This is a genomic window from Micromonospora sp. HM134, from assembly GCF_007833915.1.
Classification (GTDB): Bacteria; Actinomycetota; Actinomycetes; order Mycobacteriales; family Micromonosporaceae; genus Micromonospora; species Micromonospora wenchangensis.
The window spans coordinates 3,609,883-3,667,553 of sequence record NZ_CP041061.1; the positions used below are offsets into that span (position 1 = coordinate 3,609,883).

A 57,671-nucleotide genomic window follows, 5' to 3' on the forward strand; every position below is an offset into this window, starting at 1 on the left:
GACCAGTGGTACAACTTCACCACCAACGTCCGGGGCACCGCGCACGTGCTCGCCACGGTGGACGAGAAGACGTTCACCGGCGGCACCATGGGCTACGACCACCCGATCTCCTGGTGCAAGGACTTCCAGGGCGGCCGGTCGTTCTACACCGGGCTCGGCGACTCCGCCGACACGTACGCCAACGGCGCGTTCCGCAAGCACCTGCTCGGCGCGATCCAGTGGTCGGCCGGCATGGTCGAGGGCGACTGCGGTGCCACGGTCAAGGCCAACTACGAGAAGGTCATCCTCAACGACGAGCCGGGCGAGCCGATGACCCTGTCGGTGCTGCCCGACGGTCGGGTGCTGCACAACACCCGGGCCGGCGAGATCCGGCTCTACGACCCGGAGACCGGCGCCAGCCCGGTCATCACCACCATCCCGGTGTACCAGCACGACGAGGACGGCCTCCAGTCGGTCACCATCGGCCCGGACTTCGCCACCGACAAGTGGGTGTACGCCTACTACGCGCCGAAGCTGGACACCCCCACCACGGACGCGCCGGCGACCAGCACCGACCCGAGCGTGTGGGACGTCTACAAGGGGTACAACCAGCTCTCCCGGTTCAAGTTCGTGGAGGAGCCGACCCCGCACCTGGACCTGGCCAGCGAGCAGAAGATCATGAAGGTCGACACCGACCGGGGCATCTGCTGCCACGTCGCCGGTGAGGTCAAGTTCGACGGCAAGGGGCTGCTCTACCTGGTCACCGGTGACGACACCAACGCCGGTGGCTCGGACGGCTTCACCCCGATCAACGAGTCGCCGACCCAGGGTCCGGGCTACGACGCCCAGCGGTCCGCCGGCAACACCAACGACCTGCGGGGCAAGGTGCTGCGGATCAAGGTGAAGGCGGACGGGTCGTACAGCATCCCGGCCGGCAACCTCTTCCCCGAGGCCGAGGACCGGGACAACAAGACCCGCCCGGAGATCTTCCTGATGGGTCTGCGCAACCCGTTCCGGTTCGACGTGGACTCCCGGGGCTTCGTCTACATCGGTGACTACTCGCCGGACTCGCAGACGCCGAACCCGGCCCGGGGCCCGGAGGGCACCGGTCGGTGGATCTCCACCAACAAGGCCGGCAACTACGGGTGGCCGTACTGCTACTCGCCGACCCTGCCGTACATCGACTACGACTTCGTGACCAAGCAGTCGAAGGGCGCCTTCAACTGCGCCGCGCCGGTGAACGACTCGCCGCGCAACACCGGCCGGACGGTCCTCCCGCCGGTGCAGGACCCGCAGCTCAACTACACCTTCCGGGCCACCACCACCTGCGCGGAGGGCTACCTGAGCACGCCGCCGGGCACCTGTGAGTTCAAGTGGCCGGTGCTCGGCACCGGTGGCGTCGGCCCGATGGGCGGCCCGGTCTACAAGTACGACGCCGCGCTGGCCTCCGAGACCAAGTTCCCGGAGTACTACAACGACGCGGTGGTGTTCGGGGAGTTCACCCGGGACAAGATCTTCATGATGCGCACCAACGGCAGCGGCAAGCTGGTCGGGGTGGAGCAGTTCCTGCCGGGCTTCGTCTTCGACAACCCGATGGACATGGAGTTCGGCCCGGACGGCAACCTCTACCTGCTGGAGTACGGCGACGGCTTCTTCCGGGCCAACCCGGACGCCGCGCTGTCGGTGATCCGCTACGCCAAGGGCACCCGCGCCCCGGTGGCGGAGCTGAAGGCCAGCCCGACCTCCGGGCAGGCGCCGCTGACCGTGCAGTTCTCCGCCGAGGGCTCCTACGACGCGGACCCGGGCGAGACCATCACCTACGCCTGGGACTTCGACGGCAACGGCACCACCGACTCGACCGAGCGGGACGCGTCGCACACCTACACCACCAACGGGGTCTTCACCGCCAAGCTGACGGTCACCGACTCCAGCGGCAAGACGGCGGTGCTCACCCGCGAGATCACCGTGGGCAACACCGCGCCCACCGTGAAGGTCACCTCGCCGCTGTCCGGCACCTTCTTCAACTGGGGTGACACCGTGCCGTGGACGGTCACCGTGACCGACCCCGAGGACGGCCCGATCGACTGCAGCCGGGTGACGGTCTCGTTCGTGCTCGGCCACGACACCCACGGGCACGGCATGAGCGACGCCAACGGCTGCTCGGGCTCGTTCGAGACCCCGGCCGACGGTGCCGACCACGCCGGTGGCTACCTGTACGGCGCGATCAGCGCCACCTACACCGACAAGGGCGCCAACGGCCAGCCGGCGCTGTCCGCGCTGGACCAGATCGTCCTGCAGACCTTCCGGCAGCAGGCCGAGTTCGCCCAGGTCCAGCAGGGCGTCACGCTGGCCAACACCACCGACACCGGTGGCGGCCAGCACGTGGCCGGCATCGACAACGGTGACCACATCGTGCTCGACCCGATCAACCTGGGCGGGATCGACAAGATCACCTTCCGGTACGCCGGTGGCTCCACGGCCACCGCCGGAACCCCGCGCGGCATCGTCGAACTGCGGCTCGACTCGCCGACCGGTGAGCTGGTGACCAGCGCGACGCTCAACGCGACCACCGGCACCAGCGCCTGGGCCAGCCAGACCTTCCCGGTCAGCCAGGCGGCCGGCACGCACGCGCTCTACCTGGTCTTCAAGCCCGTCTCCGGCGGAACCACGACCAGCCTGTTCAACCTCAACTGGGTGGAGTTCGGCGGCCCGACCTCCTGACGTCACCCTCCGGTCGCCGGGAGGACGGAGACTCCGTCCTCCCGGCGTCGTACCGGGACCCGGGCGGCCACCGGCACCCGGCCGGGCGGCACCGGCAGGTGTCCGACCCGGCCGGCGGTGCCGGTGGCCGGTCAGGTCTGACTGACCGGCCAGTGGCCGGCCGAACGTCGATGATCTAGCGTCCCGTGCGCCGGGGGCCGCGCCACCGCCCCGGTGGTAGCGAAAACGAGGGGGGACAGTGCCGTTCCGTAACGATGCCGCAGACCGGGGAGAGCAGCTCCGCACCGACCGCTCGGGGCCGAGCCTGACCCGCCCGCCGGGGTGGCGTCCCCTGCGGGTGGCGATGATCGGCCAGAAGGGCGTGCCGGCCACCTACGGGGGGATCGAACGGCACGTGGAGGAGGTGGCCAGCCGGCTGGTCGGCCTCGGCCACGAGGTGACCGTCTACTGCCGGGACAGCTACGGCGCGGTGGAGGCGACCCGGCACCGGGGCATCCGGCTGCGGCGGGCCCGTACCGTGCCCAGCAAGCATCTCGACGCCATCGTGCACTCGGCCACCTCGACCCTGGCGGCGCTGACCGAGCGCCCCGACATCGTGCACTACCACGGCCTCGGCCCGGTGCTGACCGCACCGCTGGCCCGGTACGCCTCCCGCGCCAAGGTGGTGCTCACCGTGCACGGGCTGGACAACCAGCGCGACAAGTGGGGCCGGGCGGCGCGGGCCGTGCTCGGCACCGCGTACCGGCTCAGCGGGCACCTGCCCGACGCCCGGGTGACCGTGTCCCGGGGCCTCGCGGCGCACTACACCACCCGGTTCGGCCGGCCCGCCCGGTACATCCCCAACGGGGTGGCCGCCCCCACCCACCGGCCGCCCCGGGAACTGACCCGGTTCGGCCTGCGCCCCGGCGGCTACCTGCTGCTGGTCGGCCGGCTCGTCCCCGAGAAGGCCGCCGACCTGCTCGTCCGGGCGTTCCGGCGGCTGCCCACCGACCTGCGGCTGGCCATCGTCGGCGGCTCCGCCTTCACCGACGGCTACGTCGCCCGGCTCCGTGAGGCCGCCGGTGACGACCCGCGCATCGTGTTCACCGACTTCGTCTACGGCGACCTGCTCGCCGAGCTGTACTCGCACGCGGCGGCCTTCGTGCAGCCGTCCCGCCTGGAGGGGCTGCCGCTGACCGTGCTGGAGGCCGCCTCGTACGGGCTGCCGGTGGTCGCCAGCGACATCGAACCCCACCGTGAGGTGCTCGACCGCGACGGGCCGGGGCAGCGGCTGTTCCGCGACGGTGACGTCGACGACCTGCTGCGGGCGCTGGGCACGGTGACCGCCGACCTGCCGGCCGAACGGGCCGGCGCGGCCCTGCTGCGCGACCGGGTGCTCGCCGAGTACAGCTGGGACGCGGCCGCCCGTGAGCTGGAAAAACTCTACTTCTCGCTGGCCCTGCGCGCCCCCCGCCCCGGGGAACCGGACGTTGGGTCGCCCACGGTCGGCGTAACGGCCCATGTCCCCCGACCTCGGCGACCGTTAGATTAGGCCGTTCTCCCGGCCGTCGGCGGCGACCGGCAACAGTTCCCTGGAAACGAGTGGTCGGCGAGCGGTGGACGGACAGCGACACGGCACGGAGGGCGACCTCACCCTGCCCGACGGCGGGCGGCGACGGTGGTCCGGCGGTGACCCGACCGCCCGCCTGTTGACCGTCGGCGCGGCGCTGCTGTGCGCCGTGGTGGCGCTCGGCGTCGGACTGACCGCCTCCGGCGGCGGCCGGGTCGGCGCGGTGCTGCCCCTGGTGGTCCTCGCCGGACTGGCCGTCGGCGTGCTCGCGCTTACCCGCTTCGCGGCGTACGTGCTGCTGATGCTGGCGGTCCGCTCCTGCGTCGACCTGTTCAAGCTCAGCGGCCCGACGGCCGGCCGGGCCGACGGCGCGGCGGCGACCCGGACGATGGACCCGTCGACGATCCTGGCGGTGCTGTTCCTGCTCGCCGCCGGCCTCTGGCTCGCCGCCCAGCTACGCCAGCGGGGCCGGCTGCGCGGCTCCCCGCTGGGCGTGGCGATGCTGCTGGTCGGGGCCACCTGTCTGGTCAGCGCGGCGGGGGCCGCCCAGCCGGTGCCCAGCGCCCTGGAGGCGCTGCGGATCGGCACCGTGGTGGTCATGTTCGTGGTCCTGGAGCAGCTCATGCCGGACCTGCCGGCGGTCCGCCGGGTGCTGCTCGCCGCATACGTCTCGCTGGTGCTGGCGGTCGGCTACACCGCCGTGCTGTCCCTGCTCGGCCACCCACCGGCCGAGATCAAGGGGGACTTCACCCGGATCAGCGGCCCGTTCAGCCAGTCCACCACGTTCGGCCGCTACCTGATGTTCATGGTGATCTTCGGGTTCGGCATCCACCGCTACCTGAGCCGCCGGCTGCGGCTCGGCCTCGGCGCGTTGCTCGCCGCGTCGCTGCTGTTCCTGCTGCTCACCAACACCCGCAGTGCGATCCTCGGGGCGGGGCTGGGCCTGCTGGTGGTGGCGGTGCTGCACCGCAGCCGGCGGATGCTGGTGGCGCTCTGCCTGGTCGCGGTGGCCGGGGTGGCGCTGCTGCCGAGCGTCGCGCACCGCTTCGGGCAGCTCGCCGACAACACCGCCGTCGGCGGCGGCCCCACCGGCAACACCCTCGCCTGGCGGGTCGGCTACTGGTCGGAGATCGTGTCGCTGGCCAACCGTAACCCGGTCACCGGGATCGGCCCCAACATGACCAAGTTCGAGGCCGACGAGGCGAAGAAGCCGCACAACGACTTCCTGCGCGCGTACGTGGAGACCGGGCTGGCCGGGCTGCTGGCGTACCTGGCGATGATGGTGCTGTGCCTGCACACCGGGCTGAACGCGCTGCGCCGCGCCCCACCGGGGAGCCTCGGCCGGGGGATCGCGATCGGGTTCCTGGGCTGCGCGGTCGCCTTCGTCGCGGTCAGCGCGGCGTCCAACGTGATCTCGAACGTGGTCACCCTGTGGTACTTCGCGGCGTTCGCCGCGGCAGCCGGCGCGGTCGCCCGGGGGCTACCGGCCGAGCCGTCCCGGGCGGCGACGCCCCGATCGGTGACGACCGGGTGGCACAACCGATGAAGGATCAAGCAGTGGGGAGCACCAGGGTGGAGATCGTCGACTATCTGCGGGTCGCGCGGCGTCGACTCTGGCTGCTGGTGGGCATTCCGCTGGTGGCCGGAGCGGCGGCCGCGCTGGTCGTCCTGCTCGGCCCGCAGCAGTACGCGGCCACCTCGTACGTCGCCGCGCCCGCCCTGGTCGGCGGCAGCGCGGCCCAGCAGTACACCGGCACCCAGGCGGCCAACCAGTTCGCGGCGGCCTTCGCCGCGGCGGTGACCTCCCCGCAGGTGGTCGACCAGGTGGCCGCCGACACCGGGGTCCCCGCCGACGCGCTGCGCGACGGCCTGGCGGTCAAGCAGGTCGGCGCGAGCAGCCAGCTCACCGTCACCTACACCACCGCCGACCGGTCCACGGTCGCCCCGGTGCTCGCCGCGACCGGCAAGCGGGCCCTGGCCTTCCTGTTCGCCAGCCAGGTCGGCATCGCCACCGACGAGGTGAAGACGGCCACCGACGAGCTGACCACCGCCACCCGGGCGATCAACGACTGGGAGAAGGCCAACAAGGTCAGCCAGCCCGACAAGCTCTACCAGTCGACCCTCCAGGAGATCGCCAGCCTGCGGCAGCAGCAGTTGCAGATGCAGGCGGTCGGCAACACCCGGGGCGCCAACGCCGCCGCCGAGTCGATCAGCGCCGGGCAGAAGCGGCTCGACGGGCTCGGTCCGAAGCTGCCCGACTACCAGGCGCTGCTCGCCCAACGCGACAGCGCGACCAGCGCGTTGGCCTCGGCCCGGCAGGGGCTGCAACAAGCCCGCGCCCAGTCCCAGGCCGCCGACCCGGAGAAGGTGACCAGCGTCGGCGAGACGCAGCCGGTGTCCCGGACGAAGGCGCTGGTCGCGCTGGTGCTCCCGGTCGCCGGTGCCGGCCTGCTGCTGGCCGTGCTGCTGGTGGCGGTGCTGGAGTGGCTGTCGCGCAGCCGCCGGGCCGGGCAGCCGCCGGCGGTCGGCCGGGCCGCCCCCGCCCTGACCGGCGGACGGCGCGGCGGCGACGACACGGTGGTGCTGCCGGTCGTCACCTCGACCGTGCCCGAGCAGCACCGACGCCGGTAGGTGGCGGTGTCGCACGCGTCCGCGCAGGGCGACCGGCACGTCCGGGGGATGGCCCGGGGCGGCGGGCTCAACCTGCTCGGTGCCCTGCTCAGCCAGGCGGCGGTCTTCCTGATCATGCTGCTGCTGGCCCGGCTGCTGGGCATCCGGGAGGTCGGCCGGTACGCCCAGTGCTACGCGGTGCTGTCGCTGGCCGGGCTGCTGTCGCTGTCCGGGTTCCGGGCCGGCCTCACCCGGTTCGTGGCGGTGCACCTGGCCGACGCGGACGCCCCGGCGCTGCGCGGCACCATCCGGTTGGGGCTGGCCGTCTCGGCCGGCTCGTCGGTCGTCCTCGCCGGGGCGCTGGCGGCGGGCGCACCGTGGCTGGCCGACCGGCTGCACGACCCGGGGCTGGTCACCGGGCTGCGGCTGGTCGCGCTGACCCTGCCCGCCTCGACGATCTGCGAGGCGGCGCTGGCGGCGACCCGGGGTTGGCGTACCCAGCGGCCGTTCACCTTCATCGGCCAGCTCTACGAGCCGGGCACCCGGCTGCTGCTCACCGCGCTCGCCCTGCTCACCGGGGCCGGGCTGACCGGGGCGTTCTGGGCGCTGGTGGTGGCCGGCTGGTCGGCCGCCCTGCTCGCCCTGCTGGCGCTGGCCCGGCTGGTCCGCCGGGTGCCCCCGGCCCGCCCGGTGCACCGACCGGGGGAGCTGTTCCGCTTCTCCACGGTCAGCTGGGTGTCGTCGCTGTCGTCGACCGGGCTGATCTGGGTCGACACCCTGCTGCTCGGGTTCTTCGCCAACCCGGACATCGGCGTCTACAACGTCGCCACCCGGCTGGTCACCGTCGCCATCTTCGTCCTCGCCCCGGTCAACGCCGCGTTCGGCCCGTACCTGGCGCACCTCTACCACCGGGGGGACCTCGACGACGTCCGCCGGGTCTACGCGGTGGCCACCGGCTGGGTGGTGCGGCTGTCGCTGCCGGCGTTCGTGGCGCTGCTGGTCCTCCCCGGCGACCTGCTGCGCGTCTTCGGAGGCGAGGTCGCCACCGGCGCGGCGGTGACCGTGGTCCTCGCCCTCGGCCAGCTCGTCAACGCGGCCACCGGCCCGTGCGGCACGGTGCTGAACATGTCCGGCCGGGTGGCCCTCAACATGGCCGACAACCTGGTCGCCCTGGTGCTCAACGTGCTGCTCAACCTGTGGCTCATCCCGGCGTACGGGATCGTCGGCGCGGCGGCGGCGTGGAGCGCCTCGCTGATCGTGGTCAACATCGCCCGGGTGGTGCAGGTCCGCCACCTGACCGGCGCGCTGCCGTTCACCGTCGGGATGGCCAAGGGGCTGGCCGCCGGGGTCGCCGCGCTGGCCGCCGGGCTGCTGGTGCGCTGGCTGGTGCCGGGCTGGCCGTGGCGGCCGGTCGCCGGGCTGGCCACCATCGTGGCGGTCTACCTGGGGGCCGTGCTGGCACTGGGGCTCAGCCGGGAGGATCTGATGGTGCTGCGTACCCTCGCCCGCCGACGCCGCCGTGGCGTCCCGTCCGACGCCCCCGGGGACGCCCCGGGGGTCGACCCGTCCGACGACGGTCCGTTCCCCACCGGGGTGGGCGGGGGCGGCCGGGACACCTCCGGCCGGGCGGTGCCGCGGTGAGCGCGGGACCGCGCCGGGCCACCGTGGACCGGCTGCGCCGGGTGGTACGCGGCACCCGCGCCTGGGGGCGGGCGGCGCTGCCCGGCCGGGTCGGCGCGCTGCCCGACTTCCTGATCATCGGCGGGCAGCGGTGCGGCACCACCTCGTTGCACCACTACCTCGCCGCGCACCCCGACGTGCGGGCCGCCACCGGCAAGGAACTCCAGTTCTTCAGCCTGCACTTCGGGCGGGGGACCCGCTGGTACCGGGCGCACTTCCCGCCGGCCGCCCCGGGCCGGCGCAGCTTCGAGGCCAGCCCCTACTACCTGTTCCACCCCGGCGTGCCGGCCCGGGTGGCGGCGACGCTGCCCGAGGCCCGGTTCGTGGCGCTGCTGCGCGACCCGGTCGAGCGGGCCTACTCGCACTACCTGCACACCCGCTCGTACGGGCTGGAGCCGTTGGGCTTCGCCGAGGCGCTCGCCGCCGAACCGGGGCGGCTGGCCGAGGCGCTGGTCGACGGGCCGGACACCCCGGCGGCGCACCACGCGCTGCGCAACTTCTCCTACGCCGCCCGGGGCCGCTACGCCGAGCAGCTCGACCGCTGGTACGCCCACCTGCCCCCGGACCGGCTGCACGTGATCCGCAGCGAGGACCTGTACGCCGACCCGGCCACCAGCTACGCGGGGGTGCTGCGGTTCCTCGGGCTGGCCCCGTACACCCCGGCGGCGTTCGCCCGGCACACCCGCCGGGCGGACACCGGCCCGTCCCAGCTCACCCCGGCGTTGCGGGCCGAGCTGGCCGCCGGGTTCGCCCCGCACAACGCCCGCCTCGCCGCCCTGCTCGGCTGGCCGCGCACCTGGTGAACGCCGCCGCGCGGGCCCGTGACCAGACGGCGTTCCGGTGGCCGACACGGTGGTGCGCGGAACCGCGATCTGGTCACGGGCCCCCGGCACCCGCCCACCGCCCGACGGTGCCGGGCCGGGGCCGCCGTCGGGCGGTCAGCGGATCGGGGCGAGAACCGCGTTCGGGTCGCCGGTGGCGCGCAGCAGCACCGGGCTCGGGCCGATCGGCAGTGCGCCGGTGCGGGCGGCCGGGTCGGCGCCGACCGGGCCCCCGGTCACCCCGGCCGCAGTCGGCAACGACACGGTGCCGGAGGAGGTCGACCAGACCACCAGGGTGCTCTCCGCGCCGCGCCGGAACGCCACCCCGGTCAGCCCCTTGGCGTTCACCGGCTCGACGGTCGCGTCCCGCGCCGCCGCCGCCAGGGCGGCCATCATCGCGCCGGCCTGCCGCTGGGTGCCGTCCGGGTCGAGCAGGCCGTAGCGGACCTCCGCGCCGGCCCGGTTGTTCGGGTTGTACGCCAGCGGCAGCCAGAGCACCTCGTGGATGCCCCCGGCGACCAGCTGGCTGACCACCTTGACCATCTCGTCGCCCCGGGCCGCCGCGTCGTCCGCGCCGTCCTTCCAGAACTGGCCGACCTCCCACGCCTGCACCGGGACCCCGGCCGGGGTCTCCGCCCGCAGGTAGTCCAGCAGCGCCGGCACCCCGGAGAAGTGCTCGTAGAAGTGCAGCTGCCGGACGTCGACCACCCGGTCGTCGAGCAGCTTCTCGGTGACCGCGAGGTAGGCCAGGTTGCGGGAGTTCTGCGCGTTGTCCAACGCCGTGCGCAACGCCGTCGGGTCGTTCACCGGCGGGATCAGCCGACCCCGGGTGCCGATCCGCCGCTGGAAGTACGCCTGGTAGGCGGCGACGGCCTGGTCCGGCTGCCCGGCCCGCAGCAGCCGGTCGGCGACCCCCATCCCGTACGCGACGCTGCTCATGCCCGAGTCGACCACCTTGGCCTGCGGGTCGGCCGCGCGGATCGCCTCGGCGGCGGCGGTGACCAGCCGACGGTAGTCCTCGGGGCTGCCCGCCCAGTACTGCTGGGCGTTGACCTCGTTCTCGATGGCGTACTCGCGGACCCCGTACGGGGCGTACCGCTGCACCAGCGTGCGGACGAAGTTCTGGTAGGCGGCGAGGTCCTGTGGCATCGCCGACTCGGTCTTGTTGGCCTGGCCCCGGGTGAACTTCGCCGTCCCGCCGGTCGCCCAGCACACCCCGGTACGGATCTTCAGGTGCAGGGTGATGCCGAGCTTGCGGCTGCGTTCGGCGATCTGGTCCACCGCCGAGAAGTCCGGGCTGCCCTGGGTCTTCTCGATGTCGCACCAGCTCAGCTCGTGGTACGTCGCCGAACCGGAGAGCTTCTCCAGGTAGGGGACGAACTGGTCGTGCCGGGAGAAGTCCCAGTGCGCGCCGAACGGGTTGCGGACCGCCTCGCCGGCCGGCAGCGGCGTACCGCTGGCACCGGCGGACGGGGCGGTCGACGGCGCGGTCGACGACGGGGCCGGCCCGGGGGCGGGATCGTCCGAACAGGCCGCCCCGGTGAGCAGGGCGACCAGCAGCACCCCGGCGAGCAGCCCCCGCCGCCCGACCCGGCGGGCCGACGGACCCCCGCCCGGGGTTGCGCCGCCGCGTGGCACCCGGTTCACCGGTAGCCCAGTTCGCGCAGGGTGGCGCCGGAGAAGATCCGGACCAGCACCCGCAGGAAGGGGTCCAGCTCGCGGCGGTAGGTGCCGACCCGGGAGCCGTAGATCGGGGCGTCGGTGCCGGCGGCGGTCCGCCGTCGCTCCGCCTCGGCAGTGTACTTGCCCGCCACGTCGTGCTGCTTGCCGTCGTAGTCGAGCACGCCAACCTCCCAGGGTTCGCCGAGGAACTCGAACAGGCCCCGCATGGCCTTCTCCGGGTCGGTGACAGTTTCCTCGTAGCGCAGTTCGTGGTAGCGGTCGGCCGGCAGCCGGGCACCGGCGGCGCGGGCGATGCGGATGTAACGCGGCCACTTCACCACGCACTTGACCGCCGACCAGTAGCCGAACCGCTTGCGGTGCGACACCACCACGTCCCGGCCGTCCCGTACGACGTGCACGAACTGCGCGTCGGGGAAGACCTCGGCCAGGAAGTCGATGGACAGCGCGTACAGCGGGGTCTTGTCGGCCCAGCGGGTCTTGCCCCGGGACCGGGCGTAGTCGGCCTGGATGCCGCCGAAGAAGTCGGCGATGCGGCCCAGCCAGTACTCCCGGGGGAACCCGAAGCGGGCCAGCCGCTCCCAGTCCCGCCCGACGATGCGTTGCATGTCGGCCAGGAACCGGGTCTCCGGGCCGCAGCTGACCCGGGAGTGCGAGTCGAGCACCAGCCGCAGCATCGTCGTGCCGGAACGCTGGCAGCCGACCAGGAAGATCGGCCCCTGCGGGCGGCCCGGCCCGGGGGCGGGTGGCGGGTTCTGCGGGTCAGCCATGGTCCAATGCCTCCTGCCGGCCGGCCGACGCGTCCAACCGGCCGGTCAGCTCGGTGCACAGCGCCCGCACCCGGGCGTCGATCTCCAGCCGGGGCCGCGCCGGGGTGCGCGCGCCGACGTGCGCGTGCAGCACCGGGTCGTACGGCAGGTCGAGGAACGCGCACAGCCGCTGGATGTACCCGGCCGGGTCGGCGACCAGCGCGTCGTACGAGCAGAGCAGGGTGTCCGGGCGGTCGGCCAGCCCGAGGGAGAAGTACAACGTGTTGCGCACGTACCAGAACAGGGCGGCGGCGGTGTGCGGGGTCATCCGGTCGTAGTCGAAGCCGGCGACCAGCTCCCGCGTCGGCGCGTCCAGGCGCTGCCCCTGCCAGCGGTCCCCGATGGTGCCGTCGGCGATGGCCCGCAGCGCCCGCAGGTTGGCGTCGCCGAACTTCGCCACCTCGGAGCGGGCCCGGTCGTCGACGTCCCGGTACGCCCACAGCGCCCGCCCCGGCGTGACTCCGGGCAGGTCGAGCAGCCGGTCCACCCGGTGCGTGTCGCACAGCGGCTTGACCAGCACGTACCGGTGCCGGCTGTGGCGGACGACGGCGGCCAGCACCGGGTCGGGGCGCAACCGGAAGCGGTGGAACACGGCCCGGTCGTTCTCGTTGCGGACCTCCACCGACGGGTCGGCGTCCAGCCCCCGGGTCAGCATGTTGGTGCCGGAGCGTTGCAGGCCCACCAGGTACACCGGGACGGCCCGGCCGGGCGGCCCGGGGTGGGCCCGTCGCCAGCGCCACTTCGCCAGCGCGGTGCGGGCCCGCTCGACCGGATCGAGCCGGTCCTCCTCGATCAGCCGTCGGATGCCCTCGGTGCGTGCCCAGCGCAGGTGCCGGCGGACCCGTCGGGCGGTGTACGCCAGCGCCGAGGGTTCGTCGGGGTGGGGCACCAGGTCCTCCTCGGGCACGTCGGGCGGGGTGGGGCACACGGTACCGGCAGATCATCGCGGCTGACCACGTGGCCGTGTGGTCAGCCGGCGATGGGCCGTGTGGCTACTTGGGGATCATGAGCTGGACTCACGACGTGGGTGGTGCATACGGTGGGGCCCCTGGTCACCGCTGCTGTCCGGGGCGACCACCCCACCTCCCGACCCCCGACGCACCGCAGCAGCCACCCCCGGAGCAGGCCGATGCGTGTCCTCCATGTCAACAAGTTCCTCTACCGGCGCGGCGGTGCCGAGGGCTACCTGCTCGACGTCGCCGAGCTGCAACGGGGCGACGGCGACGAGGTGGCCTTCTTCGGCATGACCCACCCGGACAACGACGCCCCCACCCCGTACGCCCGGCACTTCCCGTCCCACGTGGAGCTGGACCCGACGCCGCGCGGCGCGGGACCCCGCGCGGCGGTGGCGGCCCGGATGATCTGGTCGCCGGCCAGCCGGCGGGGCCTGGCCCGGGTGCTCGACGAGTTCCGGCCCGACGTGGTCCACCTGCACAACATCTACCACCAGCTCTCCCCGTCGGTGCTGGCGGCGGTGCGGGCCGCCCGGGTGCCGGCGGTGATGACCCTGCACGACTACAAGCTGGCCTGCCCCAGCTACCAGATGCTCGACCGGGGGACGGTCTGCGACGCCTGCGTGACCGGCGGCCCGCTGCGGGCGGCCCGTCGCCGCTGCAAGGACGGCTCGTTCGGGGCCAGCTCGCTGCTCGCCGTCGAGTCCTGGCTGCACCGCGCCACCCGGGCGTACGGGCCGGTGCAGGCGTTCGTCAGCCCCAGCCGGTTCCTGGCCGACGTGATGCGCCGGGCCGGGGTCTTCCCCGACCGGATGCACGTGGTGTCGCACTTCGTCGACGTCGCCACGACGGCGGTGAAGACGGCCCCCGGCGGGCCGGTGGTCTTCGCCGGTCGGCTGGCCGCCGAGAAGGGCGTCGACGTGCTGATCGAGGCGCTCACCCGACTGCCCGACGACGTCGTGCTGGAGGTGGCCGGGGACGGCCCGGCCCGCGACGGACTGACCGACCTGGCCCGGCGACGGGCCCCCGGCCGGGTCCGGTTCCACGGCCGGCTGGACAAGGCCCGGCTGCACGAGCTGGTCCGCTCGGCCACGGTGGTGGCGGTGCCGTCCCGGTGGAACGAGAACCAGCCGATGGCGGTGCTGGAGGCGTACGGCTGCGGGGTGCCGGTGGTCGCCTCCGACCTGGGCGGCCTGCCCGAGCTGGTCACCCCCGGGGTGGACGGCGAGGTGGTGCCCGCCGACGACCCGGTCGCGCTGGCCGACGGGCTGCACCGGGTGCTGGCCGACCCGCAGCGGGCGTACCGGATGGGGCGGGCCGGCCGGGCGCGGGTGGAGCGGGACTTCTCCCCGCAGGCGCACCTGACCCGGTTGCGGGAGGTCTACGCGACCGCCGCGCGGACCGTGCGGGAGCCGGTGTGAACCCGCCGGTGCGGGTGCTCTACCTGGCCGGCAGCGGACGCAGCGGCAGCACCCTGGTCACCACCGTGCTGGGCCAGTACGACGGGGTCTTCGCCGCCGGCGAGCTGCGTTACCTGTGGCAGCGCGGCGAGGTGGAGAACCGGCCCTGCGGCTGCGGCCGACCGTTGCGGGACTGCCCGCTGTGGCGCGAGGTGCGCCGGGAGCTGCCGGTGGAGCGGGCCGCGGGGATCGCCGCCGGGCTGCGCGGGCGGCTGCGGATGCGCGGCCTGCCGGCGTTGCTGCGCCGGCACCGGCGCGGCGTCCGGCCGGTGTCCGCGCACCCGGACGACCCGGCGCTGGCCGACCTGTACGCGGCCGTGGCCCGGCACACCGGGGCCCGGGTGGTGGTCGACTCGTCGAAGCTGCCCCCGTACGGCGCGCTGGTCGACGCGCTGCCCGGCATCGAGCTGCGGGTGCTGCACCTGGTCCGCGACCCCCGGGCCACCGCGTTCTCCTGGCGTCGCCGCCGGGGCCTGGACGGCGACGCCGACCCCGAGCTGATGAGCCGGCCACCGGTGTGGAAGGCCGCCCTGCTCTGGCTGGTCTGGAACACCGTCACCGTCCGGCTGTGGGCCGGCCGCGCCCCGACGGGTTACCTGCGGGTGCGCTACGAGGACCTGACCGCCGACCCGGAGGCGACGGTGCGCCGGATCGCCGCGTTCGCCGGGGTGGACCCCGACGGCGGCCCGTTCACCGGCCCGGCGACGGTCCGGCTGACGCCGACGCACTCGGTGGCCGGCAACCCGTCGCGGCACCGGACCGGCCCGGTGCCGATCACCGCCGACGTGCAGTGGCGGCGGGACCTGTCCCGGTGGTCGTACGCGCTGGTCACCGCGCTGACCGCGCCGGGGCTGCGGCGGTTCGGCTACCCGTGGCGGCGTGGTGGCCCGGCACCGGCCGGGGCGGGGCGGCCCGCGCGGGGTGGGCCGGCGGCGGCCGGTGGACGGTCGGTGGGCGTCGGGCGGTCGGGGCCGGCCCGGCACGAGGAGGGCTGAGCGATGTTGGCGGTGGTGGTGGGCACCGGGCGGTGCGGGTCGACCCTGGTGCAGGAGCTGTTGTCCCGGCATCCGGGGGTCGGGTTCGTCTCGGGGGTCGACGACAAGCTGTCCCGGCTCAACCTGGCCGGCCGGCTCAACGGCCCGCTGTACCGGCGCTCGGCGCCCCGCCCGGCGGGCATGACGTCGCTGCGGCACAGCCGCCGGCTGCTGGAGAAGGGCCGGCTGCGGGTCGCCCCGTCGGAGGCGTACCACCTGCTGGACCGGCACGTGGTGGCCGGTTTCTCCCGGCCGTGCCGGGACCTGACCGCCGACGATCTCACCCCGTACCTGCGGCGGCGGCTGCGGGCCTTCTTCGACGCCCGGGTCGCCCGGCAGGGCTGTCGGCTGCTGCTGCACCACGTGACGGGCTGGCCGAGGACGGGGTTCCTGCGGGCCGGTTACCCGGAGCTGCGGGTGGTCAACGTGGTGCGCGACGGCCGGGCGGTGACCAACTCCTGGCTCCAGATGGGCTGGTGGGACGGCTGGCGGGGGCCGGAGAACTGGTTCCTCGGGCCGCTGCCGACCGACCTGCACCGGGAGTGGGAGGAGTACGACAGGTCGTTCCCGGTGCTCGCCGCGCTGGGCTGGAAGCTGCTGATGGACTCCTTCGCCGAGGCCCGCGCCGCGCACCCCGAGGGGCAGTGGCTCGACGTGCGCTACGAGGACCTGCTCGCCGACCCGCGTGCCGAGGTGGCCCGGATGCTCGACTTCCTCGGCCTGGACTGGTCACCGGCGTTCGAGAGGGGTTTCGGGCGCTACCGGTTCCACGCCGGGCGGCAGGCCGCCTACCACGAGGAGTTGGGCGACGCGCAGCTCGCCGCCGTGGAACGGGTGCTGGACAAGCCGCTGCGGCAGTGGGGCTACCGGGACTGACCGGCGGGCCCACCGCCGCCGCCCGTCGGGCGTCGCCGGGGCGGTGTCGCCGGGGCGACGTCGTCGGGGCGGGGTGGGCAAAGTTCCTACAGGTGCAGGTGGTGGTGCCGGTCGGTCGGCCCATAGCGTGCCGGGTCTCGGGACACTCAAGGAGACTGCATGGCTGCAATGGGAACGCCCCTTCGCGCCGGGGCGGCCGTAATGTCCGCGGTGCTGCTCGCCGCCCTGGGCGCGGCGCCACGGGCGGTGGCGGCGGCGGACGGACCGGCGATCGTGGTCCAGGACGGGGTCACCCAGCCGGTGTTCGGCTACGCCGACGCCATCCGGGAACGCCTGTTCATCGACTCCACCTTCGACAGCGACAACGACGGCCTGCGCGACATCATCGCGTTCGACCTGATGCGACCGGCGGCCACCGCGAACGGGCTCAAGGTGCCGGTCATCATGGACGCCAGCCCCTACTACTCGACGGTCTGCCGGGGCAACGAGTCCGAGTGCAAGGCCGACCTGGACGGCGACGGCCTGCTCGACAAGTGGCCGCTGTTCTACGACAACTACTTCGTGCCGCGCGGCTACGCGGTGATCCTGCTGGACATGGTGGGCACCAACAACTCCACCGGCTGCCCCACCACCAACGCCAACCAGGACAATCTCAGCGCCAAGCAGGCGATCAACTGGCTCAACGGCCGGGCCACCGCGCGTAACGCGGCCGGCCAGGTGGTCACCGCCGACTGGCACAACGGCAAGTCGGGCATGATCGGCAAGTCGTACGACGGCTCGCTGGCGATGGCGACGGCGGTGACCGGCGTCAAGGGCCTGACCACGGTGGTGCCGATCAGCGGCCCCACCGAGTACTACGACTACGTGCGCAGCAACGGGGTGGTCACCCGGGGCAACAGCTACGTAGCGTCGCTGGCCAACACGGTCACCAACCCGGAGCGGCGGGAGTACTGCAAGCCGGTGCGGGACGCGATGGCCGCCGCCGACGGCGACGAGACCGGCGACTACACCGCCTTCTGGAACGAGCGCAGCTACGTCAAGAAGGTCCCCAACATGACCGCCAGCGTGCTGCTCTACCACGGTCTCAACGACGACAACGTCCGCGCGGACCACTTCAGCAAGTTCTGGTACGCCCTGGCGGAGAACAACATCCAGCGCAAGCTGTGGCTCTCCCAGGAGGGGCACGTCGACCCGTTCGACTCGCGGCGCGCGGTGTGGGTGTCCACCCTGCACCGGTGGTTCGACTTCTGGCTGCACGGGATCGCCAACGGCATCATGGACGAACCCCGGGTCGACCTGGAGCGGGCCGCCGACGTGTGGGAGACCCACGCCGACTGGCCGATCCCCGGCAAGGCCGACACCGAGGTGTTCCTCCAGCCCGGCACCACCGGCGCGGGTGGCCTGAAGCTGGTGCCGACTGCCAAGCCGGCGACCGGCGCGTTCCAGGACAGCCGTACCCAGACCCAGAACACCATGATCCTCAACCCGGACACGGTGCAGCCGAACCGGCTGGCGTTCCTGTCCGCGCCGCTGACCTCGCCCCTGCACATCTCGGGCACGCCGACGGTGCAGCTGCGGGCCTCGGCCGACCAGACCGACACCAACTTCGGGGCGATCCTGGTCGACTACGGCACCGACGAGCGGGTGGCGCACCGGGCCTCCGGCGAGGGCATCATCACCCTGGCCACCGAGGACTGCTGGGGGCTGAACAGCCCGACCGACGACGGCTGCTACAAGCAGACCGCCAAGCGGGTCGCCACGGCCGACTACGAGCTGGTCACCAAGGGCATCATGGACGCCCAGAACCGGCAGTCGATCCGCACGGCCGTGCCGCTGGTGGTGGGGGAGTCGTACAACTTCACCTTCCCGCTGCTGCCGGAGGACTACGTGTTCAAGCCGGGCCACCGGATCGGCGTGATCATCGTGGCCAGCTACCCGCAGTACTCCAGCCAGGCGGACACCACCGCCGCGAACATCAAGGTCGCCCTGAAGAGCAGCAAGATCGTTCTTCCGGTGGTCGGTGGCACCCCCGCCGCCCACGCGGCCGGTCTCTGACCGACCCCCGGGTGGCCGCCGCCGCAGCACCGCTGCGCCGACGGCCACCCGGCCCCGGTCACCCCACGGTGCAGGGGGTGCCGTTGAGCACGAAACCGGTGGGCGGGACGTTCGGGCCGCCGTAGGAACCGACGAAACCGGCGGTGGTGCTGCCACCGGCGGCGATCCGCCGGTTGTCGTCGGTGCTGGCGACCGTCACGGTACGCCCGGTCTGGGTCCAGGTGGCGTTCCAACCGCTGCTCACCTGCTGCCAACCGGTCGGCCAGCTCCAGGTCAGCGTCCAGCCGTCGACGGGGTTCGCCCCGTTGTTGACGATCTCGACGTTGCCGACCCAGCCGTTGCCCCAGTCACCGGCGGTGGTGAGCCGGACGGTGCAGCTGCTCCCGGCCGGGCCGGCGGTGGTGAAGGTGACCGGCGACGACGACCAGGAGACCTTCCCGGCCGTGTCCCGGGTCAGCACGTTGAGCGTGTACCGGGTGCCGGGGACGAGGTTGTCCACGGTGAACGAGGTGCCCGCCGTCTCGCCGAGCTGCTCGCTGACCGTGCCGTTCTGCCGGTACACCTCGTACTTGGCGATCGGGGCGCCCTTCGGCGGGGCCGGCGACCAGGAGATCGTCGCCGACCCGTCGGTCACCCCGCTCGCCGTGGGCTGCCCCGGCGGGGCGGGGTGCGCGGTGACCGGGGACGCGGGCCGCAGCACCAGCGTGGTCAGCGAGTACGCCGGCAGCGTCCGGCTGCCGGCGCTGCCGGACCGGCCGGTGACCACGCCGGACGCCCCGTTGGTCAGCGAGTACGTGGTCGGGGCGGCACCCGACGGGGTGAAACCGGCGTAGTCGATGGTCACCGGGTGGGCGTTGTCCGGGTCCTTGTTGACCAGCAGCACCGCGAGATCCCCGTCGGCCCGCCGCACGGCGTGTGCGGTGACCAGCGGCTGGTCGGTGGCCGCCCGGACGAACTGGTCACCCGGCCGGGCGAACAGGTTCATCATCGACAGCCCGTGGTACGGGGCGAACGGGGTGTTCAGCGGCGGCTCGCAGACCGTGTTGTCGGCGGTGCACCCGCCGCTGGACAGCAGCCCGAAGTCGCCGTAGTCGGTCTGCCCGGCCACCTCGGTGACGGTGCCGATGCCGTTGTGCACGTTCCACCACTGGACCGTGAAGACGCCGTTCTCCAGCAGGTCGCTGTAGGCGTCGGCGAGGAACAGCGCGCCCGGCTGGGTGTTCTGCCCGGTGCCGACGTTCAGCTCGGTGAAGCTGATGCCGATCCGGGCGGCGTTCGGGCCGGCGTACCGGGTGAGCTGGTCGCGCAGCAGGTGGGCCGCCTCGTCGATGTGGGCGGTCCGGGCCAGCGACTCGGCGGCGGTGCCACCCGGGTACCAGTGCACGTCCACGAAGTCGATCTTCGGGCCGGCGATGGAGAGCACGGTCCGGTTCCACGGGCCCGGGTCACTGCCGGCGGTGATCCCGTCCGGCCAGTTGCCCGGCATGGTCAGCACCGCGCCGACCTTGATCGTGGGGTCGACCGCCTTCATCGCGTCGGCGTAGTCGACCACCAGCCGGGCGTACTGGCTGGCGCTCTTGTCGGGGTGGTCGTCGGCCTCCCAGGCCGAGCCGTAGTGGCCGTTGCCGTAGTTCTCGTTGCCGACCGTCCACCACTTCGCGCCGTACCCCTTGGTGACGTTGGCGTAGCGCACCCAGTCGGCGGCCTCGGCGGGGGTGCCGGTGCCGTAGTTCGCGATGATCATCGGCTGGGCGCCGACCCGCCGGGCGGCGGCCATGAAGGTGTCGAAGTCGGTGTTCGGGGCGACGTACCCGCCGGGTGCGGTGTGGTCGCGCCAGTGGTAGATGTCGGCGTACGAGCCGCCCGGGTAGCGCATCATCCGCACACCGGCGGCCTTGAGCAGGTCCGACGTCTCGGCCGTGCCGAGCTGGGAGTCCCAGATGGCATGGTTGACGCCCAGCGCGGTGTCCGGCACGGTGGCCAGCCCGGCGTTGGCGTTGACGGTCACCGCCACCGGGTCCGCCGCCGCGTCGGCGGGCGACGAGCCGGCCACGGCGAGCCCACCGGTGGCGAGCAGCAGGCTCGCGGCGAGCGCCGTCCAGCGCCCCGGGCCGCGACGCGACGGGCGCGACGGTGGGGCGGAATCTCTGTTCATACGGGGTTCCTTCGGGGGTCACCACAGCACATCGCCCGGCCGGTCGGGGTTGCGTCGCCCACGAGGGCGTCGAGACGGCGGGCGGGACTGATGGACGGGAGTGCTGGCGTCGTTCCGTCGTGCTTGTCGCCGTCCCCCGGAAACCCAGCGGTTCCCGGTTGCCCTGGACGACTGTCAGCCCCACGCGCGGCAAGTCATCGACGCATCAGAATCCCACGACGATCGTGACGAATTCAAGGCGGCCCCACGGACCACCCCGCCGGCCGGTACGGCTCACCGCCGGGCGGCCACCCTCGCCGCGACCCCGGCCGCCCGCACCACCGCGGCCATCCGGCGGGGCCGGGAGACGACCGCCGGCCGGGTACGCAGGCAGTCGTGCACCACGTCGGCGGCCCGCTCCACGCTGAGCAGCATGGGCTTGACCGGCGACTTCGCCATCTTGGTGTCGACGAACCCGAACCGGACGACGGTCACCCGCACCCCGTGCGGGCGCAGCGCGCCCCGCAGCCCGACCAGGTACGACGTCAATCCCGCCTTGGCGGCGGCGTACCCGGGGGCCTGGGCCGACGGGGCGACGTCGGCGAGGCTGGACAGGCCCACGAGGTGACCGCCGCCCCCGGCCACCATCGCCGGCACGACCACCTCCACGGTGCGCGCCGCACCGATCAGGTTGACCTCCAGCGCCCTGGTCTGCGCCGCCAGGTCGCCGAGGTCGAAGAACTCACCGACCCCCGCCGCGTAGACGCACACGTCCACCCCGCCGAGCCGGTCGACCGCCCCGGCCAGCACCTCGCGGTAGGTGTCGCCGGTGACGTCGGCGACGTGGTGGGAGTAGCCGGGGGCGGTCAGGTCGCTGCCGCTGCGGGACAGTCCGGCGACGGTCCAGCCGGCCGCCACCAGTCGCCGGGTGAGGGCCAGCCCGACACCGTCGCTGTTGCCCACCACGACCGCCCGTCGCCCCTGCGCATCCACGCCCCGGACTCTAGCCGCCACCGTCCGGCCGCGACGCGACGCCGCCCCGCCCACCGGGTCGGTGGACGGGGCGGCGTCGCAGCGGCAACCGTCAGGGCTGGCCCTGGTAGACCTCGTCGTCGGTGCCCCGGACGAACAACCGGACCAGACCGCCGTAGACGCTTCCCGCCGGGGCGGAGATCGTCGGGCCGGGGCCGTCGATCGTGCTCCAACCCGTCCACGCGCCGGAGTCCTGGAGGTACCAGGCGGTGCGCAGGTCGTCGCCGCCGGTGCGGACGAAGACGTGCAGCCCGCCGCCGTAGACCAGGGCGGCCGGCGCGGACGCCGCGCGTGCGGCGCCGGGCACGTCGCTCCACCCCGACCAGGCCCCGGTGGCCAGCGAGTACCGGTTGGTGCGCACGTTGCCGTTCGTGCCCCGGACGAAGACGTGCAGGTCACCGCCGTAGATGGCGGCGGACGGGGCCGAGTTGGCGCCGGTCGGGCCGGCGAGGGTGGCCCAGCCGGACCAGGCGGCGGTGCCCAGCGTGTACCGGTTGGTACGGACCTTGCCGTTCGCGCCCCGGACGAACAGGTGCAGGTCACCGCCGTAGACGGTGGCGGACGGGGCCGACGACGCGGACGTGGTGCCGGGGACCGTGCTCCAGCCGGACCAGGCGCCGGTGTCCAGGGCGTACCGGTTGGTGCGGACCTTCTGGTCGGACTGCACGAACAGGTGCAGTTCCCCGCCGTAGACGGCCGCCGCCGGTGCCGAGGTCGCCATGGCGTCACCGGGGACGGTGGACCAGCCGGACCAGGCGTCGGTGTTGGTGTCGTACCGGTCGACCCGCACCTGCCCGTCCGGGCCCTGCACGAAGACGTGCAGGTCGCCGCCGTAGGTGGCGGTGGCCGGCGCGGACCGGGCCTGCGCCGTGCCCGGCACCGGCGTCCAGCCCGTCGCGCGGGCGGCCGAGGGCCGGGCGGCCGTGGCGGCGACGCCCGTGGCGGAGGTCGCCGGGTGGCCGGCCGCCGGCACGGCGGCGGCCGGGGTGGCGACGAGCGTGACCGCGCCCAGGCCGAGAGCGAACGCGGGCAACCGGCGGCGCACCAGTTTCATCGATAGAGTCAGACGCATAGACGCTCCCTTGTGGACGACCGGTGGTGACGACGGCGCGGTCGGCTTGCGGCTGGTCCACCGGGCTGCACACCCCGCCCGTTGCGGCGCGGCCGGCGACCCCGGCCCGCGACCCCAGGCGACCCCCCGTCACCGTCACCCTATCGATCCGCCCGCACCCCCACATCCACCGAACCACCCCACCCCCACCCGTCCGCGCGGCAACCGGACCGCCCGGTCGGACGGATCGGGGGAGCGGCGGTGATCAAGAGGTTTGCGTCATGAGAGCCGATCGGGATGACGCAAAGCTCTTGATCACCGCCAGTGGGTGCCGTCAGACGACCGCGCAGGGCGAGCCGTTGAGGGTGAAGAAGGCCGGTTTCGCGGTGTTGCCGGTGTGGTTGGCCTGGAATCCGATGCTGACCGAGCCGCCCGGCGGGATCGAGCCGTTGTAGGAGACGTTGCTGGCGGTGACCGCTCCACTGGTCGGCGAGTAGGTCGCGTTCCAACCGCTGGTGATGGTCTGCCCGGCGGGGAGGGTGAACGCCAGGCTCCAGCCGTTGACCCCGGTGTCCCTGAGGGTGGTGATCGTGATCGCGGTGGTCAGGCCGGTGTTCCAGGCGTTCACGGTGTAGGCGATCCGGCACTCGGCCCCCGGACCCGGCGTGGTGGGCGTGGGCGGGAACGGCGTCGGCGGCGTGGTGGTCGGCACCGGCGGCGTCGTCGTGGGCGGCGGGGTGGTCGGCGGCGGAGTGGTGGTGGGCGGCGGAGTGGTGGTGGGCGGCGGCGTCGTGGTGGGGGGCGGGGTGGTGGTCGGCGGGGCGTCCAGGCCGAAGAAGCGGATCGCCTGGGCGGCGTCGACCGGCAGGTTGTGCGTGACGCCCTGCATGCTGATCGCCTCGACCGGCGCGGTGCCGCCGCTACCGCCGTACCGGGTGCGGGTGTAGCCGGCCTGCGGGGTGTCGGTGAACGTCGGCGTCTGGCCCAGCCCCTGGACGTTCGTCCACTGCTTGACCTCCTCGCCGAAGTTCGGGTAGCGCAGCGTCTCGTCGTTGGTGCCGTGCCACAGCTGCATCCGGGGCCGCTTGCCGGTGTACCCCGGGTAGGCGTTGCGGACCAGGTCGCCCCACTGCTGCGCGGTCTTGGTGACCTGCCCGTTGGCGCACTGGCTGTTCCACTCCGAGCCGTCGGTGGTGGCGAAGCAGCCGAACGGCACCCCGGCGAAGGCCGCGCCCGCGGCGAACACGTCCGGGTAGTCGCCGAGCAGCACGTTGGTCATCATCGCCCCGGACGAGGTGCCGGTGGCGAAGATCCGGTTCGGGTCGACGGCGTACCGGGAGCGGACGTAGTCGACCATCGACTTGATGCCCACCGGGTCGCTGCCCCCGTCGCGGCGCAGCGCCTGCGGGGAGGAGACGTCGAAGCACTTGCTGCTGCGGGTCACCGACGGGTAGATGACGATGTAGCCGTACCGGTCTGCCAGGGCCGCGTACTGGGTGCCGGAATAGAACGCCGGGCCGCTGCCGGTGCAGTAGTGCACCGCCACCAGCAGGCCCGGCCGGGCCGCCACGGTGTTCGGCACGTACAGGTACATCTGGAGGTTGCTCGGGTTGGCCCCGAAGTTGGTCACCTGGGTCAGCGTCGCCGCCGAGGCGGGGGTGGGGGCGGCGATCGCGGCCAGCGCGGTGAGCGCGGCGGCGACCAGGGCGGTGCCGAACAGTTTGATCCTGGGTCTCATGGGACGGGTTCCTCCGGAGGATCGCGGACACACAGCTCTGCCGATCGAGGCTGCCCGGCGCTCGATCGTGTCCGGCTCAGGAACATCCATGAGTATCGTTAGCCCGTCCCCGGCTTGGCAAGGCGGCCCGTCGCACCGGAACTTCCGGTCCCCGGGCGGCGTGGACACCGGCGTCCGGCGGGGCCGCCCCGGTGGATAATGGCCCCATGCGTGGTCCTGCGATGACGGACGTAGCCCGCCTCGCGGGAGTCTCCCACCAGACGGTCTCCCGGGTGCTCAACGACCACCCGAACGTACGGGAACAGACCCGGGTCCGGGTGCGCGCGGCGATCGCCGAGCTGGGCTACCGACCGAACCGCGCCGCGCGGGCACTGGTCACCGGCCGCTCCCAGCTGATCGGGGTGGTCGCCCAGAACAGCACCCTCTACGGGCCGGCGTCGCTGCTGGCCGCCCTGGAACAGGCCGCCGCGTCGGCCGGGTTCGCGGTCAGCGTGGGCAGCGTCAGCACCCTCGACCGGCGGTCCATCTCCGCAGCCGTGGAGCGGCACCTCGACCACCGGGTCGCCGGCATCGTGGTGATCGCCCCGGTGGCCTCCGCCGACGAGGCGCTCGACCACCTGCCGCACGGCGTGCCGCTGGTCACCGTCGACGGCGACCCGGCCCGGGAGGCGGCGCTGGTCACCGTCGACCAGGCGGCCGGGGCCGGGCTGGCCACCCGACACCTGCTGGACGCCGGGCACCGCACGGTGTGGCACGTCTCCGGCCCGGCGGACTGGTTCGACAGCGCCGGCCGGGTCGAGGGCTGGCGGGCGGCGCTGCGGGCGGCCGGCGCGGAGGTGCCGCCGGTGCTGTCCGCCGACTGGAGCGCGGCGTCCGGCTACCGCTGCGGGCAGATGCTGGCCCGGATGCCGGAGGTGACGGCGATCTTCGCGGCCAACGACCACCTGGCGCTGGGGGTGCTGCGGGCGTTGAGCGAGCGCGGGCGTCGGGTGCCGGAGGAGATCAGCGTGGTCGGCTTCGACGACGTGCCGGAGGCGGCGTACTTCATCCCGCCGTTGACCACCGTACGGCCCGACTTCGACGCGGTGGCCCGTGCCGGCCTGGCGATGCTGCTGCGGCAGATCGAGGCCGGCCCGGGGGTGGTGGAGCGGCACACCATCGCCCCGACCCTGGTCCACCGCGCCAGCGTCGCCGCCCCACCCGCCTAACCCCCGCCCCACCCCACCCCCACCCTCCCCACCCCCGTCCGAGGGGGTCGATCAAGAGGTTTGCGTCAACCGGAAGATCATCGGTGACGCAAACCTCTTGATCAACGGGGTCTGCGGCGGGCGCGGGTCGGCGCGGGGGGAGGGGAAGGGCGGGGGCGGGTCAGTTGTAGGGCATGGTGGGGAACCAGCCGACGCCGAAGATCGACGGCACCCGCAGGTCCCAGTAGACGACGGTGAACACGCCGAGGGCGACCAACAGGGTGCCGGTGACCAGCGCCGAGCGGGCCGGGTCGGTCATCCAGCGCAGGAAACCACCCCGGGTGACCAGCACGACGACGACGAAGAGCAGCGTCACGATGACGATGTTGCCCAGCGACTGGAGGGTGAACGCCGCAGCCCCGTACACCGGGTTGCCGGTCTCCACCGCCCAGTGGAACAGCTTGTTGAACAGCGGGTACGGCCGCCCGATCAGGAAACCGCCGATCAGCGCCCCGATCAGCACCACCCGGGCCACCGGCCGGCGGGCGAACACGTCGGGCACCAAGCCGAGGGCGCTGAGCCCGAGCAGGGCCAGCACCAGGCCGATCACCCCGAAGACCACCGACGACTGGATCAGCCGGACCGGCATGCCGCCGACGGTGTCGGTGGACAGCTGCGGCAGGCCGTCGCCGATCAGCACCCCCACCGCGCCGTACGTCGCGGAGACCGCGACCATCCCCAGCGCCAACCAGCCCACCGGCCGCAGCAGCGACCGCAGGTGGTGACGCAGCCGGTTCGACGCCCCCGCCTGGCTCAACGGCCCGACCGAGGCGACCATCGCGATGTTGCAGGCGGTGAAGGTGCCGGCGAACCCGGAGACGAAGGCGAACAGCAGGCCCGCCCCGGTGCCGCCGATCGCCGTCGCCTTCGCGTCGTGGCCGAGCAGGTTGTTGGCCACCGTGTCACCGATGACCGAGTCGACGAACTCGAACGACCAGAGCACCGCCAGCAGCACGCCGGCGGCGGCGCTGACCAGCGCGGCGGTGCCGTGCCGGGTGGGTGCCGGTGAGGCCAGCTCCACCGGCGCCGGCGACACCGGCCGGCGGGGGGTGGGGGACTCGGGGCTTTCTCGCAGGGCCATCGTGCCTCGTCTCTGCCGGTCCGGGCGGGCCCACGGCCGACCGGACGGCGACCCGACCCGGCAGGGCGCCCGGCCCTCGGGCCCCGGGCCCTGACGGGTGACGCCGTACGCCGTTGCACCCGCCGGGCAGCGACCGCTGCCCGCTCACAGCATGCCGAGGCGTACCGGTGCGGTCTTATCCTTGCGTGCTGACTTCGGCGGGCCGGTCAGCCGGCCGGGGTGCCGCCCGCGACCCGGTCAGCACCCGCGCCACGACCGGTGGGACGAGCAACCGGCGCGGCGGGTCGACCAGGTTGAGCACCCGCAGGAACGCCGCACCGAGCGCCGGGTCGGCGGTGGCGGCGGCGTGCAGCCGGTGCACGTAGGCGTTGGTCAGCCGGACCCGCAACGACCGGGGGCCGGGGACCTCGGGGAACCGCAGGTCGGTGCCGACCGCGATGGACCACGGCATGTCGATCACCCGGGCGGCGCGCCGGAAGAACCGCCGGGCCAACCCGTGCGGCCCGGCGGGCAGCAGCCGGGCCAGCTCCACCGCCTGCAACGCGGCGGCGGTGATGCCCTGCCCGTAGATCGGGTTGAAGCTGCACAACGCGTCACCGAAGACCAGGTATCCGGCGGGGAACCGGCGCAGCCGCTCGTAGCGGCGGCGGACGCTGGCCGGGAAGCGCATCCGGGCCGGCGCGCCGAGCGGGCGGGCCTGCCGCAGCAGCGCGCCGATCTCCGGCGCCGGCAGGCTCGCGGCATAGGCGAGCAGGCCGGCGTCGTCGAGCGGTGGTTCCTCGCCGAACATCCCGCTGAGGGCCACCGCGAACCGGCCCTGCTCCTGCACCGCCACGATGCCGCCCCGGGTAAAGCCGGGCACCGCGTTGGTGAGCACGCCGAGCAGCCCGTCGAGCTGCTGCGGTTCCCGCTGGTAGAGCCGGGTCACGTAGGTGAGTCCGACGTCCACCTGTTCCTGCGGCGCGGGCCGGTAGCCGAGCCCGGCCAGCCACACCGGACTCCGGGTGCCCCGCCCGCCGGCGTCGACCACCAGATCGGCGGAGAGTTCGCGGGTGGCCGAGGGGCCGTCGGCCCGGCGGTGCACCCGTACGCCGGTCACCCGTCGCCGGTCGGGCGTGCCGACCAGGTCGGTCACCTCGTGTCCGGGCAGTGCGGTCACCCCCGGCAGCGCGGTCACCCGGTTGCGGACGACCTGTTCCAGCAGGGGACGGCTCACCCCGATCGCCCGTAGCCCGGACGTCGCCGGCCGCATCCGGTAGCCGTCGTTGTACCAGCGCACCTGACCGTGCAGGTCCACCAGGGGCGCGCCGAGCGCGGTCAGCTCCCCGGTGATCCCGGGCAGTAGGTCCTCCAGCACCTGCCGTCCCCGGTCCAGCAGCACGTGCAGTTGCCGGCCCTGCGGCACCCCGCGGCGGCTGGCGGCCTGCTCGGGCAGGGGATCGCGGTCGACCAGGGTGACCCGGCCGTAGGTCTCGCTGAGGGCGCGGGCGGCCAGCAACCCGCCGATGCTCGCGCCGACCACCACCGCACTGTCGGTCGCCATGTTCTGACTTTAGGTGTACGGGTGTCAGCCTGTCGTCTCGTAACGTGCGCAACATCGACCATTGACGTGGTCTACGCGCCGGGGAATGGTGACATGGTGCGACGGCGCGAATCCCATCGGTCGTCGCACGACGCGTTGCGGGGCGGCCGTCGGCGACCCCGCCGGGCCACCGGCGTCCCGGTACGGGCGGGTCGGCTTCCGCCCCGGCCGCCGCCCCCCGCGTCACCTGACAGTGCTGACCCGGACGAAAGGACTCCTCGTGCGCCGCTTCCCGCGAACGTCCGTCTCTCCCGGTGCCCCGGTGCCGCGCCGCCACCCGTGGCGTCGGGTCGTCGCCGCCGTGGCCGGACTCGTGCTCCTGCTGGTGGCCGCCCCCAACGCGGTCGCCGGTCCGCCCGGCCCGGCCGGGACCGCCGACCGGGCCCTGCCCGCCGGCTTCCGGCACGGCTTCGTCGAGGTCGAGGGGACCAGGCTGCACTACGTCCGGGGCGGGAGCGGGCCGGCGCTGGTGTTGCTGCACGGCTGGCCGCAGACCTGGCAGGCGTGGCGACCGGTGCTGCCCGCGCTGCGCGCCGGCCGGACGGTCGTCGCGTTCGACCTGCCCGGCCTGGGTGACTCCGCCGCGCCGGCCGGCGGGTACGACAAGGCCACCACGGCCCGTCGGCTGCACGCGGCGACCCAGCAGCTTGGCCTCGGCCGGGTCGACCTGATCGGCCACGACGTCGGGGCGCTGGTGGCCTACCCGTGGGCGCGGGACTACCCGGCCGACGTGTCCCGGGTCATCGTGATCGAGACCGCGTTGTCGGGCTTCGGCCTGGAGGACCTGTACAGCCGCAGCTGGCACTTCCTGTTCAACGCCACCCCGGCGCCGACGCCCGAGCTGCTCATCGACAACGACGACGTCCCGGTCTACCTGGACCGGATCTTCGACTTCTCGTCCCAGCACGACACGATCGACCGGCCGGTCTACTACCGCGCCTACCGGGACCCGGCCGACCGGACGGCCGGCTACGAGTACTACCGCGCCTTCAACACCGACATCGCCGACAACCGGGCGCAGGCCCCGGTCAAGCCGGTGACCCTGCCGGTGGTGGCGATGGGCGCGGCGTTCTCCTTCGGCCCCGGCGTCGCCGCCTCCTACCGGCAGGTCGGCACCGACGTGCGGCAGGTCGTCGTACCGGACTCGGGCCACTGGGTTCCGGAGGAGAACCCGCAGTTCCTCATCGACTGCACCCGACTGTTCCTCGGCCTGCCCGGTGCGCCCGCCCCCACCCCGGCGCTCGCGGGCTGCGCCGCCTGAGCCACCGCCGGGTGCCCCGTACCCCCCTGCGGGGCACCCGGCGGTGGATCGTCCGGGTCAGGCCAGCGCGTCGAGCGCGGCCCGGTCCGCCGGGGTCAGCCGCAGCCGGGCGGCGGCCATGTTCTCCTCCAGGTGCCGCACCGAGCTGGTGCCGGGAATGACCAGCACCGTCGGCGAGTAGGCCAGCAGCCAGGCGATCGCGACCTGCGCTCGGGTCGCGCCGTGCCCGTCGGCGACCCCGTCGACGGTACGCCGTTGCGCGGCGCTGAAGTCGGGCCCGAACGGCAGCGGCGGCCGCCCGTGCCGGGCACCGAGCAGCCCCGCCCCCAGCGGGAAGTACGGCACGAAGGCGATGTCCTCCTCGGCGCACCGCCGCAGCACGTCGTGGCACTCCCGGTCGAGCAGGTGGAAGCGGTTCTGCACGGCCGCGATCGGGATCGTCGCCCGCGCCTGGTCGAGCTGCTTGACGGTGACGCCGCTGAGCCCGACGCCGCCGATCAGGCCCTCGTCGCGTAGCCGCACCATCATCGCGAACGACTCGGAGAACCGGACGTCGCCCGGCCGCAGCAGCCCGTCCCCGCCGACGCGCAGGTAGACCAGCTCCAGCCGGTCCCGGCCCAACCGGCGCAGGTTCTCCTGCACCTGCCGGCGCAGCTGGTCGGGCGCCCCGGCGGGCACGAAGTCGCCCCACCTGTCGCGCTCCACCCCGATCTTGGTGCCGATGACCAGGTCGTCGGGGTACGGGTGCAGGGCCTCGCGGATCAGGTCGTTGGCCACGTGCGGGCCGTAGAAGTCGCTGGTGTCGAGGTAGTCGACCCCCAGCTCGACCGCCCGGCGCAGCACCGCCAGCGCGCCCGCGTGGTCGTCCGGGGGGCCGAAGGAGCCGGGGCCGGGCAGTTGCATGGTGCCGAAGCCCAGCCGGTTGACGCTCAGCTCGTCGCCGAGCCGGAGCCGCCCGGCCTCCGGCGCGAGCCTGTCCGACAGTGTCACCCTTGCTCCCCTCGGCGGGACGCCGCACCCGCGACGCCCGTGTGTGCGGGCCTGCCCGGTCGGCGGGCGTCGGCGGGGACGCCCGCCTCCCGTCGGCCATCCTCGCGGACGACGGGGACACCGTCGCGCAGGTCGACGCAGCGTGTCGTCGGTGGGGTGACCCTGGGTGGGCGTGGGTGCGGTGCGGGTGGCGGGGGTCAGCGCAGCGGGCGCGGCCCGAAGTCGAGTGCCCGGTCCACGCCGATGTGGAAGAACCAGCAGGCGGCCACGAGCGCCAGCGGCGTCCACCCGGTCGCGTCGAGGGCGTGCGCGAGGCCGTACCCGGCGAGCAGGACGAACGGGGCGACGTAGGTGTGCCCCAGGTTGTAGACGATCGCGCCGACGCGGTGGTCGACGGCGTAGCCGAGCATCGACAGGTCGAAGACGAGGAACAGGGCGAACAGCCACCACCAGGCGAAGCCCGTCAGCACGACGAGGACGACGGCCGCGGCGGCGACGGCCGCGCCCTCGACGCGGTAGAGGACGGGCACCGGGGTGGCCGGTGGTGCGGTGCGGGCGGGCGCGGCGGTCACCGGCCCTTCCAGTTCTCGAGGGCGGACACGACGCTGTCGACGGCCCGGTCGTAGCTGCGTTCCAGGTCGGCGGCGAGCGCGAACGCGCCGGCGGTCTCCAGGCTGACGAAGCCGTGGATGACCGTGCGCAGCAGCCGGGTGGCGTCGACCGCGTCGTCGCCGAGCAGCCGGTAGCCGGCGAGCACGCGGTAGACCACCTGGACGGCGGCGTCGCTCACCCGCCGGTCCTCGGCGTCGTCGGGGGCGGGCGCCCGGATGGTCATCGGGTACTGCGCCGGGTTCTGCTGCGCCCACCTGCGGTAGGCGGTGGCGAGGCTGCGGACCGCGTCGTCGCGGGCCCGGCCGACGCACGCCTCGGCGAGCGTCGTCGACAGGTTCGCCTTGGCGCGGAGCATGATGCCCCGGCGGAGTCCCGGGAGGCCGTCGATGTGCTTGTAGAGCGACGGGACGCGGACGCCGAGGCTCTCGGCGAGCGCGGCGAGGGTGAGTTCGTCGTGCGGGTGCGCTTCGAGCAGGTACGCGCCGCGTGCGACGACCGCGTCGGTGGTGAGGCCGGCCCTAGGCACGGGTGCTGATCCGGGTGAGGAAGTCGAGCACCGCGCCGGTGGTCCGTTCGGGCTGCTGGGACTGCGGGTAGTGGCCGGCGTCGGGCACCATGACCACCTCGCCGCGCAGGGTCTCGCCGATCCAGGCCGCCTCGGCCGCCGGGTCCGTGAAGTCGGGGTCGCGTTCCCCCATGACGACCAGCACCGGGGTGTCCACGTCGGCCAGTCGTGCCTCGGCGGGCCGGTGGTCGGTCTGCCGTGCGGTGCGGGAGAACGCCGTGCCGTAGCCGGGCTGGCGGAGCTTGGCGACGACGGCCGCCCGGTACTCGGCGAAGTCGGCCGGTTTGGTGCCGGCGTAGAGGGTGGGCAGGTAGGCCTTCCAGACGGCGGCCACCCAGAGCGGGGACGTCAGCAGGCGGAAGAGGCTCCGCATGCCGGGGGGCTGCCGGGGGTTGCGGACGAAGGGCCCGACGAGGACGAGTCCGCGGACCTTCCCGGGGTGTTCGGCGGCGACGATGACGCCGGCGCCGGCGGCCAGCGAGTTGCCCACGATGACGGCCGGCCGGCCGAGTTCGTCGATCAGGGCAATGATGTCGGAGGCGGTTTCGGGGTCGCCGTAGGAGGTGAAGGTGGTGTCGCTGTCGCCGTGGCCGCGCAGGTCGGTGGTGGCCACCGTGTAACCGGCGGCGACCAGGGCGGGGGCGAGGAACCGGTAGGACGAGCGCAGCTCCGCCATGCCGGGGACGAGCACCACCAGCGGGCCGTCGCCCTGCAGGTCGTAGGCGACGCGGCCCTGGGGGCGGTGCAGGTAGCGGGTCGGTGGGTGGGTGCTGCTCCGGGCGTCGGTCATGAAGCTAGCTTAGCTAGCCGAAAAGCTAATAACAATAGCTTTGCCGGGAGGGTGACGCCCGGCACCCGCCCTCACCAGGGGATCACGCCGCACCGGGCCGGCGTGCGGGAATCAGCGACCCCCGCACGCCCGCGCCCGCGGGCACCGCTCGAATCGGATCGACGTCGCGCAAGCGACCAGACCCCCCGGATGGTCGGGGACGGGTCACAACCGGACCAGACCGCCGTCCGCCATGATCGTCTGCCCGGTGACGAACGCGGCGTCGTCGCTGGCCAGGAAGGCCACCGTGCCGACCACGTCCTGCGCCTCGCCGGGCCGCTTGATGGCCTGCATCGCCGCCACGTGCTCCTGCGCCGCGCCGGCCATCGGACTCTCCGCCAGCCCGGGGGTACGCGACAGGGTCGGCCCGACCGCGTTGACCGTGATGCCGTACGAGGCGACGTCGCTGGCGAGCGCCCGGGTGAACCCGATCACCCCCATCTTGCTGGCCATGTAGTGGGTGAACCCGGGCAGGGCCAGCCCGACCGAGTTGGAGGTGAGGTTGACGATCCGCCCCCACCGCGCCTCGCACATGTGGTGCAGCACCGCCTTGGTCATCAGGAACTGCGAGTCGAGGTTGACCGCCAGCACCCGCCGCCACGCCTCGTACTCCAGCTTGAAGATGTTCTTGGCCGGGTAGATGCCGGCGTTGTTGACCAGCACGTGGCAGCCGCCCATCCCGGCGGTGATCTCCGCGCCGATCCGGGCGACGTCGTCGGGGTCGGAGACGTCCCCGGTGACACCGAGGGCCTTGCGCCCCTCGCCCTCCACCAGCGCCACCGTCTCGATCGGGTCGACCAGGTCCACCGCCACCACGTCCATGCCCCGGCGGGCCAGCCCCTGACAGATCGCCTGCCCGATGCCCCGCCCCCCGCCGGTCACCACGGCGATCCGGGTACCGGTGCCGGTCGCCATCAGCCCCACCCCTTCGCCGGCGCGCCCGGGTCGCCGCCGTCGCGGGACCGCCGCCCGGTGGTCAGCCGCAGCGCACCCGACGGGCAGAGGTCGACCGCGACCCGCGCCTGCTCGGCGTCGTCCGGTTGCCGGCGCAGCAGCACCCGGCCGTCCTCGCTCTGGTCGAACAGCTCCGGGGTGGACAGCACGCACTGCCCGGCGCCGATGCACAGGCCCCGGCTCACCACCAGCGTCGTCGTCGGTTCCTCCGCGCCCACCGGGTCGCCCACACTCACCGCAACCTCCCTCACCAGGTCACCGGCAGCCGGTCCAGGCCGTAGATGTTGGACTCCTTGCGGAACGGCAGGCCGTCCAGCTCCTCGGCCAGCCGCAGCCCGGGGATGCGGGCGAACAGGGTACGGAACACGATCTCCAGCTCGGCGCGCGCCAGGTTCTGCCCGATGCACTGGTGGATGCCGTAGCCGAAGGCCATGTGGTGCCGCGCGCCCCGGCGGACGTCCAACACCTCGGCGTCGGTGAAGACGTCGGTGTCCCAGTTGGCGGAGGCGAACGACAGCAGCAGCCCGTCGCCGGCCCGGACCGTCACCCCGCCGACCTCGATGTCGGCGGTGGCCACCCGGGGCAGCGCGTCCACGACCGTGAAGTAGCGCAGCAGCTCCTCCACCGCCAGGCCCATCGCCGTCGGGTCGCCGGTTACCACGGCGAGCTGGTCGGGGTTCTCCAGCAGCCCGGCCACCCCGAGGGAGATCATGCTGGCGGTGGTCTCGAAGCCGGCCACCAGCAGCAGCATCGCCAACCCGACGAGCATGTCGTGGTCGAACAGCGGGGTCTCCCGGTTCTGCACCACCAGCCGGCCGAGCAGGTCGTCGGTCGGTTCCGCCTCCTTCGCGGTGACCAGCCGGTCCACGTAGGCCCGCAGCTCGCTGCTGGTCTGCTGCCGCTGCTCGGCGGAGACCGTCCGGCGCAACTGGGCGTCGGCGCTGCGGACGATCAGGTCGCGGTCCTCGTACGGCATGCCGAGCAGCTTGGTGATCATCGAGGCGGGGACCGGCAGCGCCAACGCGGCGACCAGGTCCACCGGTTTCGGCCCGGCCAGGATCGTGTCGATGCACTCGTCGACGGTGCGCTGGATGTGCGGGCGCATCTCCTGCGCCCGGCGCAGCGTGAAGTCGCCGATCAGCATCCGCCGCTGCGGGCCGTGCTCCGGCTGGTCGAGCCCGATCAGCGAGCGGCCCACGGCGGCGATGTTGCGGCGGGTCTGCGGGGTCACCGGCTCGGTCAGCGGCAGGTTCGGGTGGAACCGGTCGGCGCTCACCCGGGGATCGGTGAGCAGCCGCCGGACGTCGGCGTAGCGGGTGACCAGCCAGGCGAGCTGCCCGTCCGGTACCCGGACCCGGCTGACCGGCGCCTCGGCGCGCAACCCGACGTACTCGGGGGCGGGGGCGAACGGACAGGTACGGGGCATCGGGAAGTCGGGTGTCTCCCCGGTGGACGCCGCGTTGGCGGCGAATGTGCTGTTAACGGTCATCTTGATCCTCTCGGTGTGTGGGTCGGTGGCCCCGGGCGGCGGCCCGGCCCCCGGAGCCGACACGGAACCCGGCGTCGACCCGGGACGCGCCAGGGCGGCGCGGGCCGGCTCATCCCGGGTGCCGGGCGAGATGGGCGAGCAGTGCCGCGGAGAGCCGGTCCGGCACCTCCTCGGGCACCCAGTGCGACACCCCGTCGAAGGTGAGGAACTCGTACGGGGCCTTCACCCAGGCGCCCGTCCCGTGCGCCGCGACCGGGCCGACACCGATGTCGTCGCTGCCCCAGACGTACAGCGTCGGCACCTCGACCGGCCCCGCCTCGACGTCCTCCGGCCGGGTCGCCCGGTACCAGTTCAACGCGGCGGTCAACGCGCCGGGCGCGGTCAACCGGTCCAGGTACGTGGCCAGCTTCGCCGGCCCCGCCGCGCCCAGCATCCGGCGCAGGAACGCGGCGTCGTCGGCCAGCAGCATCCCCTCGGCCTGCCCCGGCTGCCGGAACATCGCCAGGTACGCCGAGCGGCGCTGCTGGTCGGCGTCGGTGGCCAGCGCGTCGGCGAACGGCCGGGGATGCGGCACCGACACGGCGGTGAAGGTCCGCAGCAGCTCCGGACGCCGGTCGGCCACCGCCCAGCCGATCGCCGCCCCCCAGTCGTGCCCGACCAGGTCGAACCGCGACCAGCCGAGCTGTCCGGCGACCGCGACGACGTCGCCGACCAGCGCGTCCATCCGGTACTCGTCGACGTCGTCGGGCCGTACCCCGGGGGAGTAGCCGCGCTGGTCGGGCGCGACGGCGTGGTAGCCGGCCGCGCCCAGCGCCGCGAGCTGGTGCTCCCACTCGACGGCCCCCTGCGGGAAACCGTGCAGCAGCAGCACGCCCCGGCCGTCGGTGGGGCCGGCGCTCAACGCGTCGAAGGTGCCGGCGTCGGTGGTCAACCGCAGCGACCCGGTCATGTCGGCCGCCCGGCCCGTGCGGCGGCCACGTCCCGGTACTGGTCGACCAGCCGGTGCAGCGCCGGGACCAGGTCGTTCGGGGTGGGCAGGCCGGCCACCTGGGTCCGCAGCCGCTCGGCGTTCGCCTTGAACGACGGGTCCTTGAGCACCCGGCCCAGATCCTCGGCGAGCGCCTCGGAGGTGAGGTGGTCGGCGTCGGCTACGAACCGGCCGGCGCCCTGCTGTTGCAGGCCGTTGGCGTGCGCCAGCGGCCCCCACCACTGGAAGCCCCAGTGCGTCCCCGGAATGATCAGCTGCGGTACGGCCTGCTCGATGGCGGTGGCGAAGGTGCCCGCCCCGCCGTGGTGCACGATCGCCGCGCAGCTCGGCAGCAGCATCGCCAGCGGCACGAAGTCGACCACCCGGACGTTGTCCGGCAGCTTCGGGATGGTGGCGAGCTGCTTGGCGTTGAAGGTCGCGATCACCTCGGCGTCCAGCCCGCTCACCGCGTCCAGCAGGTCGGCGGCGGGGGCCTCGGTGCCGCGCCCGTTGCGGTGCGACTCGCCGAGGGTGAGGCAGATCCGGGGCCGCTGCTGCTCCTCGCGCAACCAGTCCGGAATCCGGGCCGGCGGGTTCACCGCGATGTGCCGCACCGGCACCAGGTGCAGCCCGTCGGGCTGGTACTGCCACGGCGGCATCGGGTCGATGGTGAAGTGCCCGACGGCCACGTCCTCGTCGAACCGGGTGCCGTAGCCGCCCAGCACCCGGTCCAGCCAGTCGCGCAGCGGGTCGCCCTGGTCCCGGGCGGCGCGGCGCAGCTGGGTGATCCCGTCCGGGCCCATCATCATCCGGGCGTGCGGCACCCCGCAGACGGTGGCGGCGGCCGGCGCGGCGTACACCATGGAGTCCCAGACCACCAGGTCGGGCCGCCAGGAGGCGATCAGCGCGACCAGGTCGGCGATCATCTCGTCGGTGGAGAACAGCGCGAAGCCCCAGGAGGCGCGGGACAATTTCTCCAACGGGTTGTCGCGCGGGAAGTCCTGCTGCAACGGCATCTCCTGGCGTTCACCGGGGGCCATCACCACCGGCGGCGCCTCGCCGGGGCGTACCCCCGGGTAGAAGGCCGGCATCTCCGTGCGCGTCCGACCCACCTCGACCGGCACGAACCCGGCCGCGATGATGGCGTCGGCGATCTCGGGCTGGCTGGCGACGCGGACGTCGTGTCCGGCCGTGCGCAGCGCCCACGCCAACGGCGTCATGATGTGCAGGTGCGCCTTGTTGGCGTGCGGCACGAAGAGCACTCTCATCCGGTCTCCTCAGCTCGGTGTCCCGGCCCGGCGGGCGGCGGCCGGAGGCCGACCGTCACGCGGGCACGGTGCTGCGCCCCCCGTCGACCTCCTCCCCACCATGATCTCGGCCCCGGCCGTCCCGGGACATCTCCATACATGCCCTTTCGCCGGCGGCGACCGGGCATCGTCGAAGTAGGCAGCCCCCGCTGACCTCTCCATACTCGACGGACAGGCGGCCCGTCCGACGCGCCGGCCGCCCACCGGTCGGATGCCCGACACGCCGGTGTCGCCGGCCCGCCGTCACGGTCGCGCCGCGACCCGCCGCCCGGCCGCCACCCCCGCCCGGCCCCTCCCTGCCCGCACGACGAAAGGGACACCCATGTTCGCCGACGCCGACCCCGCCCTGATGGAACCCCGAGACTTCGCCCGACTGGTCACCGCCACCCCGGTCGACGAGCTGCGCCGGGTGATGGGCGGCCCGCACCGCCGCACCATCCTCGACGGCATCTTCGTCCGGATGCCGACCCTGTTCCGCGCCGACCGGGCCGGCGACACCGAGGCCGTCCTGCACTGGAGCGTCGGCGACCGGCGCGAGGGCACGGTGGACACCTACGAGATGGTCATCGCCGGGGGCGAGTGCGTGTTGTCGGAGCGGCCGGACCGGTCGCCCCGGCTCACCCTCACCCTCAGCGACATCGACTTCCTGAAACTGGTCAGCAGCAACGCCAACCCGGTCACCATGTTCGTGCTGGGCCGGATGAAGGCCAAGGGCGACCGGGGGCTGGCCATGCGCATCCCCACCCTGTTCGACATCCCGAAACCCTGACCGGACACGAGGGCGGGGGCGCACCCGGTGCGCCCCCGCCCTCGTGTCACCCCCCGTCCCGCCCCCGTCGACGGCCGGCGGGTGGCCGGGCCGCCCCACCGGCCCGGCCGGTGGGTCAGCCGGCGAGCCGGCGGCCGACGTCCGCGCGGAGCTGCTTCTTGTTCACCTTGCCGACCGCCGTGAACGGCAGCTCGTCGACGGTCACCAGCAGCTCCGGCAGCTTGAACGCGGCGACCCCGGCCTGCTGCATCACCGCCCGCACGTCCTGCAGGGCCACCGTCCGGCCGGGCTGCGGCACCACGTAGAGGCAGACCCGCTCGCCCAGCTCGGCGTCCGGCATGGCGACCGCGGCGGCCAGGCTCACCGCGTCGAGCTGGTAGGCGAAGTTCTCCACCTCCTCGGCGGAGATCTTCTCGCCGCCCCGGTTGATCAGATCCTTGTCCCGACCCTCGATGACCAGGTTCCCGTCGGGCCGGAGCCGGACGATGTCCCCGGTGTTGTACCAGCCGTCGGTGAACGCCCGCGCGGTCAGCTCCGGCGACCGGTAGTAGCCGCGCGGCGTGTACGGCCCCCGGGTCAGCAGCACCCCCGGCTCGCCCGGCGGCACCGGCCGCCCGTCCTCGTCGACCAGCCGCAGCTCGTCGTCGGGGCAGATCGGCCGGCCCTGGCTGTGGCACACCACGTCCTGTGGGTCGTCCGGGCGGGTGAGGCAGAGCAGCCCCTCCGCCATGCCGTACACCTGCTGCAGCTCGCAGCCGAGCACCGGCGTCACCCGCTGGGCCACCTGGTCGGCCAGCCGGGAGCCGGCGACCTGGACCCGGCGCAGCGAGCTGAGGTCCCGGTCCGGGTCCTTCTCCCGGTACTCCAGCCAGCGTTGCACCGCGGCGGGCACCAGCGAGGTGAAGGTGGCCCGTTCCCGCTGCACCGCCTCGAACGCCCGCTCCGGCGCGGGCGACGGCAGGATCACCACCCGACCGCCGGCCAGCAGCGTGCCCAGGATGCCCGGCCCGGCCATCGGGTATCCGTGCGCCAGCGGCAGCACCGCGAGGTAGACCGTCGACGCGTCCACCTCGGACAGTTCGGCGGCGCGGCGCATCATGTAGCCGTAGTCGTCGTGGGTCCGGGCGATCAGCTTCGGCACCCCGGTGGTGCCGCCGGAGAGCAGGAACAGGGCTACCGCCGAACCGGCGGGCGCGGCGGCGTCGAGCGCCGAGCGGGCCGCCGCCGGGACGTCCGCCGGCCGGCATAGCCGCCGCAGGTCGACACTGTCCGCGCGGACGTCCGCCCCGGCGACCAGCACGTGCCGCAGGGTCGGCGCGTCGGCGGCCACCTCGTGGGCCAGCGCCTGGTGGTCGAAGTCCTTCAACACGTCCGGTACGACCAGCGCCCGTGCCCCGGTCAACGCCACGATCGCGGCGATCTCCTGCCGCCGGTGCGCCGGCAGCGCCATCACCGGGACCGCGCCCAGCCGGAAGCAGGCCACCGTCAGCACGACGAACTCCCAGCAGTTGGGCAGCTGCACCACCACCCGGTCGTCGGGACGTATCCCCAGCTCCCGCAGGCGCTCGGCGGCGCCGTCGGCGCGGGCGGTCAGCTCGGCGAAGGTGAGGCGTACCGGGCCGTCGACCAGGCACGTCCTGGCGGGGTCGGCGTCGGCGGCGGCGTACAGGTACGCCCCGAGCGGCCGGTGGGTCCAGTAGCCCCGGTCGGTGTACCGCGCCACCAGCTCCGGCGGCCACGGCACGGTCCCGTCGAGGGTAGGTCGGGTCGCTTCTGCGGACATGTCGGGCCCTCCCGATCCGATCGGTCGACACGGCGCACCGGCGTCGGAGCCCGGGCGGCGCGACGCGAAATCGTGTGTCGAACTCGCGGGGAAACCGTACGGAGGCGTGCCGCCGAGTTCCTTCTCCCGCATTGCGCTATTGCCCGCCCCGGCATTAGCGGAGGTCACCGCCGGTCCTGCCGGCCGTCCACCGCCGGGGACGATCGCACTCAGGAAGGTGCCCCTCCGATCGGCCAAGGAACAGGATGTTTCGCAGTTGAGGTCAGCGTCCGGACCTGACCGTCACCGCGACATTTCCGAAGGACAGCGACCACCGCATCCGGCTGTGTTCCGGATGCGGTCGGCGATGTGGAGAGGAGCCTGGACGTGAGCCAGGATGGGGAATTTTCTGACGCCGTGGCCATTGTCGGTATGAGCTGCCGGTTCGCCCCTGACCTTGACTCGTTGGAGAAGTTCTGGGCATTTCTCATCGGTGGTAGACATGCCGTGAGCGCCATGCCCGACAAGCGGTGGGAACCGTACGCCTCGACCAGCCCCCAGGCCACCGCGATCCTGCGGAAGACGACCCGGCTGGGCTCATTCCTCGACGACATCGAGGGATTCGACGCGGACTTCTTCGGCATCTCTCCCCGGGAGGCGGACTTCCTCGACCCGCAACAGCGGATCGTGTTGGAGTTGGCCTGGGAGGCGCTCGGCAACGCGGGCGTGCCGCCGTTGTCGCTGCGCGGTTCGGACGCCGGTGTCTTCGTGGCCGCCAATTCCAACGACTACGGCCGTCGACTGTTGGAGGACATTCCGCGGACCGGCGCCTGGGCGGTCAACGGCACCACCTACTACGGCATCGCCAACCGCATCTCGTACTTCCTGGACCTGCGCGGGCCCAGCATGGCGGTGGACACCGCCTGCGCCGGTTCGCTCACCGCGCTGCACCTGGCCTGCCAGAGCCTGCGCGAGGGGGAGATCCCGCTGGCCGTCGTCGGTGGGGTCAACATCATGGCCAGCCCGACGCTGTTCGTCGCCCTGGACGCGGCCGGGGCGACCGCCCCGGACGGCCGCAGCAAGGCGTTCGCCGCCGACGCCGACGGCTACGGCCGGGGTGAGGGCGCCGGCGTGGTCGTGCTCAAGCGGCTGGCCGACGCCCGCCGTGACGGCGACGAGGTGCTCGCGCTGATCCCCGGCAGCGGGGTGTTCCAGGACGGCCGTTCCGACGGCATGATGGCGCCCAACGGCTCGGCCCAGGAGCACATGCTCCGGGTGGCCTACGAGCGGGCCGGCATCGACCCGGAGACGGTGCACTACGTCGAGGCGCACGGCACCGGCACCCCGGTCGGCGACCGGGAGGAGGCCAAGGCGCTGGCCGCCGTCTTCGGCGCCGGCCGGGCCCCCGACGCACCCTGCCTGGTCGGCTCGGTGAAGCCCAACATCGGGCACGTCGAGGCCGGTTCGGGCATCGCCGGTGTGATCAAGGCGGTGCTGGCGCTGCGGCACGCGGAGATCCCGCCGAGCCTGCACCGCGAGCCGAACCCGGACTTCGACTGGGCCGGCTCCGGGCTGCGCCTGATCGGTGAGCGGTCGCCCTGGCCGGCCGGTGACGGTCCGCGTCGGGCCGGCGTGTCCAGCTACGGCGTCGGCGGTTCCATCTCGCACGTCATCCTCCAGGAGGCGCCGCCCACCCCGACCGCCGTGGCCGGGGCCACGGCCGCCGACGCGACGGCCGGCACGGTGTCGGCCGAGACCACCGCCGGCACCCGGCCGTCGGTGTACCCGCTCTCGGCGATGTCCGAGGCCGGGGTGGCGGCGCTGGCCGCGCGTACGGCCGACTGGCTGACGGAGCACCCGGGGGCGTCCCTGCCGTCGGTGGGGCACACCCTGGCGCACCGCCGCTCGCACCTGCCGCAGCGGGCCGCCGTGCTGGCCGCCTCGCCCGAGGAACTCGTCGAGCGGCTGCGGGAGGTGGCCGACGGCCGTACCACCCCACAGGCCGCCCGGGGCCGGACGGTGGCCGACCCGGCCCCGGTGGTCTGGGTCTTCTCCGGGCACGGCGCGCAGTGGGCGGGCATGGGCCGGCAGTTGCTGCGCGACGAGCCGGTCTTCGCCGCCGCCGTCGACGCGCTGGCCGAGGTGTTCCGCGAGGAACTCGGCTGGACGCCGCGCGAGGCGCTCACCGCCGGTGGCCCGTGGAGCGGGGTGGAGGTGCAGGCGTTGACCTTCGCCACCCAGGTCGCCCTGGCGCAGACCTGGCGGGCCCGGGGGCTCACCCCGGCCGCGGTGATCGGGCACTCGGTGGGGGAGATCGCCGCCGCCGCCGTCGCCGGCAGCCTGGACGTGTTGGCCGCCGCCCGGTTCGCCTGCCGGCGGGCGCGCGCCCTGGAACGCCTCCAGGGCCAGGGCGGGATGGCCATGGTCGGGCTCGGCTTCGACGAGGCCCGGCAGCGGCTCGCCGGCCAGGTCGGTGTGGTCGCCGCCATCTCGGCCAGCCCGACGTCCACGGTGCTCTCCGGCGACCGGGAGGCCGTCGAGCAGATCGTGACCCGGTGGCGGGAGGAGGGGGTGGCGGTGTGGCGGGTCGACAGCGACATCGCCTTCCACAGCCCGCACGTCGACGCGGCGGTGGCCGAGGTCGCCGCGGCGGCCGGCGCGCTGCGGCCGCAGACGCCCCGGACCACCCTCTACAGCACCGCGCTGACCGACCCCCGGTCGACCGCCCCGCGTGACGGGGCGTACTGGGTGGCGAACCTGCGCGAGCCGGTGCGGTTCACCGACGCGGTGACGGCGGCGGTCGCCGACGGGTACCGGGTCTTCCTGGAGGTCTCCACCCACCCGGTGGTCACCCACTCCATCGGGGAGACCCTCGCCCACCTCGGCGTCGAGGACGCCACCGTGGTGCACAGCCTGCGCCGCGACACCGACGAGGTCCGCGCCCTGCTGGGCGGCCTGGCCCGGCTGTACTGCGCGGGCGCGGCGGTGGACTGGGGGCGGCTGCACCCGACCGGGGCGCTGCTGCCGATGCCGTCGGTGGCCTGGCAGCACCGGCCGTACTGGATCTTCCCGGAGGCCCGGGCGGAGTCCGGCCCCGGCGGGGGTCACGACCCGGAGCGGCACAGCCTGCTCGGCGGCCGGATGACGGTCTCCGGCGCGCCGCCCCGGCAGGTGTGGCAGACCTACCTGGACATGTCCTCGCGGCCCTACCCGCTCGACCACGAGGTGGTCGACGTCGAGATCACCCCGGCCGCCGTACTGATCAACAGCTTCGCCCTGGCCGCCGGGGAGGACGGCCGGCTGCCCGCGCTGGCCGACATCGTGCTGCGGACGCCGCTGGCCGTCGCACCGCCCCGGGTGGTGCAGATCGTGCTGTCGGAGAACACCGCCCGGCTGGCCACCCGGGTCGCCCCGCAGGACGGCGCCCCCGTCGTCGACGACGAGGAGTACGAGTGGATCACCCACTCGACGGCGACCATCGACTGGAGCACCGAACTGGTCGACGGCCGGGTGGACGCCGACGAGGTGCGGGCCCGGTGCCCGCAGGAGTGGTCCTGGCAGCGGGTCGACGAGATGTTCCGCCGGATGGGCGTCGGCGGCTACGCGTTCCCCTGGGACGTGGTGGAGCTGCGCCGCAACGACGAGGAGCAGTTGGCCGACATCGTCATCGTGCCGCCGCCGGCGCAGACCGCCACCAGCTGGGCGCACGTCATCGACGGCGCGCTGACCATCAGCGCGGTGCTGGTCACCCCGGAGTACGCCCGGCACCAGTGGATGTCCTCGCACATCGAGTCGGTGGTCTTCAAGGGGGAACCACCGGCGCACATCACCGTCCACTCGGTACGCTCCCCGCGGTCGCCGCAGGACACCGTGGACGTGCAGGTGGCCAACGAGCACGGCGAGGTCGTCTGCCAGGTACGTGGCCTGCGGTTCTCCGCCATCTCGGACACCGACAGCGCGGTGGCCGCCCCCCGCGAGCTGGTGCACGAGGTGGTCTGGCGGCCGCTGGACCTCGACGTCGACGGCGTCGCCACCGACCTGTCCCGGGTGGTCGTCGTCGGTGACGACGCCGCCGCCGGTGACCTGGCCGGGGCCCTGGCCGGCACCGGGCTGCGCACGGTGCGGGTGGACGGCCCGGACGAGCTGGCCACGGTCGGTCTCACCCCGCGCGACGCGGTCCTGGTCGCGCCGGGCGTCGGCGACGCCGACGAGTCGGCCGAGCAGGCCGCCGAGCGGTGCGGCTGGACGTTGATCCGCAGCGCCCAGGCGTTGATCGAGGCGCAGGCGGCCGGGGGCGACCCGGCGGCGCCGCAGCCCCGGCTGTGGTGCCTGACCAGGGGTGTCCGGCAGGCGGTGGGGGAGCGGTCGCTGGCCCACGCCCCGCTGTGGGGCATCGCCCGGATCTTCGCCGGGGAACACCCGGACCTGTGGGGCGGGGTCGTCGACCTCGCCGACGACGCCGACGTCCCCGCCGCCACGGTGGCGACGGTCCTGCGCCGGCTCACCGGCGACGAGGACATCGTCTCCGTCGACGGTGGCGGTGCGGTGGCGGTGCAGCGGCTCGGTCAGGTCGAGCGGCCCGCCGACGGCACCGCGTTGCAGTGCCGGCCGACCGACACGTACCTGATCACCGGTGGCCTCGGCGCGCTCGGGCTGATGGTGGCCCGGTGGCTGGCCGACCGGGGGGCCCGGCGCATCCTGCTGGCCGGCCGCCGGGGTCTGCCGCCGCGTGCACGGTGGGACGACGACCACGACGTGCGGACCCGCCGGCAGATCGACGGGGTGCTCGAACTGGAGGCGCTCGGGGTGACCGTCCGGACCCTGGCGTTGGACATCACCGACCCGGTGGAGGTCGCGGCGGCGCTCGACCCGGCCTCGCACGGCATGCCGGCGGTACGCGGCATCGTGCACGCCGCCGGGGTGGTCCGCGACGCGATGGTGGACAAGGTGGACCGTGAGGGGCTGCACGACGTCCTCGGGCCCAAGGTGAACGGGGCGATGGTGCTGCACCGCCTCTTCCCCCCGGGCACGCTGGACTTCTTCGTGATGTTCTCGTCCTGCGGGCAGTTCACCCGGCTGACCGGGCAGACCACCTACGCGGCGGCCAACTCGTTCCTGGACACCCTCGCTGCGCACCGGCACGCCGACGGCCACACCGAGACGACCAGCCTCGGCTGGACGTCCTGGCGCGGGGTGGGCATGTCCGAGTCGATCTCGTCGACCATGCTGGAGGCCAACTCGCGGGGCCTGGACGCGATCTCGGTGACCGAGGCGTTCCGGGCCTGGGCCTTCGCCGACCGGTTCCACAGCCCGTACCACGCGATCCTGCGGGTGCTGGCACCGACCACCAACGCCCCCCGGCTGCCGATGCTGCGGGAGCTGACCGCCACCCGCTCGACCACCGAGGTCGGCACCGGCCAGACGTTCAGCGTCGACTGGGCCGACACCCCGGAGCAGGAACTGCGGGAGCTGGTCACCGCCGACGTGCGGGAGCAGGCCGCCGCCGAGCTGAGCCTGGCCGCCGAGGATCTGGAGCTGCGCCGACCGCTGGTCGAGCTGGGGGTCGACTCGGTGATGACGGTGGCGCTGCGGGTGCGCCTACAGGGCCGGTACGGCCTGGAGCTGCCGCCGAACATCCTGTGGAACAAGCCGACCATCGCCGCCCTGGCCGACCACATCGTCGACAGTCTCCGCCCCGCGGAGCCGACCGACGACGACCCGGCCGACGACCCGGCCACGCTGCGGGTGGGCTGACCCCCGCCTGCGGCGATCCCGCCGTACCCCGGCCGGTGCACCACCGGCCGGGGTACGGCATTTCGCTGTCCCGGCCCCGGAAAACCGATTCTCGGAAACGGTCGTCGACATCGCAATCGGGGAGATGTCAGCGCTCTCGCACCGCCGGAGGATAGGGGGGACGGACGGACCGTTCGGGGGTGAATGTGTCCACTGTCCGCAGTAGTCACAGGAGAGGAAGCGACCACGATGTCCACTGGTACCCAGGTGGCTCCGGCCATTGACGGAGAAAAGGCGCTCGACGCGTATTACGGGTCGTTCACCAGCGCTCAGGAAAAGGAGGTCCTCACCGTTCCGTTGCGGCTGGTGGAGGCCTGGTCCCGCAACGACGCCGCCGGGGTGGCGAATTCGTTCACCGAGGACGGCGTCATGATCCTGCCCGGTGACGTGTTCAAGAAGGGCCGCGACGAGATCCGGGCGTTCATGGCCGCCGCGTACGCCGGGCCGTTCAAGGGCACCGGGGTCACCGGCCGCCCGGTCGACGTCCGGATCATCGCCGACGACGCCGCCCTGATCCGTACCCACGGCGGCATCCTCGCCGCCGGCCAGACGGAGATCGCGGAGGAGTTGGCCGTGCGCTCCACCTGGGTCGTCGTCAAGCGGGACGGCAAGTGGCAGCTCGCCGGCTACCAGAACAGCCCGCGCGGCGCCGGCGCGACGCTGCGCTGGTGACCGGGCACCCACTCGGACAGGAGGAGACAGCATGAGCACCGAGGGCGCGTCGCTCGTGGCCGGCGCCAAGCAGTGGGCCTCGTACTACGGCGACTTCCCCAACGGGGTGGAAGGGGCGGTGCTGACCGCGCCGCTGCGCTGCCGGGCGGCGTGGGACGCCAACGACGCCGAGGGCTTCGCCTCCCTCTTCATCGACAACGGCAGCATGCTGGTCGGCGACAACCAGCTGATGAGCCGTGACGAGATCCGGACGTACCTCGGCGAGCTGTTCGCCGGCCCGTACAAGGGCTCCCGGCTGACCCTGGAGTTCAGCGAGATCCAGGTCGTCTCGGAGTCGATGGCGCTGGCGGTCAGCGTCGGCGGGGTCGTCTACGCCGACGCCGCCGCCCTCGCCCCGGGCGACAACGTCCGCATCATGTGGGTCGTCGTCAAGCGGGACGGCGACTGGCGGATCGCCTCCTACCAGAGCAGCCCGATCACCGGCTGACACGGCCCCGGCCCGAGCCGGGGGCGACCAGCGGGCCGGCCAGGGCCGGGACGACGAACGGGTCGGCCCGGCCCTGGACGACGAGAGGAGAAGAGGGACCGATGACCACGACCATGGCACCCTGGGGAGACGCCTCGGCGCTGCTGGCCGCCGCGGGTGTCCCCGAGGACCCGTCCTACTACCGGGGGTACACCGACGCCGACGAGCGGGCGGCGCTGACGGTGGCCATGCGCATCCAGGCGGCCTGGGCGGCCAACGACGCCGACATGTTCGCCGACGTGTTCACCGACAACGGCAGCCTGCTGATGCGCGACGAGCAGCTCACCAGCCGGGAGGAGATCCGGGCGTACATGTCCCGGGGCTTCGCCGGGCCGCTGCGGGGCGCCCGGGTGAAGGGTTGGCCGGTCGAGGTCACCTTCCTCACCGACGACGTCGCCCTGGTGGTGACCGAGGGCGGCATCATCATGGCCGGCCAGGACGACATCGCGCCGGAGAACTTCATCCGGGCCACCTGGGTGATGCTGCGCCAACCCGACGGCCAGCTCCGGCTGGTCTCGCACCAGAGCAGCCCGATCAGGGGCTGACGCAAGCGCGGTCGACGACGACCGCCCGACTGCCGGGGTCGTGGTGACGACGGGATGCCGATCACGGTCACCACGGCCTCGGGGCACGCCCGGCGGGGACCGCCCGGTCCCCGCCGGTGGCGCGGTGACCCGCGACCGACAACCGGAAACCTGACCTTGGAGGGTGCAGTGGTGTACGACTACGTCATCGTCGGCGCGGGATCAGCGGGGTGTGTCCTGGCCGCCCGGCTCACCGAGGACCCCGACGTCACGGTGTGCCTGATCGAGGCGGGTCCCCGGGACACCGCCGACAACATCCACGTCCCGGTGGCCTTCGGCACCCTGTTCCGCACCCACCTGGACTGGGACTACGACACCCACGAGGAGCCGGCGCTGGGCCGGCGGCGGGTCTACCTGCCCCGGGGCCGGGTGCTGGGCGGCACCAGCTCGATCAACACGATGGTCTACATCCGGGGCGCGCGCGGCGACTTCGACGGCTGGGGGCAGCCCGGCTGGGACTTCGACGACCTGCTGCCGTACTTCAAGCGCTCCGAGGACAACGAGCGCGGCGCGTCGACGTACCACGGGGTCGGCGGGCCGCTGGCGGTCTCCGAGGGACGGGCCAACAACCCGATGTCGTCGGCGTTCGTCCAGGCGGCCACCGAGGCCGGCTACGGGGTCAACGACGACTTCAACGGCGCCGCCCAGGAGGGCTTCGGCTTCTTCCAGCTCACCCAGCGCGACGGCCGCCGGGAGAGCACCGCGACCGCGTTCCTGCACCCCGCCCTCGACCGGCCCAACCTGACCGTGGAGACCAACGTCCACGTGCACCGGGTGCTGATCGAGAACGGCCGGGCGGTCGGCGTGACCGGCACCCGGCTGGACGACACGCTGACCGTCACCGCGTCCCGGGAGGTCATCCTCGCCGCCGGGGCGTACAACTCGCCGCAGCTGCTGATGCTCTCCGGGGTCGGCCCGGCCCCGCTGCTCGGCGCGCTCGGCGTGCCGGTGCTGCTGGACCAGCCGCAGGTGGGGCAGAACCTCCAGGACCACGCCCTGATCCCGCTGGTCTACACCCACTCGCAGCCGATCAGCCTGCTCGCCGCCAACCAGCCCGAGCACCTGGAGCGCTTCCTGACCGAGGGGCGCGGCCCGATGACGGCCAACGGGCCGGAGGCCGGCGGCTTCGTGCGGACCCGCGACGACCTGACCGCCCCGGACGCGGAGTTCCTGGCCGCGCCGGTGATGTTCGCCGACAGCGGGCTGGGCACCCCCACCCACCACTCGATCTCGTACGGCCCGTCGATGATCGCCCCGCGCAGCCGGGGGTACGTGCTGCTCGCCTCGGCCGACCCGACGGCCAAGCCGAAGATCGTGCACAACTACTTCCAGGACGAGCGTGACCTCGACGACGCGGTCGCGGCCACCCGGATCGGCATCCGGATCGCACAGCAGAAGGCGCTCGCCCCGTACACCGAGGGGCAGTTCGCCCCGCCGGCCTCGGAGTCCGACGAGGACCTGCGGCACTACGTCCGGCAGTACGCGCACTCGATCTTCCACCCGGCGGGCACCTGCGCGATGGGCGCCGTGGTCGACGAGGAGTTGCGGGTCAACGGGCTGGACGGGCTGCGGGTGGTCGACGCCAGCGTCATGCCCACCCTGGTCCGGGGCAACCCGAACGCCGCCGTCATCGCCATCGCGGAGAAGGCGGCGGACCTGATCGCCGGGGTCGCGCCGCTGCCCCGGCAGGCCGAGGCGGTCGCCCGGTGACCGCCCGCCCCTTGTTCGTCCCGGTGGACGGCGTCCCGTCCGTCGACCGTACCCGTGACCGCACAGGAGGAGTGAGATGACCAGCGCGACCGAGGCCCCCCCGAGGGACGAACTGGTACGCCGCGCCAGTGAGCTGGTGCCGCTGCTGCGCAAGCACGCGGGCTGGCAGGAGGAGAACCGGCGGCTGCACGACGAGACGGTCGAGGCGCTGGCCGACGCCGGCCTGTTCCGGATGCGGGTGCCGCGCCGCTACGGCGGGTACGAGTCGGACACCCGCACCCTGCACGAGGTGATGGTGGAGCTGGGCCGGGGCGACGGCTCGGTGGCCTGGACGGCGTCGGTGTGGGCGATCCCCGGCTGGATGGTCGGGATGTTCCCCGACGAGGTGCAGGACGAGGTCTACTCCACCCCCGACGTGCGGATCTGCGGGACGTTGAGCCCGTCGGCCAGCGGCACCCCGAAGCCCGGCGGTGGCATGGTGCTCAACGGCAGTTGGAGTTTCATCAGCGGTGCCCTGCACAGCCACTGGCAGGAGGTCATCGCGATGGCCCCGGCCCCGGACGGGGTGAACCAGTGGCCGGTGATGGCCCTGGTGCCGCTGTCCGACCTGGAGATCGTCGACGACTGGTACACCGCCGGCCTACAGGGGTCGGGCAGCATCACCACGGTGGCCCGGGACGTGTTCGTGCCGCAGGAGCGGATCGTGCCGATGCCCGCCGTGCTCCAGGGGCAGAGCGCCTCGGCGCTCAACCGGGACCTGCCGATGTACCGCAACCCGCTGCTCGGGGTGGCGAACGCCTCCTCGGCCGGCACGGTGATCGGGCTGGCCCGGGCGGCGCGGGAGTTCTTCCTGGAGCGGCTCGACCGGAAGATCACCTACACCGACTACGCGACGCAGCGGGAGGCCCCGGTCACCCACGTCCAGCTCGCCGAGGCGACCATGAAGATCGACGAGGCCGAGTTCCACGCCCAGCGGATCACCGGCCTGGTCGACGCCAAGGGCGTCAGCGGTGAGCCGTGGACGCTGGAGGAGCGGGCCCGGACCCGGGCCGACATCGGGGCGATCTGCCAGCTCGGCCGGGCCGCCGTGGACCTGCTCGGGATGGCCAGCGGTGGCTCGTCGATCCTGCGTCAGGCCCCGATGCAGCGGGTCTTCCGGGACATGTACGCGGTCAACCTGCACGCGCTGATGGTCCCGTCGACGAACCTCGAACTCTACGGTCGGGTGCTGTGCGGGCTGGAGCCCAACTCGCCGTACATCTGAGTTGGCCCGTCCGCCGCGGTGGACGGCCCGGACGAAGTGGACCCGCGGCACCGGTCGGTGCCGCGGGTCCGCCGCATGTGCGGGTCGTCACATGTCGGGGCCACCGGCGCCGAGCACCGGACGGACCTCGACCAGGCCGAAGTTGGCCTCGGGGATCCGGGCGGCGTGCCCGACCGCCTGCTCGATGGTGTCGCACTCGATCAGGTAGATCCCGGCGACGTATTCCTTGACCTCGGGGAACGGGCCGTCGGTGGTGCTCACCTTGCCGTCGCTGACCAGGACCTTCTTGGCCTGCCCCTGGTCGGCGAGCGCCTCGGAGACGATCAGCTCGCCCGACTCGGCCAGATCCTCCACCAGCGACATGTGCGCCTTGAAGCCCGTCTCCCGCTCGCTGTCGGACATGTTCTGCCAGGCGTCCCGGGTCTGCTGGTTGTGGCTGATCATGATCAGGTACTTCATGGGTGCCTCCTGAAGGCTCGAACTATTTGCTTACCCGTATGTCGAAACCAACGAGCCAGCTTCGACATCCAGGCAGAAGCACATGCGACGTGCGTCGATGTCGAGGAGGGCACCATGAGCACCGGTACCACACCGAGTTCGGACGAGGCGCTGGACGCGTCCGCGGACCGGCCGGATCCCCGTCGGTGGAAGGCGCTGGCGCTGCTCGGCTTCGTCCAGTTCATGTTCGTCATCGACATGACCGTGGTCAGCGTCGCGCTGCCGCGCATCCAGGGTGAGCTCGACATGTCCCGCACCGGGCTGGCCTGGGTCGTCAACGGCTACGTCCTGATGGCCGGCGGGCTGCTGCTGTTCGGCGGCCGGCTCGCCGACCTGTTCGGCCGGCGGCGGATCTTCGTCACCGGCGTGGTCATCTTCGCCATCGCCTCGGTCATCTCCGGCGCCGCGATGAACCCCGAGATGCTCATCTACAGCCGCTTCCTCCAGGGCGTCGGCGAGGCGCTGGCCGCCCCGGCCGCGCTGGGCATCGTCTTCCTGCTCTTCTCGGCCCCGGCCGACCGGGTCAAGGCGGTCGGCATCTGGGGTGGCCTGTCCGGCCTGGCCGGCACCCTCGGCCCGGTCGTCGGCGGGCTCATCGTCGCCGACGCCAGCTGGCGCTGGATCTTCTACGTCAACGTCCCGGTCGCGGTGATCGCGCTGGCCCTGGTGGGCCGGCTGGTCGGCGAGACCCGGATGGAGCGCACCGGGCAGAAGTTCAACTTCGCCGGTGTGCTGACCGCCACCGCCGGTCTGGTGGCCATCGTCTACGGCCTGCTCCAGGCCGCCGAGCGGTCCTGGCTGTCGACGCAGGTGCTGCTGCCGCTCTTCGGTGGGCTGCTGCTGATCGGGCTGATGCTGCTGATCGAGTCGCGGGCCGCCGCGCCGCTGATCCCGCTGCGCTTCTTCACCAACCGCACCCGCGCGGTGGGCTACCTGGTCGGCCTGACCCTCTCCTGCGCCTTCTTCGGCTTCACCTTCCTGACCACCCTCTTCGAGCAGCAGGTGCTCGGCTACTCGCCGCTCAAGGGCGGCCTCTCCTTCATCCCGGTCGGCCTGGGCATCGCCTTCGGCGTCGGGCTGTCCACCGGCATGATCCCGAAGTTCGGCGTCAAGCCGGTGATCATCGTGGGTCTGCTCGGCGTGACCGCCGGTCTGCTGCTGCTCAGCGGGATCTCCGTGGACACCCACTACGCCAGCGGCATCCTGCCCGGCATGCTGGTGCTGGGCCTGTTCTTCGGCCTGGCGATGCCCGGCACCGCCAACACCGCGCTCTACAAGGTGGGCACCCAGGACACCGGGCTCGCCTCCGCCATGCAGAACGTGATGCAGCAGGTCGGTGGCGCGCTCGGCCTGTCGGTGCTGGTGGCGTTGGCCCTGCGGCTCGGCGGGGACCGGCTCGCCGAGGGGGTGAACGCGAGGGTCGCCGCCACCGAGGGCTACGTGCTGTCGTACCGGGTGTCGGCGGTGCTGCTCGTGGTCGTCGCCGTCATCGTGCTCCTGCTGCTGGACAAGATCGGTCTCCAGGGCGACTGGGCGGAGCCGGCCGCCCAGACGCCGGCCGACGCCCCGTCGGCCACCGCGGACACCCCGTCGGGTGACCCGAGCACCGCCGGCACCTCCACCGACGACCGGTCCAGCGCTCCGCCCGGACGCTGACCGGTCGGCGTCCGGGCCGTTGCCGCAGCCCGGACGTCGTTCCCGTCCCGACCTGACCCACCCCCCCCGGGTCCGTGCGGGACGTGCCGGCCGGCCCTCCCACCGGGCCGGCCGGCACCCCGGGGCCGGCCGCACCCGGCCCCGCCGCGCCACCTGGACCGTCCCCCCGGTCCGGGCCGGAGAAGCCTGCCGTCCCCCGGCAGGCGTCAGCCCCGCCGGATCCCCCTTCCGGCGGGGCTGACTCGGCCCGCGCGACCACCACGTCACGCGGCCCGGCGAGCGGGGGCGCAGGTCAGCGGGCGGCGGCCTGCGGCACGGCCGCCTCGGTGGCCGGCTTCTCGTCCCGGCGGCGTCGCCGGCCGTTGAGCAGGGCGCCGATGAACGTGTACCGGACCAGGTAGCGGTAGCTGAGCAGGGTGACCGGGTAGGTGACCAACAGGATGGCCGGGAACTTCACGAACCACGGCAGCGCCACCTGCGACACCGCCGCCTGCAACGCCATCACCAGCGGGAGGTGGACGACATAGACCCAGTACGACGCGTCGGCCACGTACCGGATCGACGGGTTCGGCCGGGACAGGTAGCGCATCGCCGCGCCGATCAGGCCCATCGTCCAGGCCCAGACGGCGAGCGTGTAGACCACCGCGTAGACGACCTTGTGCCAGCCCAGCGCCTCGGGTTCGGTGTCCGGGGTGAGCCCCACCATCGCCAGCGCGACGCCGGTCAGCACGACCGCCGCCACCAGGTTGCGCGGGTAGCGCCGCTCCCACACCCGGATCACGTCCACCTGGCGCTGGAGCAGCCAACCGAAACCGAACGCGCACCCGTAGGCGACCAACGCCACCGGGTTGGGGATCAGCCCGTTCTCGGCCGGCGGCACGCCGTACCAGAGCAGCCAGTCCTGCTTGAGCAGGAAGGCCACGCACAGCGGGGCGCCGACGACCAGCGGGGTGAGGTCCCGGGCGACGACGGTCCGCACGATCGGGTCGACGAGCCGGCTGCGCCGGGTGCCGTCGGCGTCGAGCAGGTTGACCACCGCCCGGACGGCCAGCGCCAGCACGTAGAGCACCAGCAGCCAGTAGAGGAACCACAGGTGGGTCAGCGGGAACGTGCTCGGGGTCATCGGGGTGGCCCCCGGGACCTCCTCGCCGGCCAGGTTCGCCGCGATGATGATCGCCACCACCGTGGAGGCCATCACCAGCGGCCAGAAGATCACCAGCGGGGCGAGGATGCGGACCGCCCGGTTGCGGACGAAGCCGCCGGTGCCGCGCCGGTGCAGCACCAGCCGGGCGAAGAAGCCGGCGATCAGGAAGAACAGCGTCATCCGGAACACGTGGATGACGAAGTAGGTGCCGTTCATCACCGGGCTCGTCGACACGTCCCCCACGACCCAGGTGCGGGGCTCCAGGAAGGACAGCGTCGTGTGCAGCACGACGCCGAGGAGCAGGGCTCCGGCGCGTACCGCGTCGAGGGCGTGCAGGCGTTCGGTGGCGCTCGTGGCGGCGCCGGGGACAGGGGTCGAGGGGATGGCCATGCTCTGCTCTCCACTACCCGCGGTCTCGGGTCCGTCCCGATTCCGCGCGTTCGTCGGGCGTCGGGAATGGGCGGCGCCGGCCGTTCCGGACACCGTGGTGCGCGTTCCGGCCCGACCGGCCGGACGGCACTGAGGGAGTTGCCGTCGACCGCTACCTGGAGGCTATAAAGCATAGACAATCATGGTCATCCGCACTTGCGGCAAAATTGTTTCATCTTTTGGTTGCCGGCATCGGCCTTTCGGCCTTTCCGGCTGATTCGTCGTTGTCCCACGTCGATTTCGGCGCGCCGGCAGGCATTGCGCCCGGCCATTTGTCGCCGGGTCAGGACCGCTGGGTGGCGCGCAGCCGCAGAAAACGTTGCTCCGGGACGCTGAGGGTGGACCGGGCGGCCAGCAGGTAGTACCGCCGGGCCTCGTCCCGGTCGCCGAGCAGGTCGAGCAGGTGTGCCCGGACCACGTGCACCCGGTGGTTGCCGGCGAGCACCGGGTCGGCCTCGGCGGCGGTCAGCTCGGCGAGCGCGGCCTGCGGGCCGTCCACCATGGCCACCGCCACGATCCGGTTGAGCGCGACCATCGGGCCGGGCGCGATGCGACGCAGCAGGTTGTAGAGGCCGAGGATCTGCGGCCAGTCGGTGTCCTCGGCCCGGGTCGCCTCGTCGTGCACCGCGGCGATCGCCGCCTGCACCTGGTACGGACCGACCGGTGCGCTGGCCAGGGTACGGGTGATCAGCGCGACGCCCTCGGCGATCGCCCGCCCGTCCCACCGGGACCGGTCCTGCTCGGCCAGCGGGATCAGCGCCCCGTCAGGCGCCGTGCGGGCCGGCCGGCGGGCGTCGGTGAGCAGCATCAGCGCCAGCAGCCCGGTGACCTCCGGGTCGTCGGGCAGGTGCTCGTGCAGCTGCCGGGTCAGCCGGATCGCCTCGGCGGTCAGCTCGATCCGGTTCAGCGCCGGCCCCGAACTGGCCGTGTAGCCCTCGTTGAAGATCAGGTAGAGGACCTCCATCACGGCGGCCACCCGCGCCGGGCGTTCCTCGGGGGCGGGCATCCGGAACTCGATGCCACTGGCCCGGATGCGTTGCTTGGCCCGGCTGATCCGCTGCGCGACGGTGGACTCCGGCACCAGGAAGGCCCGGGCGATCTCGGCGGTGCTCAGCCCGCCGACCGCCCGCAGGGTGAGCGCCACCTGGGAGGCCCGGGTCAGCGCCGGATGACAGCAGAGCATCAGCAGGGTCAGCGTGTCGTCGACCGCGGAGACCGGGCCGGGCTCCGGGCCGGTCAGCGCCGCCACCGCCCGTTCCCGGCGACGGCGGGCGGCGTCGTTGCGCCACAGTTCCGTCCAGCGGCGGGACGCCACCGTGGTCAGCCAGCCCCGGGGGTTGGCCGGCAGCCCCTCCTCGGGCCACTGCACGGCCGCCGCGAGCAGCGCCTCCTGGACGGCGTCCTCGCAGGTGTCGAAGCCGCCGTGCAGGCGTACCAGGGTGGAGAGCACCTGCGGCGCGTGCTCGCGCAGCAGGTCCTCGACCTCCGTGGTAACGGTCACGCGTCCGCCCGGGCGGCGTCGAGGACCGGGCGCACCTCGACCAGGCCGAGTTGCGCCTCGGGAATCCGGGCCGCGTGCGCCACCGCCTGCTCGATGCTCGCGCACTCCACCAGGTAGAAGCCGGCGAGGTACTCCTTCACCTCGGGGAAGGGGCCGTCGGTGGCGGTCGTCCGGCCACGCTCCACCCGGACCCGTCGGGCGGTGGACGGGTCGGCCAACGCCTCGGAGACGACGAGTTCACCGGTCGCGGTCAACTCGTCGACGAGGGCGGCGTGGGCCTTGACACCCATCTGCCGTTCGGTGTCGGACATGCCCTGCCACGCGTCACGAGCCTGTTCGTTGTGGCTGATCAGGATCAGATACTTCACCGCACCTCCAAGGTCGGAGATGATTGTCCCACCAGTAGGTCGAAACCAGCATCGCCGCTTCGACACATTACAGAACCGCAGCTCAGTGCGGGTAGGTCGGCGCGGCGGTCGGGTGTCGCGTCGTTTTCTCCGGTGGGCTGGTGGCATCGGGTCGGACGGCCGGCGGGGCCGACGAAATGGAATTCGTCTTCTCGTCGTCGGGTGTTTTCTCCGCCCCTCACCCCCGGTCGGCGACGAACTCCAAGATCGACGCTCCGACATAGTCGATCATCTCATCGGTGAGCGCCGGATAGACGCCGACCCAGAGCGTCTGCTCGGTGACGATGTCACTGTTGGTGAGATCGCCGACCACCCGGTAACGCTGGTTCAGGTACGCCGGGTGCCGGGTCAGGTTGCCGGCGAACAGCTGCCGGGTGCCGATCCGCCGGTCCTCCAGGAACGCCACCAGCTCGGACCGGCTGAACGGCGCGCCCGGGTCGACGGTGATGACGAACCCGAACCAGCTCGGCTCGCTGTTCGGGGTGGCCTCGGGCAGCAGCAGGTGCGGCACCCCGTCGAGCCGCTCACGCAGCCGACGCCAGTTGCGCCGACGCAGCGCGGTGAACTCGTCCAGCTTGGCCAGCTGGGTCAGCCCCAGCGCGGCCTGCAGGTCGGTGGCCTTCAGGTTGTAGCCGACGTGCGAGTAGATGTACTTGTGGTCGTAGCCCTGGGGGAGCGTGCCGAGCTGGTACTTGAACCGCTTCAGGCAGGTGTTCGACTCGCCCGGCGGGCACCAGCAGTCCCGGCCCCAGTCGCGCAGCGACTCCACGATCCGGGCCAGCGCCAGGTTCGAGGTGAGCACGCAGCCCCCCTCGCCCATGGTCAGGTGGTGGGCGGGATAGAAGCTGACCGTGGACAGGTCGCCGAACGTGCCGGTCAGCTCACCGTCGTACGTGGAGCCCACCGCGTCGCAGTTGTCCTCCACGAAGAACAGGTCGTGCGCGTCGGCCAGCTCGGCCATCTCCCGCGCCGGGTACGGGTTGCCCAGCGTGTGGGCCAGGATGATGGCCCGGGTCTTCGGGCCGATCGCCGCGGCGACCCGCTCCACCGAGGTGTTGTAGGTGCCCAGGTCGATGTCGACGAAGACCGGCACCAACCCGTTCTGCAGGATCGGGTTGACCGTGGTGGGGAACCCGGCGGCCACCGTGACCACCTCGTCGCCGGGGCGCAGCTGCCGGTCCTCCAGCAGGTCCGAGGTGAGCGCGCTGACCGCCAGCAGGTTCGCCGACGAGCCGGAGTTGGTCAGGTGGGCCTTGCGACGGTGCAGCTTGCGGGCGAACTCCGACTCGAACTTGCGGGCCAGCGGGCCGGCCGCGATCCGCATGTCCAGCGCCGCCTCCACCAGCGCCACCCGGTCCTCGGCGTCGAGCAGCGCCCCGGAGGGCCAGATCTCGGTCACCCCCGGGATGAACGGCTGGTTGGGCTGCACGTCCTGGTGGAACTTGCGGACCTCGTCGAGCAGCAGCGCTCTACGGTCACTCATGCCCCGATTCCTCCTCATGATCGCGACAGGTGTGCGTACCGGTGGCGGGACCGGACCGGGCGTGGTCCGGCCCGGTGACCGCCGGGGACCCGTGGTGGCGGGCGGTGCTCACCGACGCCACCGGGCGGACGACCCGCCGACCGGGGTGGCGTCGGCGGTGTCCCGCCGGACCAGCCGCTCCAGCGCCGCGACGGTCTCGGCCGGGGACGGCTGCGCCGCGACCTCCCGGGCCACCGCCGCGGCCGCGACCGCGAACCGGGGCCGGCCCAGGACCAGGCCGGCCGCGTCGGCCACCCCGCGCGGGGTGGCCGCGTCCAGCCGGACGGCCACCCCCACGCCCGCGGCGGCGATCGCCTCCGCGTTCTCCAACGCGTCGTCGAACTTCGGCAGCACGATCTGCGGGCAGC

General features: G+C 73.3%; 45 protein-coding genes (2 of these 45 only partly in view). 20 read left to right on the forward strand and 25 right to left on the reverse strand.

The features are described from left to right. The 6 genes from FJK98_RS15335 to FJK98_RS15360 all read left to right on the forward strand — a co-directional run. A protein-coding gene (locus FJK98_RS15335) for a ThuA domain-containing protein (RefSeq protein ID WP_145919622.1) crosses the window boundary here: on the forward strand, nucleotides 1-2,700 show its 3' portion. It extends 519 nt beyond the left edge of the window; the window shows 2,700 of its 3,219 coding nt (coding positions 520-3,219); the start codon falls outside the window, past its left edge; it ends in the stop codon at nucleotides 2,698-2,700. A 238-nt stretch (nucleotides 2,701-2,938) separates the two neighbouring features. Continuing rightward, nucleotides 2,939-4,231 carry a glycosyltransferase family 4 protein gene (locus FJK98_RS15340; RefSeq protein ID WP_145919623.1) on the forward strand — a complete coding sequence of 431 codons (1,293 nt, stop codon included), beginning with the start codon at nucleotides 2,939-2,941 and terminating at the stop codon, nucleotides 4,229-4,231. Nucleotides 4,232-4,295: 64 nt separating this feature from the next. Beyond that, nucleotides 4,296-5,795, forward strand: a complete 1,500-nt coding sequence (locus tag FJK98_RS15345; RefSeq protein WP_145919624.1) for an O-antigen ligase — start codon at nucleotides 4,296-4,298, stop codon at nucleotides 5,793-5,795. Between the two features lie 11 nt (nucleotides 5,796-5,806). Next, nucleotides 5,807-6,880 carry a Wzz/FepE/Etk N-terminal domain-containing protein gene (locus tag FJK98_RS15350; protein WP_168222479.1) on the forward strand — a complete coding sequence of 358 codons (1,074 nt, stop codon included), beginning with the start codon at nucleotides 5,807-5,809 and terminating at the stop codon, nucleotides 6,878-6,880. A 6-nt stretch (nucleotides 6,881-6,886) separates the two neighbouring features. Next, the gene (locus FJK98_RS15355) at nucleotides 6,887-8,500 is read left to right on the forward strand and encodes an oligosaccharide flippase family protein (protein ID WP_145919626.1); all 1,614 of its coding nucleotides are present in this window, start codon (nucleotides 6,887-6,889) and stop codon (nucleotides 8,498-8,500) included. Next, the gene (locus FJK98_RS15360) at nucleotides 8,497-9,342 is read left to right on the forward strand and encodes a sulfotransferase (RefSeq protein ID WP_168222480.1); all 846 of its coding nucleotides are present in this window, start codon (nucleotides 8,497-8,499) and stop codon (nucleotides 9,340-9,342) included. Before FJK98_RS15355 ends, FJK98_RS15360 begins: the two co-directional genes overlap by 4 nt. A 135-nt stretch (nucleotides 9,343-9,477) precedes the next feature. On the opposite strand, the gene FJK98_RS15365 is transcribed toward FJK98_RS15360, so the two are convergent. Genes FJK98_RS15365 through FJK98_RS15375 form a run of 3 tightly spaced genes read right to left on the reverse strand, consistent with a single transcriptional unit; the run spans nucleotide 9,478 to nucleotide 12,756 of the window. Next, entirely contained in the window at nucleotides 9,478-10,998 is a 1,521-nt protein-coding gene (locus FJK98_RS15365; protein ID WP_145919628.1) for a hypothetical protein, read from the reverse strand. A gap of 5 nt (nucleotides 10,999-11,003) precedes the next feature. Continuing rightward, nucleotides 11,004-11,810: a sulfotransferase gene (locus FJK98_RS15370; RefSeq protein ID WP_145919629.1), complete on the reverse strand. Its 807-nt coding sequence runs from the start codon at nucleotides 11,808-11,810 to the stop codon at nucleotides 11,004-11,006. Next, a complete protein-coding gene (locus FJK98_RS15375) occupies nucleotides 11,803-12,756 on the reverse strand; it encodes a sulfotransferase (protein ID WP_145919630.1) in 954 nt (317 codons plus the stop codon). Before FJK98_RS15375 ends, FJK98_RS15370 begins: the two co-directional genes overlap by 8 nt. Before the next feature lie 222 nt (nucleotides 12,757-12,978). On the opposite strand from FJK98_RS15375, the gene FJK98_RS15380 reads away from it, so the two are divergent. The 4 genes from FJK98_RS15380 to FJK98_RS15395 all read left to right on the forward strand — a co-directional run bounded on the left by FJK98_RS15380 (nucleotide 12,979) and on the right by FJK98_RS15395 (nucleotide 18,227). Further along, nucleotides 12,979-14,223, forward strand: coding sequence for a glycosyltransferase (locus tag FJK98_RS15380; RefSeq protein ID WP_145919631.1), 1,245 nt, complete (start codon nucleotides 12,979-12,981; stop codon nucleotides 14,221-14,223). Beyond that, a complete protein-coding gene (locus FJK98_RS15385) occupies nucleotides 14,220-15,257 on the forward strand; it encodes a sulfotransferase (protein ID WP_145919632.1) in 1,038 nt (345 codons plus the stop codon). The genes FJK98_RS15380 and FJK98_RS15385 overlap by 4 nt, the downstream gene beginning before the upstream one ends. A gap of 3 nt (nucleotides 15,258-15,260) precedes the next feature. Next, nucleotides 15,261-16,172: a sulfotransferase gene (locus tag FJK98_RS15390; protein WP_145919633.1), complete on the forward strand. Its 912-nt coding sequence runs from the start codon at nucleotides 15,261-15,263 to the stop codon at nucleotides 16,170-16,172. 159 nt (nucleotides 16,173-16,331) lie between these two features. Continuing rightward, nucleotides 16,332-18,227 (forward strand): CocE/NonD family hydrolase, encoded by a 1,896-nt coding sequence (locus tag FJK98_RS15395; RefSeq protein WP_240762874.1) that lies wholly within the window; start codon nucleotides 16,332-16,334, stop codon nucleotides 18,225-18,227. 58 nt (nucleotides 18,228-18,285) lie between these two features. Here FJK98_RS15395 and FJK98_RS15400 read toward each other — a convergent pair whose 3' ends face one another. From FJK98_RS15400 to FJK98_RS15415, 4 genes are all read right to left on the reverse strand, one after another. Continuing rightward, the gene (locus FJK98_RS15400) at nucleotides 18,286-20,382 is read right to left on the reverse strand and encodes a cellulose binding domain-containing protein (protein ID WP_145919634.1); all 2,097 of its coding nucleotides are present in this window, start codon (nucleotides 20,380-20,382) and stop codon (nucleotides 18,286-18,288) included. Nucleotides 20,383-20,655: 273 nt separating this feature from the next. Then, complete coding sequence (locus tag FJK98_RS15405) at nucleotides 20,656-21,354, reverse strand: SDR family oxidoreductase (protein WP_145919635.1); 699 nt, start codon at nucleotides 21,352-21,354, stop codon at nucleotides 20,656-20,658. 91 nt (nucleotides 21,355-21,445) lie between these two features. Then, entirely contained in the window at nucleotides 21,446-22,465 is a 1,020-nt protein-coding gene (locus FJK98_RS15410) for a hypothetical protein (protein ID WP_145919636.1), read from the reverse strand. A gap of 313 nt (nucleotides 22,466-22,778) precedes the next feature. Further along, the gene (locus FJK98_RS15415) at nucleotides 22,779-24,182 is read right to left on the reverse strand and encodes a PHB depolymerase family esterase (RefSeq protein ID WP_145919637.1); all 1,404 of its coding nucleotides are present in this window, start codon (nucleotides 24,180-24,182) and stop codon (nucleotides 22,779-22,781) included. Between the two features lie 221 nt (nucleotides 24,183-24,403). Between FJK98_RS15415 and FJK98_RS15420 the strand changes: the two genes are divergently transcribed. Next, a complete protein-coding gene (locus tag FJK98_RS15420) occupies nucleotides 24,404-25,390 on the forward strand; it encodes a LacI family DNA-binding transcriptional regulator (protein WP_205789462.1) in 987 nt (328 codons plus the stop codon). A 160-nt stretch (nucleotides 25,391-25,550) separates the two neighbouring features. Here FJK98_RS15420 and FJK98_RS15425 read toward each other — a convergent pair whose 3' ends face one another. Then, nucleotides 25,551-26,510, reverse strand: coding sequence for a hypothetical protein (locus FJK98_RS15425; protein ID WP_145919639.1), 960 nt, complete (start codon nucleotides 26,508-26,510; stop codon nucleotides 25,551-25,553). A 175-nt stretch (nucleotides 26,511-26,685) separates the two neighbouring features. Continuing rightward, nucleotides 26,686-28,053, reverse strand: coding sequence for an NAD(P)/FAD-dependent oxidoreductase (locus tag FJK98_RS15430; RefSeq protein ID WP_145919640.1), 1,368 nt, complete (start codon nucleotides 28,051-28,053; stop codon nucleotides 26,686-26,688). Nucleotides 28,054-28,354: 301 nt separating this feature from the next. On the opposite strand from FJK98_RS15430, the gene FJK98_RS15435 reads away from it, so the two are divergent. Next, complete coding sequence (locus tag FJK98_RS15435) at nucleotides 28,355-29,353, forward strand: alpha/beta fold hydrolase (protein ID WP_240762876.1); 999 nt, start codon at nucleotides 28,355-28,357, stop codon at nucleotides 29,351-29,353. 57 nt (nucleotides 29,354-29,410) lie between these two features. On the opposite strand, the gene FJK98_RS15440 is transcribed toward FJK98_RS15435, so the two are convergent. The 9 genes from FJK98_RS15440 to FJK98_RS15480 all read right to left on the reverse strand — a co-directional run bounded on the left by FJK98_RS15440 (nucleotide 29,411) and on the right by FJK98_RS15480 (nucleotide 37,027). Further along, on the reverse strand, nucleotides 29,411-30,343 hold the full coding sequence (locus FJK98_RS15440; protein ID WP_240762878.1) for an oxidoreductase: 933 nt from the start codon (nucleotides 30,341-30,343) through the stop codon (nucleotides 29,411-29,413). A gap of 197 nt (nucleotides 30,344-30,540) precedes the next feature. Beyond that, entirely contained in the window at nucleotides 30,541-30,915 is a 375-nt protein-coding gene (locus FJK98_RS15445; RefSeq protein ID WP_145919641.1) for a DUF4260 family protein, read from the reverse strand. Next, on the reverse strand, nucleotides 30,912-31,481 hold the full coding sequence (locus FJK98_RS15450) for a TetR/AcrR family transcriptional regulator (protein ID WP_145919642.1): 570 nt from the start codon (nucleotides 31,479-31,481) through the stop codon (nucleotides 30,912-30,914). The genes FJK98_RS15445 and FJK98_RS15450 overlap by 4 nt, the downstream gene beginning before the upstream one ends. Beyond that, nucleotides 31,474-32,310 carry an alpha/beta fold hydrolase gene (locus tag FJK98_RS15455; RefSeq protein ID WP_145919643.1) on the reverse strand — a complete coding sequence of 279 codons (837 nt, stop codon included), beginning with the start codon at nucleotides 32,308-32,310 and terminating at the stop codon, nucleotides 31,474-31,476. The genes FJK98_RS15450 and FJK98_RS15455 overlap by 8 nt, the downstream gene beginning before the upstream one ends. A gap of 204 nt (nucleotides 32,311-32,514) precedes the next feature. After that, nucleotides 32,515-33,264: an SDR family NAD(P)-dependent oxidoreductase gene (locus tag FJK98_RS15460; RefSeq protein WP_145919644.1), complete on the reverse strand. Its 750-nt coding sequence runs from the start codon at nucleotides 33,262-33,264 to the stop codon at nucleotides 32,515-32,517. Further along, nucleotides 33,264-33,494: a ferredoxin gene (locus tag FJK98_RS33225; RefSeq protein ID WP_168222625.1), complete on the reverse strand. Its 231-nt coding sequence runs from the start codon at nucleotides 33,492-33,494 to the stop codon at nucleotides 33,264-33,266. Before FJK98_RS33225 ends, FJK98_RS15460 begins: the two co-directional genes overlap by 1 nt. A 56-nt stretch (nucleotides 33,495-33,550) precedes the next feature. Beyond that, nucleotides 33,551-34,792, reverse strand: a complete 1,242-nt coding sequence (locus FJK98_RS15470) for a cytochrome P450 (RefSeq protein ID WP_145919646.1) — start codon at nucleotides 34,790-34,792, stop codon at nucleotides 33,551-33,553. A 109-nt stretch (nucleotides 34,793-34,901) separates the two neighbouring features. Beyond that, a complete protein-coding gene (locus FJK98_RS15475) occupies nucleotides 34,902-35,729 on the reverse strand; it encodes an alpha/beta fold hydrolase (RefSeq protein WP_370517085.1) in 828 nt (275 codons plus the stop codon). Nucleotides 35,730-35,737: 8 nt separating this feature from the next. Next, on the reverse strand, nucleotides 35,738-37,027 hold the full coding sequence (locus tag FJK98_RS15480; RefSeq protein WP_145919648.1) for a nucleotide disphospho-sugar-binding domain-containing protein: 1,290 nt from the start codon (nucleotides 37,025-37,027) through the stop codon (nucleotides 35,738-35,740). A 361-nt stretch (nucleotides 37,028-37,388) separates the two neighbouring features. Here FJK98_RS15480 and FJK98_RS15485 point away from each other — a divergent pair, with 361 nt between their 5' ends. Beyond that, the gene (locus FJK98_RS15485; protein WP_145919649.1) at nucleotides 37,389-37,835 is read left to right on the forward strand and encodes an SCP2 sterol-binding domain-containing protein; all 447 of its coding nucleotides are present in this window, start codon (nucleotides 37,389-37,391) and stop codon (nucleotides 37,833-37,835) included. 115 nt (nucleotides 37,836-37,950) lie between these two features. Here the strand turns inward: FJK98_RS15485 and FJK98_RS15490 are convergent, their stop codons facing one another. Further along, on the reverse strand, nucleotides 37,951-39,618 hold the full coding sequence (locus tag FJK98_RS15490; protein WP_145919650.1) for a (2,3-dihydroxybenzoyl)adenylate synthase: 1,668 nt from the start codon (nucleotides 39,616-39,618) through the stop codon (nucleotides 37,951-37,953). A 411-nt stretch (nucleotides 39,619-40,029) separates the two neighbouring features. On the opposite strand from FJK98_RS15490, the gene FJK98_RS15495 reads away from it, so the two are divergent. From FJK98_RS15495 to FJK98_RS15520, 6 genes are all read left to right on the forward strand, one after another. Then, nucleotides 40,030-45,351, forward strand: a complete 5,322-nt coding sequence (locus tag FJK98_RS15495) for a type I polyketide synthase (protein WP_240762986.1) — start codon at nucleotides 40,030-40,032, stop codon at nucleotides 45,349-45,351. A 228-nt stretch (nucleotides 45,352-45,579) separates the two neighbouring features. Continuing rightward, on the forward strand, nucleotides 45,580-46,062 hold the full coding sequence (locus FJK98_RS15500; RefSeq protein WP_145919652.1) for an SgcJ/EcaC family oxidoreductase: 483 nt from the start codon (nucleotides 45,580-45,582) through the stop codon (nucleotides 46,060-46,062). 31 nt (nucleotides 46,063-46,093) lie between these two features. Next, complete coding sequence (locus FJK98_RS15505; RefSeq protein ID WP_145919653.1) at nucleotides 46,094-46,549, forward strand: SgcJ/EcaC family oxidoreductase; 456 nt, start codon at nucleotides 46,094-46,096, stop codon at nucleotides 46,547-46,549. A 101-nt stretch (nucleotides 46,550-46,650) separates the two neighbouring features. Next, nucleotides 46,651-47,133: an SgcJ/EcaC family oxidoreductase gene (locus FJK98_RS15510; RefSeq protein WP_145919654.1), complete on the forward strand. Its 483-nt coding sequence runs from the start codon at nucleotides 46,651-46,653 to the stop codon at nucleotides 47,131-47,133. A 171-nt stretch (nucleotides 47,134-47,304) separates the two neighbouring features. Then, nucleotides 47,305-48,882, forward strand: a complete 1,578-nt coding sequence (locus FJK98_RS15515) for a GMC family oxidoreductase (RefSeq protein ID WP_145919655.1) — start codon at nucleotides 47,305-47,307, stop codon at nucleotides 48,880-48,882. 76 nt (nucleotides 48,883-48,958) lie between these two features. After that, complete coding sequence (locus tag FJK98_RS15520; RefSeq protein WP_145919656.1) at nucleotides 48,959-50,146, forward strand: acyl-CoA dehydrogenase family protein; 1,188 nt, start codon at nucleotides 48,959-48,961, stop codon at nucleotides 50,144-50,146. 87 nt (nucleotides 50,147-50,233) lie between these two features. Here FJK98_RS15520 and FJK98_RS15525 read toward each other — a convergent pair whose 3' ends face one another. Beyond that, nucleotides 50,234-50,605 carry a YciI family protein gene (locus FJK98_RS15525; RefSeq protein ID WP_145919657.1) on the reverse strand — a complete coding sequence of 124 codons (372 nt, stop codon included), beginning with the start codon at nucleotides 50,603-50,605 and terminating at the stop codon, nucleotides 50,234-50,236. 114 nt (nucleotides 50,606-50,719) lie between these two features. On the opposite strand from FJK98_RS15525, the gene FJK98_RS15530 reads away from it, so the two are divergent. Then, nucleotides 50,720-52,300, forward strand: coding sequence for an MFS transporter (locus FJK98_RS15530; RefSeq protein WP_145919658.1), 1,581 nt, complete (start codon nucleotides 50,720-50,722; stop codon nucleotides 52,298-52,300). Nucleotides 52,301-52,592: 292 nt separating this feature from the next. Here the strand turns inward: FJK98_RS15530 and FJK98_RS15540 are convergent, their stop codons facing one another. The 5 genes from FJK98_RS15540 to FJK98_RS15560 all read right to left on the reverse strand — a co-directional run. After that, complete coding sequence (locus tag FJK98_RS15540; protein WP_145919659.1) at nucleotides 52,593-53,834, reverse strand: acyltransferase family protein; 1,242 nt, start codon at nucleotides 53,832-53,834, stop codon at nucleotides 52,593-52,595. 322 nt (nucleotides 53,835-54,156) lie between these two features. Next, nucleotides 54,157-55,374: an RNA polymerase sigma factor gene (locus tag FJK98_RS15545; RefSeq protein WP_145919660.1), complete on the reverse strand. Its 1,218-nt coding sequence runs from the start codon at nucleotides 55,372-55,374 to the stop codon at nucleotides 54,157-54,159. Beyond that, the gene (locus FJK98_RS15550) at nucleotides 55,371-55,742 is read right to left on the reverse strand and encodes a YciI family protein (protein WP_145919661.1); all 372 of its coding nucleotides are present in this window, start codon (nucleotides 55,740-55,742) and stop codon (nucleotides 55,371-55,373) included. The genes FJK98_RS15545 and FJK98_RS15550 overlap by 4 nt, the downstream gene beginning before the upstream one ends. A 217-nt stretch (nucleotides 55,743-55,959) precedes the next feature. Further along, nucleotides 55,960-57,264 (reverse strand): lipopolysaccharide biosynthesis protein RfbH, encoded by a 1,305-nt coding sequence (gene rfbH / locus FJK98_RS15555; protein ID WP_145919662.1) that lies wholly within the window; start codon nucleotides 57,262-57,264, stop codon nucleotides 55,960-55,962. A 108-nt stretch (nucleotides 57,265-57,372) separates the two neighbouring features. Further along, nucleotides 57,373-57,671, reverse strand: partial view of a nucleotide disphospho-sugar-binding domain-containing protein gene (locus FJK98_RS15560; protein WP_145919663.1) — the end only. It continues 880 nt past the right edge of the window; the window shows 299 of its 1,179 coding nt (coding positions 881-1,179); its start codon lies off the right edge, out of view — the gene reads right to left on this strand; its stop codon occupies nucleotides 57,373-57,375.

What these genes read in the sequence shown, in the direction of transcription:
- FJK98_RS15425 (WP_145919639.1), bottom strand. Translation starts at nt 26,510, where the DNA reads ATGGCCCTGCGAGAAAGCCCCGAGTCCCCCACCCCCCGCCGGCCGGTG.
- FJK98_RS15500 (WP_145919652.1), top strand. Translation starts at nt 45,580, where the DNA reads ATGTCCACTGGTACCCAGGTGGCTCCGGCCATTGACGGAGAAAAGGCG.
- FJK98_RS15540 (WP_145919659.1), bottom strand. Translation starts at nt 53,834, where the DNA reads ATGGCCATCCCCTCGACCCCTGTCCCCGGCGCCGCCACGAGCGCCACC.
- FJK98_RS15525 (WP_145919657.1), bottom strand. Translation starts at nt 50,605, where the DNA reads ATGAAGTACCTGATCATGATCAGCCACAACCAGCAGACCCGGGACGCC.
- FJK98_RS15420 (WP_205789462.1), top strand. Translation starts at nt 24,404, where the DNA reads ATGACGGACGTAGCCCGCCTCGCGGGAGTCTCCCACCAGACGGTCTCC.
- FJK98_RS15455 (WP_145919643.1), bottom strand. Translation starts at nt 32,310, where the DNA reads ATGACCGACGCCCGGAGCAGCACCCACCCACCGACCCGCTACCTGCAC.
- FJK98_RS15530 (WP_145919658.1), top strand. Translation starts at nt 50,720, where the DNA reads ATGAGCACCGGTACCACACCGAGTTCGGACGAGGCGCTGGACGCGTCC.
- FJK98_RS15485 (WP_145919649.1), top strand. Translation starts at nt 37,389, where the DNA reads ATGTTCGCCGACGCCGACCCCGCCCTGATGGAACCCCGAGACTTCGCC.
- FJK98_RS15480 (WP_145919648.1), bottom strand. Translation starts at nt 37,027, where the DNA reads ATGAGAGTGCTCTTCGTGCCGCACGCCAACAAGGCGCACCTGCACATC.
- FJK98_RS15495 (WP_240762986.1), top strand. Translation starts at nt 40,030, where the DNA reads ATGAGCTGCCGGTTCGCCCCTGACCTTGACTCGTTGGAGAAGTTCTGG.
- rfbH (WP_145919662.1), bottom strand. Translation starts at nt 57,264, where the DNA reads ATGAGTGACCGTAGAGCGCTGCTGCTCGACGAGGTCCGCAAGTTCCAC.
- FJK98_RS15395 (WP_240762874.1), top strand. Translation starts at nt 16,332, where the DNA reads ATGGCTGCAATGGGAACGCCCCTTCGCGCCGGGGCGGCCGTAATGTCC.
- FJK98_RS15520 (WP_145919656.1), top strand. Translation starts at nt 48,959, where the DNA reads ATGACCAGCGCGACCGAGGCCCCCCCGAGGGACGAACTGGTACGCCGC.
- FJK98_RS15505 (WP_145919653.1), top strand. Translation starts at nt 46,094, where the DNA reads ATGAGCACCGAGGGCGCGTCGCTCGTGGCCGGCGCCAAGCAGTGGGCC.
- FJK98_RS15470 (WP_145919646.1), bottom strand. Translation starts at nt 34,792, where the DNA reads ATGACCGTTAACAGCACATTCGCCGCCAACGCGGCGTCCACCGGGGAG.
- FJK98_RS15430 (WP_145919640.1), bottom strand. Translation starts at nt 28,053, where the DNA reads ATGGCGACCGACAGTGCGGTGGTGGTCGGCGCGAGCATCGGCGGGTTG.
- FJK98_RS15390 (WP_145919633.1), top strand. Translation starts at nt 15,261, where the DNA reads ATGTTGGCGGTGGTGGTGGGCACCGGGCGGTGCGGGTCGACCCTGGTG.
- FJK98_RS15490 (WP_145919650.1), bottom strand. Translation starts at nt 39,618, where the DNA reads ATGTCCGCAGAAGCGACCCGACCTACCCTCGACGGGACCGTGCCGTGG.
- FJK98_RS15460 (WP_145919644.1), bottom strand. Translation starts at nt 33,264, where the DNA reads ATGGCGACCGGCACCGGTACCCGGATCGCCGTGGTGACCGGCGGGGGG.
- FJK98_RS15510 (WP_145919654.1), top strand. Translation starts at nt 46,651, where the DNA reads ATGACCACGACCATGGCACCCTGGGGAGACGCCTCGGCGCTGCTGGCC.
- FJK98_RS15370 (WP_145919629.1), bottom strand. Translation starts at nt 11,810, where the DNA reads ATGGCTGACCCGCAGAACCCGCCACCCGCCCCCGGGCCGGGCCGCCCG.
- FJK98_RS15415 (WP_145919637.1), bottom strand. Translation starts at nt 24,182, where the DNA reads ATGAGACCCAGGATCAAACTGTTCGGCACCGCCCTGGTCGCCGCCGCG.
- FJK98_RS15400 (WP_145919634.1), bottom strand. Translation starts at nt 20,382, where the DNA reads ATGAACAGAGATTCCGCCCCACCGTCGCGCCCGTCGCGTCGCGGCCCG.
- FJK98_RS15380 (WP_145919631.1), top strand. Translation starts at nt 12,979, where the DNA reads ATGCGTGTCCTCCATGTCAACAAGTTCCTCTACCGGCGCGGCGGTGCC.
- FJK98_RS15410 (WP_145919636.1), bottom strand. Translation starts at nt 22,465, where the DNA reads ATGCGTCTGACTCTATCGATGAAACTGGTGCGCCGCCGGTTGCCCGCG.